Origin of the sequence: Caballeronia sp. LZ043 (assembly GCF_031451075.1) — a bacterium.
Lineage (GTDB): Bacteria > Pseudomonadota > Gammaproteobacteria > Burkholderiales > Burkholderiaceae > Caballeronia.
Genome location: NZ_JARUXT010000001.1, coordinates 237,480 through 295,150 on the forward strand (window position 1 = coordinate 237,480; position 57,671 = coordinate 295,150).

At 63.4% G+C, this 57,671-nt stretch carries 48 protein-coding genes (2 of these 48 cut by a window edge); 35 read left to right on the forward strand and 13 right to left on the reverse strand.

Translation table 11 applies throughout. From position 1 onward, the window contains the following. Nucleotides 1-778: the 5' portion of an arabinose 5-phosphate isomerase KdsD gene (kdsD, locus tag QCE64_RS01195; protein ID WP_309913555.1), read on the reverse strand. 206 nt of this gene lie to the left of the window's left edge; 778 of the gene's 984 nt are visible here — the first part of the coding sequence; it begins with the start codon at nucleotides 776-778; its stop codon lies beyond the left edge, outside the window. Nucleotides 779-939: 161 nt separating this feature from the next. Here kdsD and QCE64_RS01200 point away from each other — a divergent pair, with 161 nt between their 5' ends. From QCE64_RS01200 to purU, 5 genes are all read left to right on the forward strand, one after another. Continuing rightward, a complete protein-coding gene (locus tag QCE64_RS01200; protein WP_310002463.1) occupies nucleotides 940-2,934 on the forward strand; it encodes a cation:proton antiporter in 1,995 nt (664 codons plus the stop codon). Nucleotides 2,935-3,000: 66 nt separating this feature from the next. Beyond that, nucleotides 3,001-3,567, forward strand: coding sequence for an adenine phosphoribosyltransferase (locus QCE64_RS01205; RefSeq protein WP_309807138.1), 567 nt, complete (start codon nucleotides 3,001-3,003; stop codon nucleotides 3,565-3,567). A 1-nt stretch (nucleotide 3,568) separates the two neighbouring features. Then, nucleotides 3,569-4,183, forward strand: a complete 615-nt coding sequence (locus QCE64_RS01210) for a LysE family translocator (protein WP_309913558.1) — start codon at nucleotides 3,569-3,571, stop codon at nucleotides 4,181-4,183. Nucleotides 4,184-4,201: 18 nt separating this feature from the next. Next, nucleotides 4,202-5,059 (forward strand): DUF4743 domain-containing protein, encoded by an 858-nt coding sequence (locus QCE64_RS01215; protein WP_310002464.1) that lies wholly within the window; start codon nucleotides 4,202-4,204, stop codon nucleotides 5,057-5,059. Nucleotides 5,060-5,090: 31 nt separating this feature from the next. Further along, the gene (gene purU / locus QCE64_RS01220; protein ID WP_309913564.1) at nucleotides 5,091-5,960 is read left to right on the forward strand and encodes a formyltetrahydrofolate deformylase; all 870 of its coding nucleotides are present in this window, start codon (nucleotides 5,091-5,093) and stop codon (nucleotides 5,958-5,960) included. Between the two features lie 76 nt (nucleotides 5,961-6,036). On the opposite strand, the gene QCE64_RS01225 is transcribed toward purU, so the two are convergent. Together QCE64_RS01225 and uvrA are read right to left on the reverse strand one after the other, a co-directional pair. Further along, entirely contained in the window at nucleotides 6,037-7,128 is a 1,092-nt protein-coding gene (locus QCE64_RS01225) for a hypothetical protein (protein WP_310002465.1), read from the reverse strand. A 120-nt stretch (nucleotides 7,129-7,248) separates the two neighbouring features. Continuing rightward, complete coding sequence (gene uvrA / locus QCE64_RS01230; RefSeq protein WP_310002466.1) at nucleotides 7,249-10,122, reverse strand: excinuclease ABC subunit UvrA; 2,874 nt, start codon at nucleotides 10,120-10,122, stop codon at nucleotides 7,249-7,251. 406 nt (nucleotides 10,123-10,528) lie between these two features. On the opposite strand from uvrA, the gene QCE64_RS01235 reads away from it, so the two are divergent. The 6 genes from QCE64_RS01235 (at nucleotide 10,529) to QCE64_RS01260 (ending at nucleotide 18,308) form a co-directional block, all read left to right on the forward strand. Next, nucleotides 10,529-11,731 carry an MFS transporter gene (locus tag QCE64_RS01235; protein WP_309929041.1) on the forward strand — a complete coding sequence of 401 codons (1,203 nt, stop codon included), beginning with the start codon at nucleotides 10,529-10,531 and terminating at the stop codon, nucleotides 11,729-11,731. A gap of 122 nt (nucleotides 11,732-11,853) precedes the next feature. Next, nucleotides 11,854-12,381, forward strand: a complete 528-nt coding sequence (locus QCE64_RS01240) for a single-stranded DNA-binding protein (RefSeq protein ID WP_309913572.1) — start codon at nucleotides 11,854-11,856, stop codon at nucleotides 12,379-12,381. 571 nt (nucleotides 12,382-12,952) lie between these two features. Continuing rightward, nucleotides 12,953-13,600, forward strand: coding sequence for a response regulator transcription factor (locus QCE64_RS01245; protein WP_309899011.1), 648 nt, complete (start codon nucleotides 12,953-12,955; stop codon nucleotides 13,598-13,600). A gap of 67 nt (nucleotides 13,601-13,667) precedes the next feature. Further along, nucleotides 13,668-14,444, forward strand: coding sequence for a response regulator transcription factor (locus QCE64_RS01250; RefSeq protein WP_310002467.1), 777 nt, complete (start codon nucleotides 13,668-13,670; stop codon nucleotides 14,442-14,444). A gap of 87 nt (nucleotides 14,445-14,531) precedes the next feature. After that, the gene (locus QCE64_RS01255; protein ID WP_309913578.1) at nucleotides 14,532-15,182 is read left to right on the forward strand and encodes a response regulator transcription factor; all 651 of its coding nucleotides are present in this window, start codon (nucleotides 14,532-14,534) and stop codon (nucleotides 15,180-15,182) included. 237 nt (nucleotides 15,183-15,419) lie between these two features. Beyond that, nucleotides 15,420-18,308, forward strand: a complete 2,889-nt coding sequence (locus QCE64_RS01260) for an ATP-binding protein (protein ID WP_310002468.1) — start codon at nucleotides 15,420-15,422, stop codon at nucleotides 18,306-18,308. Between the two features lie 29 nt (nucleotides 18,309-18,337). Here QCE64_RS01260 and QCE64_RS01265 read toward each other — a convergent pair whose 3' ends face one another. Beyond that, complete coding sequence (locus QCE64_RS01265) at nucleotides 18,338-19,282, reverse strand: LysR family transcriptional regulator (protein WP_310002469.1); 945 nt, start codon at nucleotides 19,280-19,282, stop codon at nucleotides 18,338-18,340. A 484-nt stretch (nucleotides 19,283-19,766) separates the two neighbouring features. Between QCE64_RS01265 and QCE64_RS01270 the strand changes: the two genes are divergently transcribed. From QCE64_RS01270 to QCE64_RS01280, 3 genes are all read left to right on the forward strand, one after another. After that, nucleotides 19,767-20,939: a porin gene (locus tag QCE64_RS01270; RefSeq protein ID WP_310002471.1), complete on the forward strand. Its 1,173-nt coding sequence runs from the start codon at nucleotides 19,767-19,769 to the stop codon at nucleotides 20,937-20,939. Nucleotides 20,940-21,142: 203 nt separating this feature from the next. Continuing rightward, a complete protein-coding gene (locus QCE64_RS01275) occupies nucleotides 21,143-21,589 on the forward strand; it encodes a CHRD domain-containing protein (protein WP_309913590.1) in 447 nt (148 codons plus the stop codon). Nucleotides 21,590-21,599: 10 nt separating this feature from the next. Further along, nucleotides 21,600-22,526 (forward strand): alpha/beta hydrolase, encoded by a 927-nt coding sequence (locus QCE64_RS01280; RefSeq protein ID WP_310002472.1) that lies wholly within the window; start codon nucleotides 21,600-21,602, stop codon nucleotides 22,524-22,526. Here QCE64_RS01280 and QCE64_RS01285 read toward each other — a convergent pair. Beyond that, nucleotides 22,496-23,344, reverse strand: coding sequence for an EcsC family protein (locus QCE64_RS01285; protein ID WP_309913597.1), 849 nt, complete (start codon nucleotides 23,342-23,344; stop codon nucleotides 22,496-22,498). The genes QCE64_RS01280 and QCE64_RS01285 overlap by 31 nt on opposite strands. A gap of 110 nt (nucleotides 23,345-23,454) precedes the next feature. Between QCE64_RS01285 and QCE64_RS01290 the strand changes: the two genes are divergently transcribed. Beyond that, entirely contained in the window at nucleotides 23,455-25,050 is a 1,596-nt protein-coding gene (locus tag QCE64_RS01290; protein ID WP_309913600.1) for an MFS transporter, read from the forward strand. 16 nt (nucleotides 25,051-25,066) lie between these two features. Further along, a complete protein-coding gene (locus QCE64_RS01295; protein WP_309913602.1) occupies nucleotides 25,067-25,537 on the forward strand; it encodes a MarR family transcriptional regulator in 471 nt (156 codons plus the stop codon). Here QCE64_RS01295 and QCE64_RS01300 read toward each other — a convergent pair. Next, nucleotides 25,534-26,808 carry an amino acid deaminase gene (locus tag QCE64_RS01300; RefSeq protein ID WP_310002473.1) on the reverse strand — a complete coding sequence of 425 codons (1,275 nt, stop codon included), beginning with the start codon at nucleotides 26,806-26,808 and terminating at the stop codon, nucleotides 25,534-25,536. The two genes, QCE64_RS01295 and QCE64_RS01300, sit on opposite strands and share 4 nt — an antisense overlap. Before the next feature lie 141 nt (nucleotides 26,809-26,949). Between QCE64_RS01300 and QCE64_RS01305 the strand changes: the two genes are divergently transcribed. Genes QCE64_RS01305 through QCE64_RS01315 form a run of 3 tightly spaced genes read left to right on the forward strand, consistent with a single transcriptional unit; the run spans nucleotide 26,950 to nucleotide 29,733 of the window. After that, nucleotides 26,950-27,837, forward strand: a complete 888-nt coding sequence (locus tag QCE64_RS01305) for a MurR/RpiR family transcriptional regulator (RefSeq protein WP_309913609.1) — start codon at nucleotides 26,950-26,952, stop codon at nucleotides 27,835-27,837. 2 nt (nucleotides 27,838-27,839) lie between these two features. Further along, the gene (locus QCE64_RS01310; RefSeq protein WP_309929054.1) at nucleotides 27,840-29,318 is read left to right on the forward strand and encodes a D-aminoacylase; all 1,479 of its coding nucleotides are present in this window, start codon (nucleotides 27,840-27,842) and stop codon (nucleotides 29,316-29,318) included. Nucleotides 29,319-29,346: 28 nt separating this feature from the next. After that, a complete protein-coding gene (locus QCE64_RS01315; protein ID WP_309807160.1) occupies nucleotides 29,347-29,733 on the forward strand; it encodes a RidA family protein in 387 nt (128 codons plus the stop codon). A gap of 116 nt (nucleotides 29,734-29,849) precedes the next feature. On the opposite strand, the gene QCE64_RS01320 is transcribed toward QCE64_RS01315, so the two are convergent. The 7 genes from QCE64_RS01320 to ilvA form a co-directional block, all read right to left on the reverse strand. Beyond that, nucleotides 29,850-31,400 (reverse strand): FtsK/SpoIIIE domain-containing protein, encoded by a 1,551-nt coding sequence (locus QCE64_RS01320; RefSeq protein WP_310002474.1) that lies wholly within the window; start codon nucleotides 31,398-31,400, stop codon nucleotides 29,850-29,852. Further along, on the reverse strand, nucleotides 31,381-33,465 hold the full coding sequence (gene dndD / locus QCE64_RS01325; protein WP_310002475.1) for a DNA sulfur modification protein DndD: 2,085 nt from the start codon (nucleotides 33,463-33,465) through the stop codon (nucleotides 31,381-31,383). Before dndD ends, QCE64_RS01320 begins: the two co-directional genes overlap by 20 nt. 11 nt (nucleotides 33,466-33,476) lie before the next feature. Next, nucleotides 33,477-33,695, reverse strand: a complete 219-nt coding sequence (locus QCE64_RS01330; protein WP_309913618.1) for a DNA modification system-associated small protein — start codon at nucleotides 33,693-33,695, stop codon at nucleotides 33,477-33,479. After that, nucleotides 33,682-34,827, reverse strand: coding sequence for a DNA phosphorothioation system sulfurtransferase DndC (dndC, locus tag QCE64_RS01335; RefSeq protein WP_310002476.1), 1,146 nt, complete (start codon nucleotides 34,825-34,827; stop codon nucleotides 33,682-33,684). The genes QCE64_RS01330 and dndC overlap by 14 nt, the downstream gene beginning before the upstream one ends. Before the next feature lie 194 nt (nucleotides 34,828-35,021). Beyond that, a complete protein-coding gene (queF, locus tag QCE64_RS01340; RefSeq protein WP_309807162.1) occupies nucleotides 35,022-35,846 on the reverse strand; it encodes an NADPH-dependent 7-cyano-7-deazaguanine reductase QueF in 825 nt (274 codons plus the stop codon). Continuing rightward, nucleotides 35,843-36,778 carry a 5'-nucleotidase gene (locus QCE64_RS01345; protein WP_309913624.1) on the reverse strand — a complete coding sequence of 312 codons (936 nt, stop codon included), beginning with the start codon at nucleotides 36,776-36,778 and terminating at the stop codon, nucleotides 35,843-35,845. The genes queF and QCE64_RS01345 overlap by 4 nt, the downstream gene beginning before the upstream one ends. Nucleotides 36,779-36,783: 5 nt before the next feature. Further along, the gene (gene ilvA / locus QCE64_RS01350) at nucleotides 36,784-38,307 is read right to left on the reverse strand and encodes a threonine ammonia-lyase, biosynthetic (RefSeq protein ID WP_310004107.1); all 1,524 of its coding nucleotides are present in this window, start codon (nucleotides 38,305-38,307) and stop codon (nucleotides 36,784-36,786) included. 522 nt (nucleotides 38,308-38,829) lie between these two features. Here ilvA and QCE64_RS01355 point away from each other — a divergent pair. The 16 genes from QCE64_RS01355 to QCE64_RS01430 form a co-directional block, all read left to right on the forward strand. Beyond that, nucleotides 38,830-42,936, forward strand: coding sequence for an FAD/FMN-binding oxidoreductase (locus QCE64_RS01355; protein ID WP_310002477.1), 4,107 nt, complete (start codon nucleotides 38,830-38,832; stop codon nucleotides 42,934-42,936). Between the two features lie 35 nt (nucleotides 42,937-42,971). Continuing rightward, nucleotides 42,972-43,406, forward strand: coding sequence for an HIT family protein (locus QCE64_RS01360; protein ID WP_309807165.1), 435 nt, complete (start codon nucleotides 42,972-42,974; stop codon nucleotides 43,404-43,406). A 9-nt stretch (nucleotides 43,407-43,415) separates the two neighbouring features. Continuing rightward, nucleotides 43,416-43,826, forward strand: a complete 411-nt coding sequence (locus tag QCE64_RS01365; protein WP_309929062.1) for a DUF971 domain-containing protein — start codon at nucleotides 43,416-43,418, stop codon at nucleotides 43,824-43,826. 91 nt (nucleotides 43,827-43,917) lie between these two features. Further along, nucleotides 43,918-44,649 carry a bifunctional demethylmenaquinone methyltransferase/2-methoxy-6-polyprenyl-1,4-benzoquinol methylase UbiE gene (ubiE, locus tag QCE64_RS01370; protein WP_309913633.1) on the forward strand — a complete coding sequence of 244 codons (732 nt, stop codon included), beginning with the start codon at nucleotides 43,918-43,920 and terminating at the stop codon, nucleotides 44,647-44,649. A 25-nt stretch (nucleotides 44,650-44,674) separates the two neighbouring features. After that, complete coding sequence (locus QCE64_RS01375; protein ID WP_310002478.1) at nucleotides 44,675-45,691, forward strand: Tim44-like domain-containing protein; 1,017 nt, start codon at nucleotides 44,675-44,677, stop codon at nucleotides 45,689-45,691. A 149-nt stretch (nucleotides 45,692-45,840) separates the two neighbouring features. Then, complete coding sequence (locus QCE64_RS01380) at nucleotides 45,841-46,557, forward strand: SCP2 domain-containing protein (protein ID WP_404987148.1); 717 nt, start codon at nucleotides 45,841-45,843, stop codon at nucleotides 46,555-46,557. Between the two features lie 22 nt (nucleotides 46,558-46,579). After that, nucleotides 46,580-48,157 carry a ubiquinone biosynthesis regulatory protein kinase UbiB gene (gene ubiB, locus QCE64_RS01385; RefSeq protein ID WP_309913640.1) on the forward strand — a complete coding sequence of 526 codons (1,578 nt, stop codon included), beginning with the start codon at nucleotides 46,580-46,582 and terminating at the stop codon, nucleotides 48,155-48,157. A gap of 38 nt (nucleotides 48,158-48,195) precedes the next feature. Next, nucleotides 48,196-48,813 (forward strand): methyltransferase domain-containing protein, encoded by a 618-nt coding sequence (locus QCE64_RS01390; protein WP_309929070.1) that lies wholly within the window; start codon nucleotides 48,196-48,198, stop codon nucleotides 48,811-48,813. 149 nt (nucleotides 48,814-48,962) lie between these two features. Next, on the forward strand, nucleotides 48,963-49,352 hold the full coding sequence (locus QCE64_RS01395) for a zinc ribbon domain-containing protein (RefSeq protein WP_309919542.1): 390 nt from the start codon (nucleotides 48,963-48,965) through the stop codon (nucleotides 49,350-49,352). A 191-nt stretch (nucleotides 49,353-49,543) separates the two neighbouring features. After that, entirely contained in the window at nucleotides 49,544-50,206 is a 663-nt protein-coding gene (locus QCE64_RS01400) for a DUF502 domain-containing protein (protein ID WP_310002479.1), read from the forward strand. A gap of 93 nt (nucleotides 50,207-50,299) precedes the next feature. Beyond that, nucleotides 50,300-52,102, forward strand: coding sequence for an aspartate--tRNA ligase (gene aspS, locus QCE64_RS01405; RefSeq protein WP_309913649.1), 1,803 nt, complete (start codon nucleotides 50,300-50,302; stop codon nucleotides 52,100-52,102). Between the two features lie 111 nt (nucleotides 52,103-52,213). Beyond that, nucleotides 52,214-52,690 (forward strand): dihydroneopterin triphosphate diphosphatase, encoded by a 477-nt coding sequence (gene nudB / locus QCE64_RS01410; RefSeq protein WP_309913654.1) that lies wholly within the window; start codon nucleotides 52,214-52,216, stop codon nucleotides 52,688-52,690. A 44-nt stretch (nucleotides 52,691-52,734) separates the two neighbouring features. Beyond that, nucleotides 52,735-53,970 (forward strand): phospholipase D-like domain-containing protein, encoded by a 1,236-nt coding sequence (locus QCE64_RS01415; RefSeq protein WP_310004109.1) that lies wholly within the window; start codon nucleotides 52,735-52,737, stop codon nucleotides 53,968-53,970. Between the two features lie 269 nt (nucleotides 53,971-54,239). Then, nucleotides 54,240-54,911, forward strand: a complete 672-nt coding sequence (locus QCE64_RS01420; protein ID WP_309913656.1) for a TetR/AcrR family transcriptional regulator — start codon at nucleotides 54,240-54,242, stop codon at nucleotides 54,909-54,911. A gap of 75 nt (nucleotides 54,912-54,986) precedes the next feature. Then, nucleotides 54,987-56,774 (forward strand): acyl-CoA dehydrogenase C-terminal domain-containing protein, encoded by a 1,788-nt coding sequence (locus tag QCE64_RS01425; protein ID WP_310002480.1) that lies wholly within the window; start codon nucleotides 54,987-54,989, stop codon nucleotides 56,772-56,774. Nucleotides 56,775-56,868: 94 nt separating this feature from the next. Then, nucleotides 56,869-57,671: the start of a 3-hydroxyacyl-CoA dehydrogenase/enoyl-CoA hydratase family protein gene (locus QCE64_RS01430; protein ID WP_310002481.1), read on the forward strand. The gene runs 1,624 nt beyond the window's last position; the window shows 803 of its 2,427 coding nt (coding positions 1-803); the start codon lies at nucleotides 56,869-56,871; its stop codon lies beyond the right edge, outside the window.

Sequence of the window (57,671 nt, forward strand, 5' to 3'; positions counted from 1 at the left end):
GGATGCGGCGCAGGTCGCCGTCCGTGAAGATGCCGTGCACGCGCTGCGCGCCGTCGATCACGGCGGTCATGCCCATGCGCTTGTCCGTGATCTGGAACAGCGCGTCCGAAACGGTTGCATCGAGCGAGACCCGGGGCACTTCGTCGCCGGTGCGCATGACGTCGCGCACATAGGTCAGCAGCCGCCGGCCGAGTGCGCCGCCCGGATGCGAGCGCGCGAAGTCCTCGGGACCGAAGCCGCGCGCGTCGAGCACGGCGACGGCGAGCGCGTCGCCGAGCGCCATCGCGGCGGTGGTGCTGGCGGTGGGCGCGAGATTCATCGGGCACGCTTCCTTGTCGACGCGTGCGTTGAGATGCATGTCCGCCAGTTGCGCGAGACTCGATTCGGGACGGCCGGTGATGGCGATCAGTTTTGCGCCAAGACGCTTGATGAGCGGCAGAATGGCAACGAGTTCTTCCGTTTCGCCGGAGTTCGACAGCGCGATGAAGATGTCGTCGGCGGTGACCATGCCGAGGTCGCCGTGGCTGGCTTCGGCCGGATGCACGAAGAAGGCGGGGGTGCCGGTGCTGGCGAGCGTCGCGGCGAACTTGCGCGCGACATGGCCCGACTTGCCGATGCCCGACACGACCACGCGGCCGCGGCAGCCGAGCAGGACTTCCACCGCGTTGATGAAGTTTTCGTCGAGGAGAGGAGAGAGGCCGCGAACGGCGTCGGCTTCGATCTGAATTACATCGCGAGCCAGCGCCAGCGCCCGGTCGCCATTGATTTTCGCTATCATGCGCGGAGTATAGCAAAGGCGATTCTCTGCCGCGCCGCCCGGCGCGCCGCGCGCCGCCGCCTATCCGCCCCCGCGAGTCCGGCCGTCCCGGGCTCTTCCAAGACGCCGCAGCGCAAGGTCGCACGCGCTGCCGCACACTGCCGAACGAGGACGCTAGACGGATGATTTCTCCGCTCGAAATGACGTTGCTGCTGCTGCTGTGTTCAGTGGCGGGCGTCGTGGTATTTCGCTATTTCAACCTGCCGCCGATGCTCGGCTATCTGACGGTCGGCATCATCGTGGGCCCGCACGCGGCGGGTATCGCGCCGGATACGGACCGCGCGCAGCACCTCGCCGAATTCGGCGTCGTGTTCCTGATGTTCTCCATCGGGCTCGAGTTTTCATTGTCGAAATTGCGCTCGATGCGGCGCATCGTGTTCGGCCTCGGCGCGAGCCAGGTCGGGGCCACCATCGCGCTGGCCATGATCTTCGGCTGGATCGCGCATTTCTGGATCGAGATGTCGTGGCAGGCCAGCTTCGCGCTGGGCGGCGCGCTGTCGATGTCGTCCACGGCGATCGTCAGCAAGCTGCTCGCCGAGCGGCTCGAACTCGAATCGGAGCACGGCCGCAACATCTTCGGCGTGCTGCTGTTCCAGGATCTGGCCGTGGTGCCGCTGCTCATCATCATCGCGGCGCTCGGCAACGGCAACTCGTCCCAGCTGGCGATGTGGCTGGGCATCGCGGCGGTGAAGATCGTCGTTGCGCTGACCGTGCTGCTGTTCATCGGCCAGAAGTTCATGACGCGCTGGTTCGACCTGGTCGCGCGGCGCCGCTCGCAAGAGCTGTTCATGCTGAACCTGTTGCTGGTGACGCTCGGCGCGGCCTTCATCACCGACAAGTTCGGGCTGTCGCTCGCGCTGGGCGCGTTCATCGCCGGGATGCTGATCGCCGAGACGCCGTACCGGCATCAGGTGGAAGAAGACATCAAGCCGTTCCGCGACGTGCTGCTGGGCCTGTTCTTCGTGACCACCGGCATGCTGCTGAACCCGCGCGTGATCTGGGAGCATCCGTTCCTGGTGCTCGGCTTCTTCGTCGTGCCGATCCTGCTCAAGGCCGTGATGATCACTGCGCTGTCGCGCGCGTTCGGCGCGCCGCAGGGCGTCGCGATGCGCACGGGTCTCGGTCTGGCGCAGGCGGGCGAATTCGGCTTCGTTCTGCTGAACCTGATCCTGGATTCGCATCTGGTCGACTCCACCATCCTCCAGGCGATCCTCGTCGCGATGCTGCTGTCCATGCTCGCCGCGCCGTTCATCATCCAGAACGCCGACCGCATCGTGCTGCGGCTGTCATCGACGGAGTGGATGCTGCAATCGTTGCAGATGACCAAGATCGCGACGCAGAGCCTCAAGCAGAGCGGCCACGTGATCATCTGCGGCTACGGCCGGGCCGGGCAGAACCTCGCGCGCATGCTGGAGCAGGAAGGCATCTCGTACGTGGCGCTGGACCTGGATCCGGACCGTGTGGCGGCGGCCGCGGCGGCGGGCGAATCGGTCGTGTTCGGCGACGCCGGGCGGCGCGAGTCGCTGCTGGCGGCGGGTCTGCATCGTGCTGCGACGGTGGCGATCACGTATGCGAACACGCCGTCGGCGATGCGCGTGCTGCACAACATCCATGAGCTCGCGCCGACCTTGCCGGTGATCGTGCGCACCGTCGACGACGCCGATCTCGAGAAGCTCACGGCCGCGGGCGCGACTGAGGTGATTCCGGAGATCGTGGAGGGCAGCCTGATGCTGGCGTCGCACACGCTGGTGCTGATGGGCGTGCCGATGCGGCGCGTGGTGCGGCGCGTCGAGGAAATGCGCGACGCGCGCTACAGCCTGCTGCGCGGCTACTTTCACGGCGCCGACGATGCCGACGACGACGATGGCCACGAGCAGGTCCGGCTACAATCCGTACCGATCGACGCGAACTCGGAGGCGGTCGGCCATTCGCTCGACGATCTGGGGCTGGTCGGCCGTGGGGTCGAGGTGACCGCGATCCGGCGCCACGGCATCCGGGGTGTCGCGCCCGATCCCGAAACCAAGTTGCGCGCCAATGACATCGTCGTGCTGCGCGGCCTGCCCGAAAAGCTGGCACAGGCCGAGGAACGGCTCTCGCGACATCGCCGGGCGGCGTAATTTCCTTTTGTTGTTCCTTTCTGTCACGGGCGAGCGCGGCCTCACGGCGCGAACACCGGAGAAACCATGTCCATTTCCTCTTCGAACGCCGAGCGCGACGCCGCGCGTTTCATCAAGGAGCGCGTGCGCACTGTCGAGAACTGGCCGCAGGCCGGCGTGCAGTTCCGCGACATCACGCCCGTGCTGCAGGACCGCCGCGCGCTGCGTACGCTGATCGACCTGTTCGTGCAGCGCTATATCGACGAGGACATCAATGTCATTGCCGGCATGGACGCGCGCGGTTTCATCATCGGGCCAATCCTGGCGTACGAGCTGAGCCTCGGCTTCGTGCCGATCCGCAAGCAAGGCAAGCTGCCGTACCGGACGCTGTCGCAGTCGTACGAGCTCGAGTATGGCCGCGCGACCGTCGAGATCCACGAGGACGCCTGCAAGCCGGGCGACCGCGTCGTGATCGTGGACGATCTGGTTGCCACCGGCGGCACGATGATGGCCGGCAAGATCCTGCTCGAACGGCTCGGCGCCGAAGTGGTCGAGGCGGCAGCGATCATCGATCTGCCGGACTTGGGCGGCTCGAAGCTCCTGCGCGACAACGGCGTGCCGCTCTACACCGTGTGCGAGTTCGGGGGACACTGACATGCCCCACTTCCTGCTGTTTCTCGCGGCCTCGGTGGCGATCACCGTTGCGCCGGGACCGGACAACCTGCAAGTGCTCGCGCGCGGCATCTCGCAGGGACGGCTCGCCGGAGTGGTCGCCGCGCTGGGCTTCGCCTGCGGCGTGCTGTTCCACACGACGCTCGCGGCGCTCGGCGTCGCCGCGCTGCTGCGCTCGTCGCCGCTCGCGTTCCAGGCCGTCAAGCTCGCGGGCGCGGCGTATCTGGTGTGGATCGGCATCAAGGCGTTGCGCAGCCATGGTCTCGCCAACGCGCATGCACGTCCGCGCCAGCCGCTTGCAACGGTCTTCCGCCAGAGCGTGATCGGCAATCTGCTGAATCCGAAGGTCACGCTGTTCTTCATCGTGTTCCTGCCGCAGTTCGTCGATCCGCACGGCGCGCAAAGCGTGATGCTGCAAATGTTCGAACTCGGCGGCGTGTTCATGCTGCAGACGGTGGTCGTGTTCTCGCTGTTCGGCATCGGCGCGGGCCTGATCGGCGCGTGGCTGGCGCGCCGGCCGCGCGTCGGCGTGTGGCTCGACCGCCTCGCCGGCGTGACCTTCATCGCGCTCGGCATTCGCGTCGCGCTGCGCGACTGACCCGCTTATTTCTCGCTCATGACCCTGCCCGCCATCCACGCGGCGCGCCGTTTCGACGCCGCCGCGCACGCTCCATTCCTTATCGGCGCTGAACGAGTCGGCTGGATCCGCCATGCCGATGTCGCCGCGCTGCGCCGCTGGCCCGAAGTCTTCCAGTTCGACGCCGCCTCGGTACGCCTGCAACCCACGCTCGCCGATGTGAATTCACGCAGCGCGGCGCTCGGCGCGGTGATCGGCGCGCTGTACGCCGAAGGCAAGATTCCCGGATGGCGCGACGAAACCTACGCGATCCGCAATGACTTCGACGCCGCGCCGCTCGCGTTCATCGAACGCGCGGCGTCGCGCTTCTTCGGCACGATGACCTACGCGGTGCATCTGAACGGCATCGTAAAATGCGCGGACCGCGCGCCGGAACTGTGGATCGCGCGCCGCAGCGACACCAAGGCGACCGATCCCGGCATGCTCGATAACGTCGTCGCGGGCGGCATCGGCTGGGGGCTCGGTCTGATGCCGACGCTCGTGAAGGAATGCTGGGAAGAAGCCGGCATGAGCGCGGAACTCGCCCAGACGGCCGAGCCCGGCCGCACGCTGCACGTGCTGCAATCCCTGCCCGAGGGCACGCAGGCCGAACAGATCTTCGTCTACGACCTCTTGCTGCCGCCCGATTTCGCGCCGCGCAACCAGGACGGCGAAGTCGGCGAACACCGGCTCGCGCGCATCGGCGAAGTCGCGCGCTGGATAGAAGAGGGCGCGTTCACGGTCGATGCCAGTCTCGCCACGCTGGATTGCATGCTGCGCCGCCAGTGGATCGACGAGGACGCGTGCGAGGGCATCGCCGCGCTGTTCGCGCCGCCCGCCGCAGACCGCGCGCAGTGAACATCAAGAATCCAATGAACGAGGACAGGTCATGTCGACCGAACATAGCTTTTATCTGAAACTGTCGTGCCCGGATCGTCCGGGAATCGTCCATGCCGTGTCAGGCTTCCTGTTCAATCTCGGCGCCAATATCCTCGACTCCGCGCAGTTCGGCGACAGCCGCACCGGCGAATTCTTCATGCGCGTGCATTTCCAGGAAGTCGGCGGCGATCCGGGCATCGACGCGCTGCGCACCTCCTTCAGCACGCTTGCCGACGAGTTCGGCATGCGCTGGGAGCTGCATGACGCGTCGGTGAAGCCGCGCGTGGTCATCATGGTGTCGAAGATCGGCCACTGCCTGAATGACCTGCTGTTCCGCTATCGCACCGGCCAGTTGCAGATCGAGATTCCGGCGATCGTGTCCAATCACAAGGATTTCTATCAGCTCGCGGCGAGCTACGACATTCCGTTCCATCATCTGCCGCTGCTGAAATCGACGCCCGAAGGCAAGGCCGCGCAGGAAAAGCGCGTGCTGGAAATTGTCGAGCAGCACAACACCGATCTCGTCGTGCTCGCGCGCTACATGCAGATTCTTTCGCCCGAACTGTGCGACCAGCTCGCCGGCCGCGCGATCAACATCCATCACTCGTTCCTGCCGAGCTTCAAGGGCGCGAAGCCGTATTACCAGGCGTTCGACCGCGGCGTGAAGCTGATTGGCGCGACCGCGCACTACGTGACGTCGGATCTCGACGAAGGCCCGATCATCGAGCAGGAAGTGGAGCGCGTGGACCACAACATGACGCCGGAGCAACTGACGGCGATCGGCCGCGACGTCGAATGCGTGACGCTCGCGCGCGCGGTGAAGTGGCATGCGGAGCATCGCATCCTGCTCAACGGACACAAGACGGTCGTGTTCCGCTGATTCGTCCTCAGCCTCAGAAAGCACAACGCCCGCAAGAGTCAAGTCTTGCGGGCGTTGTCTCTTTCAGGCTCGGGTATTACACGAGCCGCAGGTAGATCAGTTCGCGCTTGATGTAGCCGTAGAAGATCGGCGCGGCGATCACGCCTGGAATACCGAAGGCGGCTTCCATCGCGAGCATGGCAAGCAGCAGTTCCCACGCGCGCGCCTCGATCTGGCCGCCGATGATGCGCGCATTCAGGAAGTATTCGAGCTTGTGGATCAGGATCAGGAACGCGAGCGACGCCACCGCCGTGCCGAACGACACCGACAGCGAAATACCGACGATGATCGTGTTCGAGATCAGATTGCCGATCACCGGCAGCAGGCCGACGATGAAGGTGAGCAGGACGAGGGTTTTGGACAGCGGCAGCCGTTCGTGGAACAGCGGCAACGCGACCAGCAGGTACAACGCGGTGAAGACGGCGTTGATCGCCGAGATCTTGATCTGGGCGAAGACGATGCGGCGGAAGGCGTCGGAGAAGCGCGACACGCGTGCGACGAGCGCGGTGGACAGCGGCAGCCGATGGTGCGTGGTGCGCGGCGCGCTGACCGCGATGATCGCCCCGACGATCATGCCGATCACGATATGCCCGAAGCCGCGCGCCATTTCCTTGCCGCCCTGCTGGAGCATTTCGGCGTGCTTGTGCATCAGCTCGGTGGCCTTGTCCTTCATCTGCCCGGCATCGACCGGAAGGTAGTTCGCGAGCCAGTCCGGCACCGAAAGACGCGCGCTCGACGTGATGCTCATCAACTGGTCGAGCAATTTTTGCAGGCTCGGGAAATCGTGCTCGATATGCTGGATGGTGGCCATGGTCGCGCCGGTCAGCGCGCCGACGATGATCGCCGAGATCAGACCGACCGCGATCAGGCGCGCGCCGCGGCTCACGACATGACGCTCGATCACCGGCGCGATCATGTGAACCAGCTGGAACACCAGCATGCCCGCGAGCAGCCCGCCGAGCAGTTGCAGCTTGAGTGTAAAAAACAGTGCCGCGAGCGCCAGCAGATAGCTGCCGATTTCGACCGCCGACAGCTTCGGCAAACTCATGTCGCTCGTCAGCCTGACGTGGCGCGTGGGCAGGTCCCGGACCCGCGCTTCCTCGTTGGCCGCTTCGTTGCGCTTCGCCATGACTGCGTTCCTTATCCCCTGCTGCTTACGACGGTTGTCCGCGCCGCGGCGTGCGCGGCTGATTCGACGGCCTGTTGCGCGAGCGGCGCGGCCTCCGGCGCCGTGGCCCGGGGGCGAAACTCACGCCGCCGATCTGGGCCGTTGCAGCAAAGGTGCCAGGTACCTGCCGGTAAAACTCGCCTTCGACTTCGCGACCTGCTCGGGCGTCCCCTGGGCGATGATCTGCCCGCCGCCCGCGCCGCCTTCCGGACCGAGGTCGATGACCCAGTCGGCGGTTTTGATCACGTCGAGATTATGCTCGATGATGACCACCGTGTTGCCCTGATCTCGCAAGCGGTGGATCACTTCGAGCAGCAGCGCGATGTCATGAAAGTGCAATCCCGTCGTGGGTTCGTCGAGGATATACAGCGTCCGACCGGTGTCGCGCTTGCTCAGTTCCAGCGAAAGCTTGACGCGCTGGGCCTCGCCGCCCGACAGCGTGGTCGCCGACTGGCCCAGCCGGATATAGCCGAGACCGACATCGAGCAGCGTCTTCAGCTTGCGCGCGACCACCGGCACCGCCTTGAAGAACTCGTGCGCCGCTTCCACGGTCAGGTCCAGCACCTCGTGGATGTTCTTGCCCTTGTACTGGACTTCCAGCGTCTCGCGGTTGTAGCGCTTGCCGTGGCAGACGTCGCAAGGTACGTAGACATCGGGCAGGAAGTGCATTTCCACCTTCAGCACGCCGTCGCCCTGGCAGGCTTCGCAGCGTCCGCCCTTGACGTTGAACGAGAAACGGCCGGGATCGTAGCCGCGCTCCTTGGCCGCCGGCACGCTCGCGAACAGTTCGCGGATCGGCGTGAACAGGCCCGTGTAGGTGGCGGGATTCGAACGCGGCGTGCGGCCGATCGGGGATTGATCGACGGCGATCACCTTGTCGAAATGCTCGAGACCTTCGATCGATTCGTACGGCGCCGGCTCCGTCGCCGAACCGTACAGATGCTGCGCCACCGCATGCTGGAGCGTGTCGTTGATGAGCGTGGACTTGCCCGAGCCCGACACGCCGGTCACGCAGGTCAAAAGACCCACGGGCAGATCCAGCGTCACGCGTTTCAGATTGTTGCCATGCGCCTCGACGATGCGCAGCCGCCGTTCGTCCGGCACGGCGCGCTCGGCCGGATAGCCGATCGTCCGTTTGCCGGAGAGATACTGGCCGGTGATCGAGTTCGGATCCTTCTGCACCTGGACGGGCGTGCCCTGCGCGACCACCACGCCGCCGTGCACGCCGGCGCCCGGTCCCATGTCGACGACGTAGTCCGCCATGCGGATCATGTCCTCGTCGTGCTCGACGACGATCACCGAATTACCGATGTCGCGCAGATGCTTGAGCGTATGGATGAGGCGGTCGTTGTCGCGCTGATGCAGCCCGATGGACGGCTCATCGAGCACGTACATCACGCCGGTCAGTCCCGAGCCGATCTGCGAGGCCAGCCGGATGCGCTGGGCTTCGCCGCCGGACAGCGTTTCCGCGCTGCGCTCCAGCGACAGGTAATCCAGCCCGACGTTGTTCAGGAACGAAAGCCGCGCGACGATCTCCTTGACCACCTTGTCCGCGATCTCGCCCTTTGCGCCTTCGAGGCGCAGTGTCTGGAAATAGCCGAGCGTGTCGCGCAGCGGCCAGCCGCTGATTTCGTAGATGCCGCGCGCCTGATCGTCGGCGCCGACCTTGACGAAGCGCGCCTCGCGGCGCAGCCGGGTGCCGTCGCAGGCCGGGCAGGGCTGGTTGTTCTGGTACTTGGCGAGCTCCTCGCGCACGGCGGCCGAATCCGTCTCGCGGTAACGCCGCTCGAGGTTCGGGATGATGCCCTCGAACGCATGCTCGCGCACCGAGGCGCGCCCGCGTTCGTTGATGTACGAGAACGGAATCGACTGCTTGCCCGACCCGTACAGCAGGATCTTGCGCACTTTCTCGGGCAGATCCTCGAAGGGCGCGTCGATGTCGAACTCATAGAACGCCGCGAGACTCTGCAGCATCTGGAAGTAGAACTGGTTGCGCCGGTCCCAGCCCTTCACGGCCCCCGCCGCCAGCGACAGCGACGGATGCGCGACCACCCGCTTCGGATCGAAGAAGGTGATCTGGCCGAGGCCGTCGCATTCGGGGCACGCGCCCATCGGGTTGTTGAAGGAGAAGAGGCGCGGTTCGAGTTCCGGCAGCGAGTACGAGCAGATCGGGCACGCGAATTTCGAGCTGAAGAGTTTCTCCTTCTCGGTGTCCATTTCGAGCGCGATGGCGCGGCCATCGGCCAGGCGCAGCGCCGTTTCGAACGACTCCGCGAGCCGCTGCTTCATGTCCGGCCGCACCTTCAGGCGGTCGATGACGACGTCGATGGTGTGCTTGTCGGTCTTCTTGAGCTTCGGCAGCGAATCGACTTCATAGATCTTCGCAACGCCTTCGTTCGCGGTGCCGCCGCCGGAGCGGATCCGGAAGCGGATGAAGCCCTGCGCCTGCATTTCCGCGAACAGCTCGACGTGCTCGCCCTTGCGGTCCGCCACGACGGGCGCGAGGATCATCAGCTTGGTTTCCTCGGGCAGCGCGAGCGCGGCGTCGACCATTTGCGAGACGCTTTGCGCTTCGAGCGGAATCAGGTGATCCGGGCAATACGGCGTGCCGACCCGCGCGTACAGCAGACGCAGGTAATCGTGGATTTCCGTGACCGTGCCGACCGTGGAGCGGGGATTGTGCGACGTTGCCTTCTGTTCGATGGAAATGGCGGGTGACAGACCTTCGATCAGATCGACGTCCGGCTTTTCCATCAGTTGCAGGAATTGCCGGGCGTAGGCCGACAGGCTTTCCACGTAACGCCGCTGGCCTTCCGCGTAGAGCGTGTCGAACGCCAGCGACGACTTGCCGGACCCGGACAGCCCGGTGATCACGATCAGCTTGTGGCGCGGCAAGTCGAGACTGACATTCTTCAAATTGTGGGTGCGGGCCCCACGAATGCGAATTTCTTCCACGAGTATGTTCCGGGGTTCTTCGAGTGGTCCAGCAGCGGGTTCAGCGTTCTCCGGCGGCCCGGGGCAGGCATGCGGGCAAGCCCTGGAGGACAAGCTGTGCAGGCGGCGCCGAGCGGAAAGAGAGGGGGGCCAAACCTGCTACTATAACGACTTTTGACGGGCGCGGCCCGGGCTCCCGGAGTGGGAAACTCGGGGAAAAGCCCCCGCCGGAAGCCCGCCAGCAGGCCAGGCAGACCAAGCAGGCCGGCGCGGGGATCTGCCGGACTGCAGCGCTGTTCAGCGCCCGCGACGGCAAGCAAAGCAAGCAATGCATTCCATATAGTGCCGTTTCAAGCAAGAACAAGGCGGCCATGCGTGGCCGCGCCCCGGGCCAGGCCAGACCCGACTCCTCACCTTTCCGTTCCTGATGTCCAATCCGTCTGCCACGTCCACACGTCTCTCCGCGCCGGAGCTGCGCGCGACCGTGTCGCTCGCCGCCATCTTCGCGCTGCGCATGCTCGGACTCTTCATGATCATGCCGGTGTTTTCGATCTACGCGAAAACCATCCCCGGCGGCGACAACGTGCTGCTCGTCGGCATTGCGCTCGGCGCCTACGGCGTCACCCAGTCGATGCTCTACATCTTCTACGGCTGGGTCTCCGACAAGCTCGGCCGCAAGCCGGTCATCGCCTTCGGGCTGCTGGTGTTCGCGCTCGGCAGCTTCGTCGCGGCGGTGGGGCATTCGATGGCCTGGATCATCGCGGGACGGGTGATCCAGGGGATGGGCGCGGTGTCGTCGGCGGTGATCGCCTTCATTGCGGACCTCACGCATGAAGAGAACCGCACCAAGGCCATGGCGATGGTCGGCGGCAGCATCGGCGTGTCGTTCGCGGTGGCGATCGTCGGCGCGCCGATCGTGTTCCAGTGGGTCGGCATGAGCGGGTTGTTCACGGTGATCGGCGCGCTGTCGATCGTCGCGGTCGGCGTGGTGCTGTGGATCGTGCCCGATCCGCCCGCGCACCCCGTCCACGTCAAGGCGCCGTTCGCGGAAGTGCTGCACAACGTCGAACTGCTGCGCCTCAACTTCGGCGTGCTGGTGCTGCACGCCACGCAGACCGCGCTGTTCCTGGTGGTGCCGCGCATTCTCGAAGCAGGCGGGCTGCCGGTCGCGTCGCACTGGAAAATCTACCTGCCGGTGATGGGGCTCGCCTTCGTCATGATGGTGCCCGCGATCATCGTCGCCGAGAAACGTGGAAAAATGAAAGCCGTCATGCTGAGCGCGATCAGTCTTATCCTGATCGGCCAATTGTTATTGGGCGTGGCTCCGCATACGCTGTGGTCAGTGGCCGCCATTCTGTTCGTGTACTTCCTCGGCTTCAACGTGCTGGAGGCCTCGCAGCCATCGCTGGTGTCGAAGCTCGCGCCGGGCACGAGGAAAGGCGCGGCGGCGGGCGTGTACAACACCACGCAGTCCATCGGGCTCGCGCTGGGCGGCGTCATCGGCGGCTGGCTGCTGAAGCTGGACGGGCCGAGCGCGGTGTTCTTCGCGTGTTCCGCGCTGGTGTGCGCCTGGCTGCTGGTGGCGGCCTGGATGAAGCCGCCGCCGCGCCGGAACCAGCAGGCGGCCTGAGCGCAGTAACGTATCGAAGAATCATCGAATCTGGCCGGCGCGCGGCAACCGGATCCGCCTGAAGCGGAATTGCCCGGTGCAGTGCGCGGCCGACAGCAAGCAAGGTATCTACCGGAGAAATCATGGCATCAGTCAACAAGGTCATTCTCGTAGGCAATCTGGGCGCCGACCCCGAAACCCGCTACCTCCCGAGCGGCGACGCCGTGGCCAACATCCGTCTCGCCACGACGGATCGCTACAAGGACAAGACATCCGGCGAGTTCAAGGAATTGACGGAATGGCACCGCGTCGCGTTCTTCGGCCGGCTGGCGGAAATCGTCAACGAGTATCTGAAGAAGGGCTCATCGGTGTATATCGAAGGGCGCATCCGCACGCGCAAGTGGACCGATCAGGCGGGCCAGGAGCGCTATTCGACCGAGATCGTCGCCGACCAGATGCAGATGCTCGGCGGACGCGGCGGCGCGGGTGGCGGTGACGACGGCGGCTACAGCCGCAGCGCGCCGGCAGAACGCTCCGGTGGTGGTGGTGGTGGCGGCGGACGTGCGCCTGCGGGCGGCCGCGCGGGCGGCGCCGGTGGCGGTGGCGCGGGCCGTTCGGGTGCGCCGGCCGGCGGCGGCTTCGACGACATGGACGACGACATCCCCTTCTGACATCGCGTCGCCCATCTGCAAAAACAAACCCCGCCTGGTGCGGGGTTTTCTTTTTTTAAACGCCGCTTCGCGCAAGCCGCAATGCGCCGCGGATACACGCGGTATGGCCGTTACCTGACGAATTCGCTTGAGAAATGGCAAGTCATTCGCTTGAGAAATGGCAAGTCGCCAGGGCGCGGCTTTTTGTATTTTTGCGCCGTCTTCTGAATTTAGGCCTGACTTCTCCCTTTTTTTATCGGGCCGTATTAATCTGTAACTCGTCGACGATCACGCGACACACATTGCGCCAATAGCGGAAAGTAAATGCGGTCAATCGGAATAATCTGATGGTCGTTGGGATATCCGCACTCTATCTTGAAAGCTGACACGCTGAAAGAACCGAAGAAATAGACATGCATGCTCTCAATGCGGCTATTCAGCGCTGTTTGCATGAAGAGCCGTGGCTAATAGTTTTTTTAACAGGCAATGACTTCGGATTGATTCCGAAAATCAGGTAAGGCATTGACTTTGATGCAATTCAAAAGCTCGTTCAGACATGAGCCGTTAATCAGATAAACAGTATGAGGGCCCTTTGAAACTTCGCGTAATGCTGGCCGACGATCATCCCTTCGTCCTTGTCGGGATGAAAGCGTTGCTTGATTCAGACGAGGCAATCGAAGTCGTCGGTCAGGCGAATAACGCGAGCACCTTATTGGCTGAACTCAAGCGTGTCGCGTGCGACGTGCTCGTCACCGACTTCGCCATGCCGGAACACGGCGCGGATGCCAAGGACGGGCTTCGTCTCATCCGCACCGTGCGGGACGACTTTCCGCAAGTCAATGTCGTCGTGCTGACGAGCGTCACGAACGTCGCCATTCTGCGTTCCATCCTGAACGCCGGCGCGATGGGCCTCGTGAACAAGGCCGAGCCTATCGAATACGTGGCGAGCGCCGTGCGTCATGCAAGCGTCGAACGGCGCTATGTGAGCGCCTCGTTTGCGGCGTCGCTTGCGGAAGCGGGAGCCGAGACGGACTTTCCTTCCGAAACCTTGCCGCTTTCGCCGCGGGAAATCGAAGTCGTGCGCCTGTTCGCGCAAGGTCATTCGATCACCGAGATCGCCCGGGAACTCGACCGCGACGTCCGCACGATCAGCCGGCAGAAGCGCGACGCCATGAACAAGCTCGGCGTGCGCAATGATCCCGGCCTGTTCGCCTTCGTGCGCGCACGCGGTTTGAACTGACCGCGCGGCTTTTCCGTTCGGCCTTCCCGTTCGGCCTTTCTGTTCGGCTCTCCCCCTGGAGGTTCAGATGCACTACTCCTATCACAATGCTCCGGCATCTGATGCAGGAATCCCGGCGCGTGCAGCGGAGGCGGACCTGCGCGATGCAAGGACGTCGGTCGCGAAGCATTTCGCGGAAGAAGCGCAGGTGTTCGCGCAGGGCGGCCGCATCCGTCTCGCGATTGCAGACGACCATCCGCTCGTCATTCTCGCGGTCGAGCGGCTTGCCGGGCAATTCCCCAACGTGGAGGTGATGAGCCGCAACGCGAATTCCACCCAGCTCGACGAGTCGCTCGCACGCACCTGCTGCGACGTGGCGATCGTCGACTTCTACATGCCAGGGGGACGCTTTGGCGAGGGCGTCGAAATGATCCGGCATCTGGCGCAGCGCTATCCGGCGGTGCATCTCGTCGTCCTGTCGCGCAACGGCGACGCGGCGCTCGTCAAGCAGGCGCTCGAGGCCGGCGCGCACGCCTTCCTCAGCAAGGAAGACCGGCTCGACCTCATCTACCTGGCCATCGTGTCGGTCCTGGCCAACGAGACCTATCTCGGGCCCACGATCCGTCGCATGCTGACGCTCGCCGATACCGGGAAGCAGGCGCGCTTCATCCGGCAGCGCCTGACGAACCGCGAGCTCGACGTGATCGAGCGCTATGCGCGCGGCGCGAACATCACCGAGATCGCGAGAGATCTGGAGCGCAGCGTGAAGACGATCAGTGCGCAGAAATGCGCGGCCATGCGCAAACTGGATCTGTCTTCCGACGCCGCGCTGTTCCGCTTCATCGCGGACAGCGGCCTGATCTGAAGTCCGGCGCGCCTGAGTGACGCGCGCCGGGACAGGCATTCGTCCTCAAGGCGTGCGCCGGAGGTCCTCAAAATATCGCTGGAAACTATGGGAATCACCACGCCGATCCGAGCGATCGTTGCGGACGACCATCCGGTCGTCGTGAAGGGCGTTCAGGCATTTCTCGAACGGGATGGGCGATTCGAAGTCGTCGCGACCGCACATGACACGCAGGAGCTGGCGGAGCGGCTGGACGCAACGCCATGCGACTACGTGCTCTCGGACCTCGGCATGCGCGGGATCGCGGGGGAGAGCAATGCCATCGGCTTCCTGAAACATCTCTTCTGGCAGAAAGCACGGCCGAAGGTCATCGTGATGACCATGATTTCGCAACCACGCATGCTGGCAGGACTCCTCCATCTCGGCGTGGACGGCGTGGTCGACAAACGGGACGGGCTGCCGTGCCTGAGTCTGGCCATCGCGACGGCCGCGACGGGAAAGCGCTTTCTGTCGCCGGGCATCGAAGCCGCGCTGCGCGGCGTGCCGGTCGCCGCGCCCGCCCGCGCGGGCGTGCTGAGTTGCCGCGAATGGGAGGTCTTCCAGCTGGTTGCGCGCGGGCTGCTGGTACACGAAATCGCCGCACATTCCGGACGCAGCCGCAAAACCATCGCGACTCAGAAACGCAGCGGCATGCGCAAGCTCGGGCTGGAATCCGAAGCGGACCTCACCGCGTTTCTCCGTCAGGTGGGACTGGTCTGAATCCTTGAACAATGCATGCGCGGCGCAGGCCGCACATCATTTGGGAGGGTTCTGATTCGGTGCATGGCGAATAGCCGTCAGACTAGAAGGGCATTGTTCCGACGCCGCGCCAACATCGAGCATCGGCGGGAAAAGTGCCTGGCCGTGGCGTGAACCAGCCGGCCTGTTTGAGAGAGGATCGAATTGAGAGTGCCGTCAGTGTCGTTTGCCCGTTGTTTGGTGCTCCTGTGTTCATTGATGCCGCTGGCCAGCCATGCCGCGGACGCCGGCCTGAGCATCACCGACCTGCGTCTGTTGCCCATGCTCATCAGCGTCGTGGCGGTGTTTTTCGTGACATTGCGCGCGCTCATCCTCCTGCAACGGGAAATGGCGAAGCGAATCGAAACCGAGCAGCGGCTCGGCACCCAGCTCAGCTTCCAGCAAACCATGATGGAAGTCGTGCCGTACCCGCTCGTCGTGAAGGACATGGAGAACCGCTACATCGCGGTGAACCGCGCTTTCGAGCAGGCCCTGGGCGTGCGGCGCGGAGACATTCTCGGTCACACCAGCCTGGAAGTCGCGGCGTGGGGACATGAACAAAGCAAGGTGCTGCATGAACTCACCAGCACCACGCTCGCCACGGGCCAGCGTCAGGAACTTGAGGCCCAGTTTTGCGACAACCTGAAGAATCCGCGCTGCGGCCTGTTCTGGGCGGGCGCCTTCGCGGCGTCGAACGGCGAATGGGCCGGCGTGATCGGCACCATGATCGACATCACGGACATCCGCAACGCCGAAACGCGCGCGCGGCAGACCGAGCGGCGCCTGCATGACGTCACGCGTTCGCTGCCGGCCGTCGTGTTCCAGCTGCGGCGCGCGAGCCGGGGCAAATACAGTCTTCCGTATATCGACGGCGACACGCGGCAACTGCTCGGTCTAGACGTCGCGGTGCTGGCCGACGAGCCCATTCACGCACTGACCCACGTGCATGCGGAAGACAGTGCGCGCCTGCTCGAGGAAATCGAGATGTCGGCGCGTACGCTCGAACCGCTGCATACCGAGTTCCGGTCCACCGTGCAGGGCGTCACGCGCTGGATTCGCGCCGACCTCGTCGCGCACCGCGAGGAAGACGGCGCGGTGGTGTGGAGCGGCTATTGGGCCGATGCCAGCGTGGAGCATGCACGGGCCGAGGAGCTCGCGCGGGCGCGTGATATTGCCGAAGCGGCCTCGCGTGCGAAGGACGACTTCCTGGCCATGATGAGCCACGAAATCCGCACGCCGATGAACGGCGTGCTGGGGCTCGTCGAGGTGCTGGAAAACACGCCGATGAATTCGGACCAGTCGCAGATGCTCGGCATGATCCAGGACTCGGCGAGCGCGCTCCTGCACATTCTCGACGACCTGCTCGACTACTCGAAGATCGAAGCGGGACGCCTGTCGATCGAATCCACGCCCATCGACCTGCGCGAGCTCGTGGACAGCGCGGTCGGCCTGCTTGCCACCCGTGCGCATGAGAAAGGCTTGCGGGTACGCGTGGACGTCGCGCCGGAGGTGGCGGCCATCGTCCGCGGCGACAGCGTGCGTCTGCGGCAGATTCTCTTCAACCTGATGAGCAACGCCATCAAGTTCACGATCAAGGGCGATGTCTCGCTGCATGTGTACACGGTCGAGCAGCGCGAGACGGAGCAGGTGATCGAGTTGTGCGTGAAGGACACCGGCATCGGCATTGCAGCCGAAGCGCAGGAAAGCCTGTTCGAGCCGTTCGTGCAGGCCGAGACTTCCACCACGCGGCGTTTCGGCGGAACCGGGCTCGGGCTCACCATCTGTAACCGGCTGGTCGAACTCATGGGCGGCACGATGACGCTCAAGAGCGCGGTCGGCGTGGGCACGGCCATGACGGTGCGCCTCGCCATGCCGGTCGACACCCGGCAGTATCAGGTAGGAGGGCTGCGCGGCAAGCGCGGGATCGTGTCCATCGACGACGACCGGCTGGCACAGGCGCTCCTCAACTATGGCCAGGCGCTCGGCCTGCAGTTGCAACGGCGCGCGCCGGCGGAACTCGTGGCGTCCGGGTTCGAGGCGTGCAGGAACACGGACATCGTCTTCCTCAGCGACGCGCACAGAACGGCCATGCCCCTGGGCGCCTGCGTGATCCACCTCACCGAGAAGCCCAAGCCCACCGGCTACCGCATTCTCGACGACGACATTCGCGTGAGCGTGAACCCCATCTCCTGGCACGGGCTCGGCGCGGCTTGTGTGGCGGCCTTCACGGGCATGCCGCAAGTCGCCGTGCGCGCCCAGGCGCATGCCGCTCACGCCGTGTTCGGCGGCGTGTCGAAGATGGCGGCCCCGGACCGCGCGGATGCGCTGCGCAGCGGCAAGCTCGTGCTCGTGGCCGAAGATCATCCGGTCAACCAGGAATTGATCCGGCATCAACTGGCGTTGCTGGGTTTCGCCTGCGACGTCGTGCATGACGGGGTGGAAGCCTTTGCGGCGCTCGCGGACACGCGCTATGGCTTCCTCATCACGGATTGCCACATGCCGAACATGACGGGCTACGAACTGGCGCGACGGGTTCGGTCGGCAGAGCGCGAGACGGCTTATCGCCTGCCTATCCTCGGCATCACGGCGAGCACCGCGCCCGACGAGTTGCGACGCTGTCGTGAAGCCGGCATGGACGACTGCCTCGTGAAGCCCACGCGGCTGGCCACGCTGCGTGAGCATCTGAATCGCTGGCGCGTGTCGGGCACCGTGATCACCGAGACACAGACGCTCGCGCCACCGAGCCGCGGCGTCCCGCTGGAAGACAAGGATGAACTGGATCTTGCCGCCATGGCGCAGGTATGGGGCAGCGAAGTCACCGTACGAGCGCTGCTCGATGCATTCGCTTCCTCATTCCGCGAAGATCTGCTCGCGCTGCGCAAGCTGCTGTTTCACGGCACGGTGGATGAACTGCGCGACTGGCATCATCGGGTTGTCGGCGCCGCCAGCGTATTGCAGTATCGGCCGCTGCTCGATGCGCTCGAAGTGTTCCGTCGCGACCTGCCTGCGCAGTCGGCCGAAATTCGTCAACGGGAAGGCCTTGCATTGATCGAACGATGCGAGCAACTCGTCGAGCGCATTCATACGCAGGGCGCAGCGCTGATCTGACGGTTCCGGTCCGCAACAGGCGCTGATGCTCAGGGACCGGACGGCAACACCTCGTCGCGCTTTTCACCCGATGCTTCATGGCTGCGAAAGTAGTCCAGCGCGAAATCGACGAAAGAACGTGTCTTGGCCGAAACGTGACGACGCCCGGGATAAACAATCGACACTTCCTTGTCGGCTTCCCTGATTGCGTAGTCCGGCAACAGGCGCAGCAGCGAACCGTCGCGCATGTCCTGTTTGACATGGCTCTCCGGCAGCACGGCGATGCCCATGCCGAACAGCGCCGCTTGTCGCAGCATGGTCATGCTGTTCACCGTGTAGGTAGGATCGAGCGCGACATTTTCCACTGCGCCCGAAGGGCCGGAAAACGACCAGGTCGAGCCGTGAATGTCCGCGGACGGCGCAAGGAACGCGTGCCGGCTCAACGCGGCTGGCCGGTCCGGAACGCCGCTCCTGCTCAGATAAGCCGGCGAAGCCACCAGCGTTGCGCCGATCCTGAACAACGGCCGGTTGATCAGCATGCCGCTATTGACCTGGTGCGCGGTCACGATGCCGACATCGAAACCTTCGGCGACGAGATCCACCGGACGATGCAGCAGGGTGAGCCGAAGCTTCACGCCCGGAAAGCGGTCGTGAAAATGTCCGAGCATCGGTGTGAGACCGAGCAGGGCGAACGAGGCCGATGCCACGAGCTTCAGCGTGCCCGACAGATCGGCGGAACTGTTCGTTACCGAAGCCTCGACGCCTTCCACCTGTTCGATGACCGCGCGGCATCCTTCCGCGTAGAGACGGCCAGCCTCGGTCAAGGACACGCTGCGCGTGGTCCGGTTCAACAGGCGCGTATTCAGATGCGTTTCCAGTAATGAAACATAACGGGTGACCACGGCATTGGAGAGATCCAGCGCGGCGGCGGCGCGTCCGAACGATTCGGTTTCCGCGACCTTCGAGAAAACGCGCATGGCGTGGAGAAGATTCATGACAGGAAGAGCAAGCGGTCGAACGCGGAACGAGTGTCGAATCAACGAGAAACCAGCGCGCTGATTGATTCGGTTCCGCGCTTACCGGCGTGATAAGCGTGCGCGATGTTATGAGCGTGATTCAGCGCGACGCAATCGGATCAATCCGAAGCTATGGCGGTGTGTCCTTATGACCACTGCGCAGCGAAAGCCCGACCACTGTCGCATGCGCGCAACTTCAAGACACCAAAGTGTCGTGGCGCTTCAGACAACGCCTTGGATAAGTGCGCGCAACCCAAGGGTTTTCCCATATCGAAAATGGGCTTTTCGAATTATTCGAAAAGCCTTTTGCGATTCCTTTGCCGGCTTCTCAAAAAAACCGGGCCATAAACTTTGCCGTGCCGAATTTCGGACAGAGGCTAAACGAGCAATGTGTTGATCCGCTCGACAAGCGTTCAACCGAAGCAACCCATCGGGTCCGCAGGACTCACACAAAGGAATACGCATGAAAAAGAATCTCATCGGAGCGGCCGTGGCGGCCATCGCTGCATCTTTTGCGACGGCGGCGAGCGCGCAAAGCAGCGTTACGCTGTACGGTGTGCTCGACGTGGGCATGACCTTCGTGAACAACGTCGCCACCGGCGCGCCTGCCGGCCAGCCGCAGAAGGGCAGCTTCCGCGGTCTCACCAGCGGCAACCTGCAGGAAAGCCGTTGGGGTTTGCGCGGCTCTGAAGATCTGGGCGGCGGCATGAAGGCCATCTTCACGGTGGAAAGCGGCTTCAGCGTCAACAACGGCCAGTCGAACGACAGCGGCGCGACCTTCGGCCGCCAGGCATGGGTCGGGATGCAGTCGGGCTTCGGCACCATCACGCTCGGCAAGCAGTTCGACTCCGTCGTCGACTATCTCGGCCCGCTGAGCGCGGCAGGCACGTGGGGCGGTACGTATTTCGGTCACGTCGGCGGCAACGACAACCTGAACAGCGACTTCAGCATCGCCAACTCCATCAAGTACCAGAGCCTGAACTACGCCGGCCTGACGTTCAGCGGCCTCTATGGCTTCTCGAACAACGCGAACGGCTTTGCTGACAACCGGGCCTACAGCTTCGGCGCCGGCTACACCAATGGTCCGCTGAAGCTCGGCGCGGCCTACATGCAGGCCAACGGCGTGAACTCCACGACCAATGGCGCCGTGACCGGCGAGCAGTTCACCAACACGTTCGGCTTCGGTCCGGCCACGGGTCAGCGTCAGCGCACGTTCGGCGCGGGCGCTGCGCATTCGATCGAAGCCATGACGTTCGGCGGCGTGTGGACGCAAAGCCGTCTTGACAACACGGCGCTGGAAAGCGGTTCGCTCGTCATCAACAACTACGAAGTGAACGGCCGCTATCTGCTGACCCCGGCGCTCGCGCTCGGCGCGGCCTATACGTTCTCGACGGCCAAGGCCAGCGGCTACGGCAAGAGCACGGACACGGTCAAGTACCATCAGTTCGGCGTGCAGCTTGACTACGCGCTGTCGAAGCGCACAGACTTCCACGTGGAAGGCGTGGCGCAGATCGGCTCGGGCGGTGCGGAAGGCTTCTACCCGACCGCGGCAATCGCCAACTACAACAATTCGTTCGGCGCGTCGTCGAGCAGCCGTCAGGTGCTCGTGAACACGGGCATCCGTCATCGCTTCTGATATCCGCGCGAAGTAACGCGGCGCGCCGCGAGCGCGGCGCATTGTCAAAAGGCACCTCGCGGTGCCTTTTGTTTTTGTCTTGCCTGGCATCGCGCCGCGTGGCCACCTGCGCCGTCAAGCCGAATTGCACTACCATGGCGTGCACCGGGCGCAGGAGCGAAGATCATCGATGCGCCTCACGGGCCGCCACCAGGAGCGCAAACATGATTTCGACATGCCGATCCGCTGTCCGCTGGACCGCTGCATGGGTTTTGCTGTTGCTTGCATCGGGCGCGGCTCATGCCGATGCCGTCGCGCTGAAAGCCAACCTGCAACCCTCGAGCGAAGTTCCGCCGCGCGTGAGCAAGGGCCATGGCACGCTCGACGCGACCTTCGACACCGACACTCACGTCCTTGCCTGGACCGCGACCTACGCAGAGCTGTCAGGTCCGGCGACGATGGCGCATTTTCATGGCCCGGCGCCGGTCGGGCAGAACGCCAAGGTGCAGGTGCCGGTCGACAAGAAATCGCTTGCCAGTCCCATGAAGGGCCAGGCGACGCTCAACGAACAACAGGTCGCGGACTTGATGTCCGGACAGTGGTACTTCAACATTCACACGCAAGAGAACCCGACCGGTGAGATACGCGGTCAGGTCATGCCGTCGAACTGAGCGCACGCCGATGAGCTGGCAACGCGCGCTAGCCTGCTGGGCGTTGCGCACGCGGATCCGGCCGCATACCGCGCGGCCTGAACTCGACGTCGAACTGGCCCGGTCCTATGCGTCGCGTCGAGTGTGGACGCCGCGCGTGCCGAAGGGCTGGCGGCTCACAGTCAGCGCATCCGGTGACGAATGGCTCACGAAGGAGACGCACACGCCGCGGACGATTCTGTATCTGCACGGCGGCGGCTATTACTTCTGCTCGCCGCGCAGTCATCGTGCGATTACCTTCAGGCTCGCGTCGCAGGCGCGCGCCAACGTGCTGTCGCTCGATTACCGGCTGGCGCCCGAACATCGCTTTCCCGCTGCGATCGACGATAGCGTCGCGGCATATCGGCGCTTGCTCGACGAAGGTACGCCCGCGCAGTCGATCGTCCTTGCCGGCGACTCGGCGGGCGGCGGCCTGGCGCTCGCAACCTTGCTCGCGTTGCGTGACGCCGGCACGCCGCTGCCGGCAGCGGCGGTCCTGTTTTCTCCGTGGACGGACCTGACCTGCGGCGGCGCGTCGATGCGGACGAACGAAGGCCGCGATCCGATGTATCACGCCGCAGTGTTTCCGCGCGTCGCCGCGCAGTATCTCGGCGGCGCCGATGTGCGCCATCCGTATGCGTCGCCGCTGTTCGGCGAATTTGCCGGCCTGCCGCCGCTGCTGATTCAGGTCGGCGACACGGAACTGCTGCTGGACGACTCGACGCGCGTCGCCGGGCGGGCGCGCGCCGCAGGCGTCGCGGTGCAGCTGGATGTCTGGCGCAGCGTGCCGCACATCTTCCAGATCTGGGCGCCGTTCATGCCGGAGGCCAGCGAGGCGCTGGCCCGCGCGGCGGCGTTCATCGAACAGGCAACGGCTTCACGCGAAGCTCACCGGCCGCCCATCACCTCGATGGTCTGATACGCGCGCTCGACGGCCGCGCCGCCATAACGGCGTTCCAGTCTGCGCACGGTGAAGTGTCCGTGCGCCATCTGCTGGAAGTGATCGATGAACACGGTATTGACCATGGCGCCGAGTACCGCGCCGATCGCCGGGATCGACTTGGCGGCCACTTGCTCGCTGACCTGCACAGAGAAGCGCGACGCGATGGTCTGCAGGAACTTGAGGAGCGCCGTGGAGCCGTGGCTGCCCAGGCCCTTCGCCGCGATCTCGCTGGTCGCGCGCGAGACCGACTGCGCCAGTGCGCCGCGCACGATGAAGTAGCCGAGATCGGCGTTGTCGTCGCTGGCTTTCGTGCCGCCCATGCCGAGCACCATCAAGCATTGCAGCTGCGTCTCGACACGCTGCAGGTCCTCGCCCTCGCTGCGCGCGATGTCGCAGATCGAGCGGAACATCAGCGTCGTCGTGACGGGCAGTTCCACGGGCAGCGCGAACAGGCCGAACGCACCGCCCGCGGCGCCGGTCGTCGCGACGGCGAGCTTGTGCATCAGATTGTGCGGCTTGTCGGGCGGCGGCGCGAGCAGCGAACCAGAGGGCGTGCTCTTGCCGATCGTCCGCAATGCGAGTTGCAGGCACTTCCGGAGCGCGAGCTGCGTCGCTTCGTCGACTTTCTCCTGCGCGGCCCCCGGCAAGCGTCCGAGCAGCTTCTCGATCGGCGCGCCGACGACGCTCGCCAGTTTCATGGTGAGTGACGGACTCTCCAGCAGCTCCTTGGCGTGGGACAGAGCGGCGAAATCGTCGGTGGAAAGCGGGGAGGTGATGATCGGCGTCGGTTCCATTGGGATATGTTCGTTACGTAGCGTAAGCATTAGAGTGCCACGCGGATTGGATGATCACAGCATGCTATGATTCCCGTTCCGTTGACTAGTCAATCGTTGCGCTTACAAAGATGGCCGTACATACCGCCGCGCATCATTCCAGCGGACAGGTTCTGCCTTTCCGCGAATCGCTCATGGCGATGCTGGGCGTCTCTTTCGTCACCATGCTGGTGGCGCTCGATCAAACCGTGGTGGGCACCGCGCTGCCGACCATCGTCGCTGAACTCAAGGGCTTCGACCTCTACGCCTGGGTCGCCACCTCCTACTTGCTGACCTCCGTCATCACGGTGCCGATCTTCGGGCGGCTCGGTGACTATTACGGGCGCAAGCCGTTCGTGATTGCATCGATCGTGGTGTTCACGGTCGCCTCGGTGCTGTGCGGGCTCGCCAACAGCATGATGTTCCTGGTGCTCGCGCGCGGCCTGCAGGGGATCGGCGGCGGCATGCTGGTGGGCACCGCGTTCGCCTGCATCGCGGATCTGTTTCCGGACAACGTCGTGCGCCTGCGCTGGCAAGTGCTGATGAGTTCGGCGTTCGGCATCGCCAATGCGGTCGGGCCGTCGCTCGGCGGCTTCCTGACGCAGTACTACGGCTGGCGCTCGGTGTTCTACGTCAACCTGCCGGTGGGCGTGATCTCGCTGTTCTTCGTGTGGCGCTTTCTGCCGCATCTGCGTCACGTCGTCCACCAGGGCAAGATGCGGCTCGACTGGCCCGGTGCGCTGCTGATCGCGGCGTCGCTGGGCGCGCTGCAACTGTTCGTCGAGATGTTGCCCAAGCACGGCTTCGGCGTGGCAACGGCGGGCCTGCTGGTCATCGCCATCGCGGCGGGCTTTGGCTTGTGGCGCTGGGAAAAGCGCTGCGATTACGCGATCCTGCCGATCGACATGTTCCGCAACCCGGCGCTCGCCGCGCTCTTCACGCTGGCGATCCTCGGCGGCTTCACGATGTTCTCGCTGCTGTTCTACGCGCCGCTGCTGTTCCAGGGCGGCTTCGGCATGTCGCCGAAGGACGCGGGCGTGATGATCACGCCGCTCGTGGTGTTCATCACGATAGGCAGCATCGTGAACGGACGCATCGTGACGCGCCTGAAGAACGCCAACCTGATGCTGTATGCCGGCTTCTCCCTGCTGGCGCTGTCGTGCCTGGGTGTCGTCGTGGCCACGCACAACATGCCGCGCTCGCTGTTGCTGGTGGTCATGCTGCTCGGCGGCCTGGGCCTCGGCTTCGTGATGCCGAACCTCACCGTGTTCGCCCAGCAGACGGCCGGTCGCGCGCATCTCGGCATCGCAACCGCGCTGCTGCAATCGCTGCGCATGATCGGCGGGATGATCGGCACGGCGCTCACCGGTACGCTCGTGAGCCAGCTGTACGCGAGCGGCGTGAACCTCGCGCTCGACAAGGCGCATGCGCTGCGCTGGGCCGGCGATCTCTCGGATCCGCAGATCCTCATCAATCAGGACGGGCAACAGGCGCTGCTCGCGCAACTGAGCGCCGCGGGCCACGACGGCGCGATGCTGCTCGAGTCCGCGCGCGAGTCGCTGGTGGCGGCGATCCACATCGGGCTGGCGCTGGCGGCGCTGATCGCGGTGGTATCGGTATGGCAGTCGCGGCGTGTTCCTCCGGTGCGCCTGAAAGGGCCGCAGGAACCGGTCATCCTCGCCGAATGAGCACGGGAAACACAGCATGAACGAACAAGACCGTATCGCCGTCATCCAGCAGTTCGGACGCACCTATCGGGCGTTCATGTCGGCGTTCGAGACGGCCGTCGGTCAGCCGATGCCCCGCTGGCGCATCCTGCTCGCGCTGCACGAGCATGCGGGCGTGCTGTCGCAGAAGAAGCTCGTCGAGCACTTGAAGGTCGATCCCGGCGCGCTGACGCGACAGCTGAAGACGCTCGAAGGACTCGGCTGGATCATGCGCAGCGTGGATGCGCGCGACAATCGCGTGTCGAATGTCGCGCTGACGGCGCAAGGCCGGGCGATCGCGCAGGAAGGCCTGCCGCGCCGCAATGCGTTCCTGCATGACACGATGGCGTCGCTGCCCGACGAGGCCATCGAGGCGCTGTCGAGCGCTTTGCACATGTTCGAGGGACGCATCCAGGACGTGGCGGCCGCCAATGCATCGCAGGCGGCCGCGCTCGAGGCGAAGATTTAAAAGAACGTCTCGATCACTTCGGTGACGCGATACTTCGGATCGACGACGAGAATCTGACGCCACTTGTCGAAGGTCAGGCAGGGGTGCGAGATGTCGAACGCGATCATGTCGCCCACTTTCAGATCGTCGCCCGGACGGATGCGCAGATACGCGTGCTGATCCATCAAACCAAAAATTTCCCAGCCTTCTTCAGCCGCGATGTCGCGTGGCGCGTCGTTGCCCGGACGATAGTGCTTCGCCGGTTCCGGCATGCCGGCGTCGAAGGCCGAATCGCGCTTGCCGAGCCCGATGATCGCGCGGTCCGGCTCCGGAATCGACTGCACGTACGCCCACAGTTGCAGCGCCGGTTTCAGTCCCTGGCCCATTTTCTTCGCGATCGGATTGCGCGCGAAGATCTCGTTCTGGGCCTTCTTGTAGATGCCGACATCGTGCGTCAGATAGCAGCCCGGACGCAGCACGACTTCGATGGCGTCGCTATGGGCCTTGGCGAATTCGTCGGCGACCACGTCGTACCACGCGGAGCCCGCGCCGGAGAGGATCGCCGGCTGGCGTTTGATCTTGCCGTCGGCGATCAGCGCGCGCGTGACATCGACGGCGCTTTTCAGGAACTCGCGCACCCGCGCTTCGTCCTGCAGCACGCCTTCATACAACTCGATGCCTGCCAGTTCGATCGTGCCCGGCCAGCGCGCGATGGCGGCGAGCACGGCGTCGCGCTGGGCGTCGTCACGCACGCCGGTGCGCCCGCCCGGCACGCCGAGTTCGATCAGCACATTGAGCTTCTTGCGCACCGAGCTGAAGAATTCACCGAGCTGATCGACGCCGTCGGCTGAATCCACCAGGCAGAAGAATTCGAAATACGGATCGGTGAGCAACTCGGCGATCATGCCCATGTTGCGCTTGCCGACCAGCTGGTTCGCCATCAGCACGCGATGCACGCCGCCGCGATACGCCGCGCGCACCTGATGCGCGGTGGCCAGCGTGATGCCCCACGCACCGGTTTCCAACTGACGGCGGAAGAGTTGCGGCGCCATCGTAGTCTTGCCATGCGGCGCGAGCTTCACGCCGTATTCGCCGACGAATGCCTGCATCCACTTCAGGTTGTGCTCGATGCGGTCCGCGTACAGCACGGCGGCGGGCAGGCTGACATCTTCCTTGAGCAGGTTCCATTGCAGGCGCGCCGCGTCCTGCAACTGGATGCCCGTGCCCGGCACCATGCCGAGGCCCTTGCCGAACGGGTCGATCGCGGGGCTTTGATAGTTTGTAACTTTCATGCGCTGCTGCTCCATCGTCCATTTAAATAGATTCGGGCGCCGTCTCACGTGCTCCGATGTTGACGCTACGATAGTAACCAAAGTAGCATCCGGGATGGAAATGTTATTTAGTAACATCATCGCGAGTCAACCGCGCACCTCATGAACGGCCCGTCTCATTCCATCGGTATCGACATCGTCGCACGCATTGCGGAGCGCGCGCCCGAACTGCGCGACGCGGAACGCAAGGTGGCGGCGCTGATCCTCGACGACATCGTGGCCGCGTCGCGCGCGAGCATTGGCGCGCTGGCGGACAAGGCGGCGGTGAGCGTCGCGACGGTCACGCGTTTCGCGAAGGCGGTCGGCTGCGAGGACGTGCGCGAATTGAAGCTGCGGCTTGCGCAGGCGGCGGGTGTCGGCCAGCGCTTCCTGACGCGCGATGCCGACGCCGTGCCGGCTTCGCTGGCGGCGCGCATCTTCGAGGAAGTGCAGGGCACGCTGGCGCAGAACCAGGGCGCGCTCGCGGCAGCGCCGGTGGCCGAGGCCGCCGACGCGCTTGCCGCCGCCGCGATGATCTACGTGTTCGGGATGGGCGGCGGCTCGACCGCGCTCGCCGATGAAATGCGCTTTCGCCTCGTGCGGCTCGGCCGGCCGGTGGCGTCGTATCAGGACGGCCTGCTGCAACGGATGGTGGCGTCGACCTTGTCGAAGGAACACGTCGTGGTCGCGCTCTCGGTGACCGGGCAGACGCCGGAGATGGTCGAAAGCTGCCGGCTCGCGAAGCAGTACGGCGCGCGCGTGATTGCGCTGACCGCGCCGGCGTCGCCGCTGGGCGTGCTGGCCGACTGGCTGATCCCGGTCATCGCAATGGAAAGCGACTTCATCTACAAGCCGTCGTCGTCGCGCTACGCGATGATGATGGCGCTCGACCTGCTCGTCACCGAACTCGCCGTCAAGCAGGCCGACACCAGCCGCGAACTGCTGCGCCGCATGAAGCATGCGCTCGACGCGCATCGCGGCGGCGGCGAGCGTCAACCCTTGGGAGACTGATGATGGAACTGGCCGATACGCTGATCGTCGGCGCGCGGGTGATCGACGGCACGGGTGCGCCCGCCGTGGCGCGCGATGTCGCGGTGCGCGACGGACGCATCGTCGCGATCACGGCGCCCGGCGGCTTGTCCGCCTGGCGCGCCGGCGACACCTTCGATGCCGAGGGCAAGGTGCTCGCGCCGGGCTTCATCGACGTTCATACGCACGACGACACCCACGTGATCCGCGTGCCGCAGATGATGCCGAAGATCACCCAGGGCGTGACGACGGTGATCGTCGGCAATTGCGGGATCAGCGCGTCGCCGGTGACGCTGAAAGGCGCGCCGCCCGACCCGATGAACCTGCTCGGCGATGCCGCCGCGTTCCAGTATCCGACCTTTGCTGCCTATGTCGATGCAGTGAACGGCGCGCGCCCGGCGGTGAACGTCGGCGCGCTGATCGGCCACACGGCGCTGCGCAGCAATCACATGGACAGGCTCGACCGCGCCGCCACCGGCGACGAAATCGCCGGCATGCGCGCGCAGCTCGAAGAGGCGCTGGCGCATGGCGCGCTCGGTTTGTCGAGCGGTCTCGCCTATGGCTCGGCGTTCAGCGCGCCGCCCGAGGAAGTGCAGGCGCTCGCCGAACCGCTGGCGCAGGCGGGCGCGCTCTACACGACGCACATGCGCACCGAGTTCGACGCGATCCTCGATGCAATGGACGAGGCCTATCGCGTCGGCCGCCATGCGCGCGTGCCGGTGGTGATCTCGCATCTGAAGTGCGCGGGGCCGTCGAACTGGGGGCGCAGCACGGAAGTGCTGAAGTCGATCGACACCACGCGCGCAGGGCAGCCGGTCGCGTGCGACTGTTATCCGTACAACCGCAGTTCGTCGACGCTCGATCTCAAGCAGGTCACGGGCGACATCGACATCACGATCACCTGGTCGACGCCGCATCCGGAGATGGCGGGCAAGCTGATCCGCGAAGTGGCCGACGCGTGGCAGGTGACGCAGCAGGAAGCCGCGAAGCGCTTGCAGCCGGCGGGCGCGGTGTATCACAACATGTCGGAAGACGACGTGCGGCGCATCCTCTCGCATCCCGCGACGATGGTCGGCTCGGACGGTTTGCCGAACGATCCGTTGCCGCATCCGCGTCTGTGGGGCGCGTTTCCGCGCGTGCTCGGGCACTATGCGCGCGACACGTCGCTGATGCCGCTCGAGGAAGCGGTGCGCAAGATGACGGGTCTGACAGCGCGGCGCTTCGGTTTGACGGAGCGCGGTGAGGTGAAGGTGGGCCATCACGCGGATCTGGTGGTGTTCGATCCTGAACGCGTGCGCGATGCCGCGACGTTTGCGCAGCCGCAGCAGGCGGCGGACGGCATCGACGCGGTGTGGGTGAATGGGGTGCTGACGTATCGCGAGCGGGCCATGACCGGTGCGCGCGCGGGACATTTCGTTGCGCGCGGCGCGGCATCGAAGCTCGATGCGCGCGGTGCGTTCTAAACCTGTATTTGAATCAAGGAGTGAAGCGATGAAGCGTTATGGCGTGGAAGGCGGCAAGGGACAAGGCGGCGCGCATATGCCGTTCGCACGCGCGGTGGAGGCCGATGGCTGGCTGTTCGTGTCGGGCCAGACGCCGATGGAAAACGGCGAGGTGATCAACGGCGGCATCGTCGAGCAATCGCACAAGGCGATTCAGAACGTGCTCGCGATCCTGCAGGAAGCGGGCTACGGCACGGAGCACGTGGTGCGTTGCGGCGTGTGGCTGGACGATCCGCGCGACTTCGCGTCGTTCAACAAGGTGTTCAAGGAGTATTTCGGCGCGAACCCGCCGGCACGGGCGTGCGTGGTGTCGTCGATGGTGATCGACTGCAAGGTCGAGGTGGATTGCGTGGCTTATAAGAAGGCGGCTGCGTGAGTTGAGCCCATTGGTCGGTCACTTACGCGGAGAAGTGCGGCCTCATACGAATCTGAAGTGACGAGTCGAGCAGCTCGCCACTTCAAGTTCGAGTGCTTTCCGCGAGGCCGATCAGTTCAAGGCAACCGGCCCTGCACGACTGCGTTGATGTCCTGGGGTGAGATCATCGGTCCGTGCGCTCGAACAAGCGCTTTTCCAGGAAGTTTGACTAGCATGTCTCCTGCTCCCGTCAACGATTCCGCGCCAGCCTCGTCGATGACGATGATCGATTCCGACGTTTTCTGAACTGTGAGAGCGATTCGCGCTGGAACATTGCTGCGAATCAGACCGGAAAAAGTCTTCGCATCCGGGCGTTGTGTTGCGAGAATCAGATGAATTCCTGCTGCCCGAGCCTTCTGAGCGAGTCTTATGATAAGAGGCTCGATCTTCTTGCTCTGCAGAACGAGGTCCGCGAGTTCCTCAACCACGACAACGACGTACGGAAGCTCTGCGCCTTTTTTTAAAGCCTGAGCAATATCGGAAACTCCCAAGCCTGCGAATGTAGCGTAGCGCGTGTCCATTTCAACCACGAGACGTTGCAGGAGCTTCAGAGCTCCTGCAACGTCCGGCACAACTTCCCCGCCAAAGAGGTTGTCGAGACCGGAATAGGGTGCAAACTCGACCTGCTTCGGGTCGATGAGTGCCAGTTGCAACGTCTCTGCGGATCGACCGAGCAGAAGCGAGAGGACAAGCGTGTGCAGACACACGCTTTTGCCCATCCCCGTTGCCCCACCAACTAGCAGATGGGGTGCAGTGCGCAGATCGAACGAGACGTTCGCGCCGTCAAGATCAAGTCCGACGAAAACCGGTAGCGATCCAGAGCCCAAGCGGTTATCGCTCCAATGCTTCAGTTCTGAAAATCCGATTTGCGTCCACTGATCGCGTGGTCTGGCAATGTCGATCAACACGCTTTTCGCTTCCCGGCCGGGTGACATGCACGGAACGGAATCTCTTAGCCCCAGGCTGAGAGCAAGTTGGTTGAGGCTTTTCCTGAGCCGATCAAACTGACTCACGTCGAGTAAGCCGATTTCATGACGCGTCAGGCGGGGACCAACGAAAATGCCCCGAGCTTCTGCGGAAATGCCTATCTCTGAAAGAGCTTGTACGAGATCGATTTGATCTGAGCCGGCAATAGGCGGTGCGCCGAGATTATCGTTACGGTGAGGGGGCGCACAAGACGCAGGTCGCTCGGTCAATGAAGCTCTGCGCATGATCAGAACTTGTACGAATCGGTCGTAGTTCTGTTCACAGTCGTGCCAGTCTGCCATTAGCAACTGTGCACCTCTGTGCCAGTGAAAACGCACAGCAGCCTTGAATGCATCAAGATCTTCTATAACTTTGCCGTACAGGCGTGCATGCGTCACAACCAATCCGATCCATGCAGCGATGTCGTGGACGTTGAACAAGGTCTGACCTTGAACTTCAACACCTTTCGCATCGATCGAAGATTTGTGATCGTCGCTGATTTCACTGTTCGGAATCGACAGAGATCTTCCAATGGCTAACCGGGCTGCCGCTGCGCGCGTCGAAAGCTCAAGCGCCTCCATAATCACCGTATTGTGCCGGTCGGCCTGAGCGCTTGTGCGATATCTGGAACTCAATGCATGCTCAATGACTATGTTCGTCATCGCGAGCTCCTGAGAAATAGGAATCTTCTTTCGCGCTGGTCCGTCCAATGCCGTGGCCAACGTTCACATGTTCAAGCAAGTAGGACTTGCACACGCGACCCTCTAGTCGCTTGAAAAACTCAGGATCGATTTCTTCGTCTTGTGAAAGCAGGATGACCTGACGTCTGGGATCACTGGTCCAAAACCTCAATATGTTCTCCCGGTGTTTGCTGTCAAGACGACCCAAGGGCGTATCAACGACAAGGGGCGCCGCGATACGTGACACTCGCGCTAGACCCGCTATCAAGGCGGTGGCGAAGATCTGATTCTCGCCGGCCGAACGGTCAGCCATGATTTCTTTTCCTGAGCCATCCAGTAGTCGAGTTCTGCCGTCATCGTGGATATCGATTCGGTCGACGATGTCTTTATGCGCGAGTGCCTTATAGATTTTTGTCATCTCCCGGGCCAATTCTTGCACTTTGAGAGGAAACAGCTTTGGTATCACCTCGTTGATGACTCGACGAACCCGTTCTGATTTCTCAATGAGCGAACGCGCCGGGTTTGACTTGTCCGAGTTCTGTCGTTCACGTTGATAGGTCGGGCGCAGTGAACGGATTTGATGATCCAAGGCTCCCTGCCTGCGTTCGCTTGCACGCATGGCCTCTTGCAGTCTTTCCCAAGGCAGGCTCAAATCATCAATGCTCCGCTTCAGTGCCGCCAAGGTTCCATCACGGTCAAGGCCCTCGAGGCGATTTATCTGGCGCTCAAGGTCCTCAATGCGTCGCTGCAGCGACTCCTGCTCTTGCAAGAGTTCGTCTATATCTCTTCGACTAAGGTCGAGCGAATCCAGGAACTGCAGTGTTTCCTGTCGGGCTTCCTTTCTCAGATACTTATGCTCAATTTCCGACGCGGCGTCTGGCGGTGGCGGATGGAACAAGCTTGTCCAGGCGCGAGTGATGCCCTCGCGTACTTCGGCGCATTGAGACGCGGTGAGCGGAGGCCGAATTACCGTTGCAGTGGAACTGAAGAATGCTTCCTCGAATGCGGCGATTCGCGGCTCCAAAGCTCTCCTGTCTGCTTCCCACTCATACCAACGCGCTTCCCCGTGGATCTGGGTTCGATACTCGGAAAGCAGATCGGGACCGGTAAGATGAAACGGGAGCTTGCCAGCGAGCACGGCCTCAAGCTTCTGATGACATTTACCTAGTTCGTTTCGGAATTGCTGTCTTTCTTCGATGAGACTGCCCAGCGATGAGACGTCCGCGCTTCCTGCGCCAAGCGCCGTCATGCGGCTGATCAGATCTTCGCGCTCATTTCGAATCCTGTCGGCTTCAGACTGCATCGACTTCAGCTCGACTTGAGCTTCCTCAAGTTCTGTTTCCAAGCGAGTCAGTTCAATTCGAGCGAGTTCCAGTTTGTCTTGGTCGACATTAATGACCCCGCTGCGCTTTATCGACTCAAAATTCTTGAGGCGGTCGGAGAGCGCTCGCAGCAGCACTACGCCGAGCAGGCCCTCAAGCCCTTGTTTGACTTGTTCCACACGAGACTGATCCGCGAGCTTCTTAACCTCCTCCCCATCGAAGAAGAAAAACGGCGCAATATGAGCAGGAAGGAAAAACTCGTCCAGCAACTCGGTAAGGCTGAAGTTGTTTTGCCCGTCTATACGTGGCGAACCTGGAATGTCGCGAGTGACCAAACGAGCGAGTGCCTCGTCTTCGGCCCAGCTTCCGTTAGGTTTGAAGAACCACTTTCGCGTTACATCCAGTGCTTGCAATTTTGTGCGATGGATTCTTACTCTCACGGACATGAAGCCCGCGCCAGCATGACGCGCCTCTCCGTTGAAGGCCCGTTCGAGAAAGGTTGGGTAGCCGAAACTATCGTCGGCTTTGAGGCCCGCGCGCGCAAGATGCACCAAAGCATCCTTGCCGTAAAGACAAAGATACAAAGCTTCCAGAATGGTTGTCTTGCCAAAGCCGTTGAGACCGCCAATGAGCACAAGATTGCGATCCTCAGAGGGGCTCGGAAACTCAAAGGTTTCGCGTCGGTAGGACTTGAAGTTGGTGAGCTCGATATTTGATATCCACATACTCTGTCGCTCTAAGCCTCCGTAACCCGACCGAGGATTTCTTCGATGCGCGCGTTAATGCCGTGAGCACGCTCTTGATGCTGGCGCTCTCGTTGCAGGACGACCAGTTCTGCAAGCACATCAGTTTCGATCCCATACTTGCTTCCGACCTCGCTTAGTACCTGCATTGCGTCCTCGTCGGCCCACAGCGGGAGGTCGGACAAATGGCGTTCCATTTCAGTGCGTTCCATCGGCTACTCCTCGTTGTTGTCTTAGTTCTTCGGCCCATATCTGGTGGATGAGGTCAATCTCGTCCATCGAGATCAGCGTTTCTCCGAACACTCGCTGGGTCTCAAGCAGACGCTCCAGAATCTCCATGCGCGCCTTGACAGTGAAAGGGCCGGGGATATGTCTCCCGTCTGTGCCGAAAGTGAGCCTTCCATTGCGTCGAAGCACCTGCCGCTTGGCGGGATCATTCCTGTTCGTGCGAAGCCAGTCGCGAAAGCGAATCAACGGAAGGTAGCGGTGATGTCCAGAGTCGACATAGCCTTGCAGGCTTTTGTCCTTTTCGACGACCGTGCATGTCCAGCAGCCGAAGCGGCTATTTGGTGTGCCACAACCGGGAGCCTCCTCACTACTCAGGACGACAGGACACTCACCGCCTTCCGCTTCACGGTAAAGCGTAAAGAGGTCCGAATGCGAACCTCCCCACGGGGCGTCAAATGTGCCGAGGGCTTCCCATACCTCGTCCGTCGATAGATCGACGATCGGGCGGTAGATGTAGGCCCCCTTGAGTTCGCTGTGTTCGTGCAGACGCGAGTTTGCTTGATTTTTATAGCCGTCGACGACACGTTGACGCGTGCTGCTTTCCAGACGTCTTACTCCCAATACGACGATTGCTGCGCCGAATTCCGAGATGTTGTTTTTTATGTACGCGCTAGTAGGCATGATTTTTAGTCTGTCCGTGCACCAGCGCATACTCTGATTGGGACTCGGATATCCCTTTCCAATGAGCAGCGTCCAAAATGTCTTGTCCAGCGGTGGTTGCGTGCGTGCCACGACAACGGGTAACCCCAAGTCATTTGCCGAAGCTGCAATTTTTTTGCATACCTTATTCAGATGCAGCATGACGAACGGACTTTCAACCAGAGTATCGTTTGAGACTACGTGTACAGGCCTGGTTCTTTGCGATGGAGGAATTGTCAGAAGCGCTTCGAACGCAAGGTGCGCAACCAAGGTCGAATCCTTACCGCCAGAGAATCCAATGATCCAAGGAAAATCTTGTGCAGGAGATAGATACTCCGATCTTATATCCCAGATAACTCTTTCCCAGAGTTCCTCAATCGAGTGGTGTTCGTCTCCCACTTGAAATATCTTGTTCATGCTCAACTTTCTTTGCAGCGGCGATACTTTAAAATCTTATACGGTTTGCTAATCAATGACCATGTAGAATGTGAAAATAAAAACCCGAAATAAATCGGATTTCTCTGATTTATTTCGGGTCGCCTTGCTGCTTGAGATGTGCGGCTTCAGCTCAGTAAGAAAGCTTCATCGGTTTTCGTTGAGAAAATTCTTTATCACTGCCGCGCCAGCCGCGCATTATCCGGCATCGGCAGATTGAAGTTGGTGCGGAACGGGTTGATATCCAGCCCGCCGCGCCGCGTATAACGCGCATACACCGCGAGCCGTTCCGGCTTGCACTCCCGCATGATGTCCATGAAGATGCGCTCGACGCATTGCTCATGAAACCCCGTGTGTCCGCGATAGGACACGATGTAACGCAGCAATCCCGCGTGATCGATCTGCGAGCCATAGTAGCGGATCTGCACGCTGCCCCAGTCCGGCTGGCCCGTCACTGGACAGTTCGATTTCAACAGGTTCGAGAACAGCGTCTCGTCGACGGGCGTCTCACCGTGCGCCGCGCTCAGCAATGACGGATCGGGCGAATACACGTTGCAATCGAGGTCGAGCCGGTCGAGCGACAGGCCATCGAACTCTTCCATCACGAGCTTGCCGAAATCCGCGGGCGCGCTGAGCTGCACGGACACCGTCGCCCCGCAGATCGCCGACACGTCGCGCTTGATGGCGGCGCGCACGTCGTCGATGGAATCGAACGGCGTCTGCGCGAACGATCCCAGATACAGCTTGAACGACTTCGACTCCACGATGTTCGGCGCATCCGCCGGCACGAAGAACGTGGCGACTGCAATCTGCGGCTTGCCGTTACGGTTCAGCCAAGAGAGTTCGTAGGCATTCCAGATGTCGGTGCCGAAGAACGGCAGCCGCGCAGGGACGCCGATCGCATCGCGCGCGCGCTTGCGGTCGATTGCGAACAGCAGCGACGCATCGTACTGTTCGGTGTAGTGGACGGGCTTGCCGAGCGGAGATTGATCGGGTGTCATGTGGCGTTCGCTATGCCGCTGAGAACGTGTCCCGTGACCGTGACGTCGCGGGCCGATTCGCAATGGCGAATTTGATCGTCGAAGAAAAAGTCGGGCTCGAATTCTCGCAGGAAGTCGCCCTTGTCGAGGCCGCCGAGGAACATCGCTTCGTCGATCTCGATGTTCCAGGCCATCAGCGTCCGGATCGCACGCTCGTGTGCAGGCGCGGAGCGGGCGGTGACCAGTGCGGTGCGGATGTGCATCGGCGGGCTGCCGTTCGCGGGCGTCGTTCCTTCGCGCTCGCCTTGCGCGGCAATGCGCTGGAGCTTGTGAAGGGCGGCGAGCAGCGGTTTGAGCGGTCCGCCCGGCAAGGGCGAATCCTTCTTGTCGAGTTCGTGGCCAATGAACGCCGGCAGGCCGCTCTCCTGAAAGACGCGCTCGGCTTCGTCGGAAAAGATCACGGCGTCGCCGTCGAAGGCGATGCGAATCTCATGGGCGTAATGGCTCGCCGCGACGACCGTTTCGGGCAGAACGCTGGCGGCGGGGAAGCCGGCGTCGAGCGCCGCACGCACATCCTCCGGATTCGCCGACAGAAACAGCGAAGCGCGCAGCGGCCGCAGATAGCGGAACGGCGAGCGCCCGCGCGTGAAGACGCCGCGCTCGATCGCCAGGCCATGCTCCTTGCACGAGCGAAACGCGCGCAGGCCGCTGATGGGATCGCTGCGCGACAGGATCACCACCTCGACACGCTGTTCCTGTGTGTTCAGCGCAAGCAGCTTGCGGATCAGGCTGAATGCCACGCCGGGTTTCGCGGGCGTATCGAGCCGCGAGCGCTGCAAGGCCTCGTAACGCGCGAGATCACCGGTTTCGAAGACGCCGTTCTCTTCTTCGAAATCGAACAGCGCACGCGACGAAATCGCGACGACGAGCTTGTCTTCGAGCGTGAAAGACATCTTGGTCAGCCGAGGAACAGGCGGTACACCGGATTCGCGCCTTCGTCCCACCACGGATAGCCGAGCGTCGCGAGGAAACGCTCGAACTCCGCGTTGTCCGTCTGCGGCACCTGGATGCCGACCAGAATCGAGCTATAGTCCGCGCCCTGATTACGGTAATGGAACAGGCTGATGTTCCAGTCCGGCGCCATCGACGACAGGAACTTCATCAGCGCGCCCGGCCGCTCCGGGAATTCGAAGCGCAACAGGCGTTCGTCGCGCGCGAGCGGCGAGCGGCCGCCCACCATGTAGCGGATGTGCTGCTTCGAGAGTTCATCGTGCGACAGATCCACGGTCGCGAAACCATGTTCGACGAAGGCCGTCATCATCTGCGCCGTTTCCTTGCGCGACTTGATCTGCACGCCGACGAAGATGTGCGCGGCTTTTTCGTCCGCGATGCGATAGTTGAACTCGGTCACACTCCGGGTGCCGACCAGTTCGCAGAAGCGCCTGAAACTGCCGCGCTCCTCGGGAATCGTCACGGCGAACACCGCCTCGCGCGCCTCGCCCACTTCGGCGCGTTCGGCGACGAAGCGCATGCGGTCGAAGTTCATGTTCGCGCCCGAGGTCACCGCGATCAGCGTCTTGCCCTCGATGCCTTCGCGCTCCGCATACAGCTTCGCGCCCGCCACCGCGAGCGAGCCCGCCGGTTCGAGCACCGAGCGCGTGTCCTGGAACACGTCCTTGATGGCGGCGCAGAGGGCGTCGGTGTCGACGGTGATGATGTCATCGAGCAGTTCCCGGCACAGGCGGAAGGTTTCCTCGCCGACCAGCTTCACCGCGGTGCCGTCCGAGAACAGGCCGACCTCGCTCAACGTGATGCGCTCGCCCGCCTTGACCGACTTCGCCATCGCGCAGGAATCCTCGGTCTGCACGCCGATCACCTTGATCTCCGGACGCACCGCCTTGATGTAGGCCGCCACGCCCGCCGCCAGACCGCCGCCGCCGATCGGGCAGAAGATCGCGTGGATCGGGCCCTGATGCTGGCGCAGGATTTCCATCGCGACGGTGCCTTGCCCGGCGATCACGTCGGGATCGTCGAACGGATGCACGAAGGTCAGGCCGCGTTCTTCCTGAAGCTGCACGGCGCGCGTGTAGGCGTCGCTATAGGATTCGCCCGCCAGCACGATTTCGACCGTCGGGCCGCCATGCGTGCGGATCGCGTCGATCTTGACCTGCGGCGTGGTGGTCGGCACCGCGATCACCGCGCGGCAGCCGAGCCGCGCCGCCGACAGCGCCACGCCCTGCGCATGATTGCCCGCCGAGGCCGTAATCACGCCGCGCGCGAGTTCGTCGGCGGAGAGGTTCGCCATCTTGTTATAGGCGCCGCGAATCTTGAAGGAGAACACCGGCTGGTTGTCCTCGCGCTTCAGGAGCACGGCATTGCGCAGGCGCGCCGACAGATTGTTCGCGGGTTCGAGCTCGCTTTCCCGCGCGACGTCGTACACACGCGCGGTCAGCACTTTCTTCAGGTAGTCGGGATGTGTCATGCGGAAAATCGTCACGCGGCACGCATGCGTGCGGGTTTTGAGGGCGAAAGCATCCATGATAGCGCCTGTCGCGCTCGTCGCCGCACCCCCATATGTTCCGACCGTCCGGACGGTCGTGCAAAAAAGCGTCGAAAATGCCATGAACGCGTCGCGAATGTACTAGCAAAAAGCCCTTCCGCCTGCTAGCGCCCGGCAACGCGCGTCATGATCCTGGGTTAGAATTTCCTTTTACGTATCAGCAATCAGGATCGGCAGATGCACCGGCAGCTTCGGATCGATTTTCTGGCGCATGTCCCCCGCGCGTCGCACGCGGCGGCCGAGCGGCATGCGCGTCACGCGCGATCGTGGCGTTGATCCCGGGCACACCGAAGGCGTCTTGATGACGTCCGCCTCGCAGCACGTTGCGCAGGGCGGTTCCGGCGGCCTTCGCCAAGATAAGTCTCACTCGAAAATTTGCGCCCCCACGCGCATCGCCGGCGTTTCGCTTAGCAGAGCGCCCGCCGGCACACCGAACCGTCGAACATGAACGCACCTCAAGCCTTCGATCCGAACGGCGCCCATGCCGCCTTGGCGCTCGATATTGAACCCCGTCTGCGCGAAATTCCCTATAACTACACGTCGTTTTCCGATCGTGAAATCGTGATGCGGCTCCTCGGCGACGAAGCCTGGGCCGTCCTCGACGAACTCCGCAACGAGCGCCGCACCGGCCGCTCGGCGCGCATGCTGTACGAAGTGCTCGGCGACATCTGGGTCGTGCGCCGCAATCCGTATCTCCAGGACGACCTGCTCGACAACCCGAAGCGCCGCGGCATGCTGGTCGACGCGCTGAATCACCGTCTCGCCGAAATCGAGAAGCGCCGCAGCGCGGACCTGTCCGCTCACCATGACGAAGCCGGCAGCCAGGAACGCGCCGGGCGCGTGCAGTTGCTGGTGGCCGCAGCGCGCCGCGCCGTCGACGACTTCGCCGCCGAATTCGCCCGCATGGCCGACCTGCGCCGCCGCGCGTCGCGCGTGCTCGGCCGGCAGACGCAGAAGGACAACATCAAGTTCGACGGCCTGTCGCGCGTCGCGCACGTCACCGACGCCACCGACTGGCGCGTCGAGTATCCGTTCGTCGTGCTCACGCCGGACACCGAAGCCGAGATCGCCGGTCTCATCAAGGCGTGCTTCGAACTCGGGCTCACGGTGATTCCGCGCGGCGGCGGCACCGGCTACACCGGCGGCGCGATTCCGCTGACGCCGTTCTCGGCCGTCATCAACACGGAAAAGCTCGAACAGCTGGGGCCGGTCGAGATGACCAGCCTGCCGGGCGTCGAGCACAAGGTCGCGACCATTTTCTCGGGCGCGGGCGTCGTCACGCGGCGCGTGACCGAAGCGGCGGAACAGGCGGGCTTCGTGTTCGCAGTCGATCCCACTTCGCTGGACGCGTCCTGCGTCGGCGGCAATGTGGCGATGAACGCGGGCGGCAAGAAGGCGGTGCTGTGGGGCACGGCGCTGGACAATCTCGCGTGGTGGCGCATGGTCGATCCGGAAGGCAACTGGCTCGAAGTCACGCGCCTGGATCACAACTGCGGCAAGATCCACGACATCGAAGTGGCGCGTTTCCGGCTCGACTGGTTCGACGGCAATCGTGCGCCGGGCGAGAAGCTGATCCGCACCGAGAATCTCGACATTGCCGGCAGCACGTTCCGCAAGGAAGGACTCGGCAAGGACGTCACCGACAAATTCCTCGCCGGCCTGCCCGGCGTGCAGAAGGAAGGCTGCGACGGCCTCATCACGTCGGCGCGCTGGATCCTGCACAAGATGCCCGCGCACACGCGCACCGTCTGCCTCGAATTCTTCGGCCAGGCGCGCGATGCGATTCCGAGCATCGTCGAGATCAAGGACTATCTGTTCGAAACGTCGAAGCAGGGCGGCGCGATCCTCGCCGGCCTCGAGCACCTGGACGAACGCTACCTGCGCGCGGTCGGCTATGCCACCAAGAGCAAGCGCAACGCGTTCCCGAAGATGGTGCTGATCGGCGACATCGTCGGCGACGACGCCGATGCCGTTGCCGCCGCCACGTCCGAAGTCGTGCGCATGGCGAACGGCAAGAGCGGCGAAGGCTTCGTCGCGGTCAACGCCGAGGCGCGCAAGCGCTTCTGGCTCGACCGCTCGCGCACGGCCGCCATCGCCAAGCATACGAACGCGTTCAAGATCAACGAAGACGTCGTGATTCCGCTCAATCGCATGGGCGAATACACGGACGGCATCGAGCGCATCAATATCGAGCTGTCGATCAAGAACAAGCTGGAACTCGTCAATGCGCTCGAAGCGTTCTTCCGCACCGGCAAGCTGCCGCTCGGCAAGACCGACGACGCCAATGAAATCCCCAGCGCCGAGCTGCTCGAAGACCGCGTGCAACAGGCGCTGGATCTGCTGAAGCGCGTGCGCGAGCGCTGGACTTTCGTCGGCGAGCACCTCGACATGCCGCTGCGCGAGGCCCAGCACCAGTTGCTTCAGCTTGGCTACGAAGCGCTCGCGGAGAAGTTCGCGGACCGCGTCGACGTGCAACCGGATGCCAACGTGTTTCACGTCGCGCAGGACCGCACGGTGCGCATCTCGTGGAAGCAGGAGATCCGCGCCGAGTTGCGCCAGATCTTCAACGGCGGCGAATTCAAGCCGATCCTCGACGAAGCGCAAGCCATCCACAAGCAAGTGCTGCGCGGCCGTGTGTTCGTCGCGCTGCACATGCATGCCGGCGACGGCAACGTGCACACCAACATCCCCGTCAACTCCGACAACTACGCGATGCTGCAGGACGCGCATCACGCGGTGGCGCGCATCATGAAGCTGGCGCGTTCGCTCGACGGCGTGATCTCGGGCGAGCACGGCATCGGCATTACGAAGCTGGAGTTTCTGACGGAAGAGGAAATCGGCGATTTCCGCGCCTACAAGCAGCGCGTCGATCCGCACGGCCGCTTCAACAAGGGCAAGCTGTTCGACGGCGCCGATTTGCGCAACGCCTATACGCCGTCCTTCGGGCTGATGGGCTACGAGTCGCTCATCATGCAGCAGTCGGATATCGGCGCGATTTCCGAGTCCATCAAGGACTGCCTGCGCTGCGGCAAGTGCAAGCCGGTCTGCGCGACCCACGTGCCGCGCGCGAACCTGCTCTACAGCCCGCGCAACAAGATTCTCGCCACGTCGCTGCTGGTCGAGGCGTTCCTGTACGAAGAGCAGACACGTCGCGGCGTGTCGATCAAGCACTGGGACGAGTTCAACGACGTCGCCGACCACTGCACCGTCTGTCACAAGTGCGTGACGCCGTGCCCAGTGAAGATCGACTTCGGCGACGTCACGATGAACATGCGCAACCTGCTGCGCAAGATGGGCAAGAAGAAGTTCAACGCGGGCAATGCGGCGGGCATGTTCTTCCTGAACGCGACCAATCCGCAGACCATCAATCTCGCGCGCACCGCGATGATGGGCGTCGGCTACAAGGCGCAGCGCCTCGGCAACGACGTGCTGAAGAAGTTCGTCCGGAAGCAGACGGCGAAGCCGCCCGCAACCGTCGGCAAGCCGCCGGTCGTCACGCAGGTGATCCACTTCGTCAACAAGAAGATGCCGGGCAATCTGCCGAAAAAAACGGCGCGCGCGCTGCTGGATATTGAGGACAACAAGATCGTCCCGATCATCCGCAATCCGCAGACAACCACGGTCGATTCCGAAGCGGTGTTCTACTTCCCGGGCTGCGGCTCGGAGCGGCTGTTCTCGCAGGTCGGCCTCGCCACGCAGGCCATGCTGTGGGAAGCGGGCGTACAGACCGTGCTGCCGCCGGGCTATCTGTGCTGCGGCTATCCGCAACGCGGTTCCGGCCAGTTCGACAAGGCCGAGAAGATCGTCACCGACAATCGCGTCCTGTTCCACCGCGTCGCGAATACGCTGAACTATCTCGACATCAAGACCGTGGTGGTATCGTGCGGCACCTGCTACGACCAGCTCGCGGGCTATGAATTCGAGAAGATCTTCCCGGGCTGCCGGATCATCGACATTCACGAGTTCCTGCTCGAGAAGAACATCAAGCTCGACGGCGTGAGCGGCACGCGCTACATGTATCACGACCCGTGTCACTCGCCGATCAAGACCATGGATCCGGTCAAGCTGGTCAACCAGCTGATGGGTTCGGAGAAGGACGGCTACAAGATCGAGAAGAATGACCGCTGCTGCGGCGAGTCGGGCACGCTCGCGGTGACGCGGCCGGACGTCTCCACGCAGGTGCGCTTCCGCAAGGAAGAAGAGATCCGCAAGGGCGCGGCCAAGCTGCGCGGCATTCCGCTCGTCGCGGAAGCGGGCGCGAACGCGATCAACATCGCGAATGCGTCGGCGGGTGCAGCGGGCGCGCAGCCCGGCTCCGTGCTCAAGGCCGGCGACGGCCCGCAGCCGGTCAACGGCGCCGTGCCGCAGGACGTCAAGATCCTGACGAGCTGCCCGTCGTGCCTGCAAGGCTTGTCGCGCTACAACGAGGACGCCAACGTCGAGGCGGACTATATCGTCGTGGAAATCGCGCGCAAGGTGCTCGGCGAGAACTGGATGGAACAGTACGTCGAACGCGCGAACAATGGCGGTATCGAGCGCGTGCTGGTGTAATAGCGACATCGAGGACGATTCGCCAGAGGTTCGAGATGGACTGTGTGTTTTGCCGTGAAGACGGCGGCGAAGTACTGTGGCAGGACGGCGCGTTGCGCGTCGTCCTTGCCGATGAGCCCGACTGGCCCGGCCTGTGCCGCGTGATCTGGGGGGCGCATGTCGCCGAGATGTCGGATTTGCCGGACCCGGATCGCGTGCGCGTGATGGCCGCCGTGAATGGCGTCGAGCGCGTGATGCGCCGCGTGCTGGTGCCCGAGAAGATCAATCTCGCGAGCCTCGGCAACCAGGTGCCGCATGTTCACTGGCACGTCATCCCGCGCTTCTCCAACGACTCCCGCTTTCCGCTGCCGATCTGGGCGCCGCGCCAGCGCACCGTGTCCGAATCGCAGCTGTCGAAGCGGCGCGCCCAGGCAACGCTCCTGCGCGAGCAGGTACGCAACGAACTGAACCAGCAGTTTGGTCATCCATAAGACGAGATCATGAGCGGACTCACTTCAACGACGCCGATTCCCACCGGCGTCGTCGTGCATTCGAAATCACACGTGCTGGAACTGCAATACGGCGACGCGTCGTATCGTGTGCCGTTCGAGCTGCTGCGCGTGTATTCGCCATCGGCGGAAGTGCAGGGCCACGGGCCGGGACAGGAAACGCTGCAGACTGGCAAGCGCGAGGTGACGATCATCGGCATCGATCCGGTTGGGCACTACGCGCTGCAACTCAATTTTTCAGACGGCCACAACACGGGTATCTACTCCTGGGACATCCTTCATGATCTCGCGACGCGCCAGGACGAACACTGGCGCGACTATCTGGCGAGACTGGAGGCGGCGGGCGTCGACCGCGACACGCCGATGGCCGTCAAGATCTCCGGTGGCGGCCATTGCCACTGAAATCAGTCGATATGCAGCTGCGGCATATCGCCGCGCACCCGGCGCGGCAATTGCGCGGCTTGGAAAGAACAACAGGTGAGGAAAGAGCGCGATGAGCAAGACCCACTTCGGATACGAAACGGTCGACGAGCAGGACAAGGCGAAGAAAGTGGCGGGCGTGTTTCACTCTGTCGCGAGCAACTACGACTTGATGAACGACCTGATGTCCGGCGGACTGCATCGGATCTGGAAGCATTTCACGATCGGGCAGGCGAAGGTGCGGCCGGGCTACAAGGTGCTGGACATCGCGGGCGGGACCGGCGACCTGGCAATGGCGTTTGCCCGACAAGCCGGCGAAACAGGTGAAGTCTGGCACACCGACATCAACGAATCGATGCTGCGTGTGGGCCGGGATCGCCTGGTGGACAAGGGCGTCATGACGCCGACGCTGTTGTGCGATGCCGAGAAGATTCCGTTCCCGGACAATTATTTCAACATCATTACGGTTGCCTTCGGTCTTCGTAACATGACCCACAAGGACCGCGCGCTCGCCGAGATGACGCGCGTGCTGAAGCCGGGCGGGCGCTTGCTGGTGCTGGAATTCTCGAAGGTGTGGGATCCGCTCAAAAAGCCGTACGATCTATACAGTTTCAAGATTTTGCCGTGGCTGGGCGAGAAAGTCGCCAAGGACGCGGAGAGCTATCGGTACCTGGCAGAGTCCATCCGGATGCATCCCGACCAGGAAACTTTGAAAACAATGATGGAACAAGCGGGCCTGGATCGAGTCGAATATTACAATTTGTCAGGTGGCGTGGTAGCGTTACACGTCGGGACCAAATTTTAGTGTTCCACTCTTCAAAGGATTCGAAATGTCCGATTCGCGCATACCCCAACCCCGGGGTTTCCTGAACGTCTTCTTCAGGAAGGCCGGAATACTGGCGCTCGCTGGCGTTATTGCGGCCGGCGCACTCTTCGCGGAAACGGCGGACGCCAAGCGCATGGGCGGCGGCCGCAGCATGGGCCGTCAGTCGGCCACCGCCACGCAGCAACATCAGGCGACGCCGCCGTCGCAATCCATGCAGCAGGGCCAGGCCGCGCAGGCACAACGGGCGCAACCCGCGCCCGCCACGCCGGCCGCCGCCGCGCAACCGGCGCGCAACCGCTGGCTCGGACCCATCGCCGGTCTGGCGGCGGGTCTCGGCATCGCGGCGCTCCTGTCGCATTTCGGCCTGGGCGAAGCCTTCGCCGGCGCCATGGCGAACATGATCATCATCGCGCTCATCGTGCTGGCCGCGGTCATGCTGTTCCGCTTCATCATGCGCAAGCGTCAGGGCGCCCAGGGCGGCAACACGCCGGCTTACGCCGGTGCAGGCTCGTCCTCGGGTTCGCCGTACGGCGCAAGCGCGCGCACGGGTCTGGACCCGGCGCCGGCGCAAGTGCCGCAGCAATCGCGCGGTTACGGCGCGACGTACATCGAATCGGCGCCGCAGCAGCAAGCGGTCAATCCGAACGTGCCGGCGGGCTTCGATACCGAAGCGTTCGTGCGTAACGCAAAGGTCTACTTCGTGCGCCTGCAGGACGCCTGGGATCGTGGCAACACGAACGACATCCGCGAATTCACCACGCCCGAAATGTTCGCGGAAGTGAAGCTCGACGTCGAAGCGCGCGGCAGTGCGCCGAATCGTACCGATGTCGTGCAGCTCAACGCCGACGTCCTCGGCGTGGAAGACCGCCCGCAGGAATATCTGGCGAGCGTGCGCTTCCATGGTCTGATTCGCGAGTCGGAAGGATCGGCGGCCGAGCCATTTGTCGAGGTGTGGAACCTGTCCAAGCAGAAGTCCGGCAACGAAGGCTGGCTGCTGGCCGGCATCCAGCAGGTCAGCTGAGCGCCACCGCGCGCCGGACGCGTCCAGCGCGTCGCGGCGCCGGCGCACCCGCCGGAAACCGGCAAGCGTCAGTGTGATCGCCGGTGGCGGCGGTAGAATATGAACCCGCGCGAGAAGCGTCTCGCGCGGGTTTTTTCATCTCACAGCCGATGACGAACGCAGACGAATTCGCCCGTCCCGCAGCAAACCCTGCCTTGAAGACCGCCTCCGGCGCATTCGCGGCCGCCGTGAATCATCTGCTCGTGCGCGAGCCGTGGGCGCTCGAGCGCCTGAAACCCTATGCCGCCAAACGCGTGAAACTGTCGTGCGCGCCGGTTTCCATCGCCCTCTTGGTGCAACCGGACGGCCTCTTCGCCGCGACCACCGAAGCCGAAGCCGCCCAGTTCGACGTCACCATCGCCGTGCCGCTCGACGCGCTGCCGGCCTTCGTGCAGGGCGGCCAGGCGGCCGTGATGAAGCATGTGCGGATCGAGGGCGACGCCGAATTCGCCACCACGCTGGCGAAACTTGCCGAACATCTGCGCTGGGATCCGGAGGAAGACCTGGCGCGCGTGATCGGCGACGCGCCCGCGCATCGGCTGGGCATCGTCGCGCGGTCGGTGCAGGAGCAGGCGCAGCGCACCGGGCGCAACCTGCTGGACACCTTCAGCGAATTTTTCCTCGACGAACGTCCGCAGCTCGTGCGTCGCAGCGCGCTCGCGGCCTTCGACGCCGAGTTGTCGAAAGCGCGCGATGCGCTGGCGCGTGTGGAGAAGCGCATCGAAAGAATCGAACGTGCCGGCGTGAACGCAGGCGAACCCAAGCATCCGGCAAGCGGCGCTTCAGCGCGACCCGGCGGCGAGTCAGTGCGCGACTCGCACGAATAACGAGCTGAAGCGAATCCGAACCATGCGTTTTCTGCGTTTTCTCAAGATATTTTTCACGATCGTCCGCTTCGGGCTCGACGAGCTCGTCATGAGTGGCATCAACGATCGTCGCGTGCGCTACCTGATGCGCATCACGACGTTCGGCCGCCGTTTCGATATCGAACGCGGCATCCGCCTGCGTCTCGCGCTGGAAAGTCTCGGGCCGATTTTCGTGAAGTTCGGCCAGGTGCTCTCGACGCGCCGCGATCTGCTGCCCGTCGATGTTGCCGACGAACTCGCCAAGCTCCAGGATCAGGTGCCGCCGTTCGATTCGGCGCTCGCGGTGGCGATCATCGAGAAATCGCTCGGCGCGCCCATCGACGCGTTGTTCGACGATTTCGAGCGCGTGCCGGTGGCGAGCGCGTCGATTGCGCAGGTTCATTTTGCCAAGATCAAAAATGGCGAGCACGCGGGCAAGGCGGTGGCGGTGAAGGTGCTGCGCCCGGGCATGTTGCCGGTGATCGATTCGGACCTCGCGTTGCTGCGTGACGTCGCGATCTGGGCCGAACGGCTGTGGCCGGACGGCCGGCGCCTGAAGCCGCGCGAGGTGGTGGCCGAGTTCGACAAATACCTGCACGACGAGCTCGACCTGATGCGCGAGGCCGCCAACGGCAGCCAGTTGCGCCGCAATTTCCAGGGCCTCGATCTGCTGCTGGTGCCGGAAATGTACTGGGACCTGTCCGCGCCGACCGTGCTGGTCATGGAGCGCATGGTCGGCGTGCCGATCAGCCAGGTCGAGACGCTGCGCGCGGCGGGCGTGGACATTCCGAAGCTGGCGCGCGAAGGCGTCGAGATCTTTTTCACGCAGGTGTTCCGTGACGGCTTTTTTCACGCCGACATGCATCCGGGCAACATCCAGGTGAGCCTCGATCCGGCAACGTTCGGCCGCTATATCGCGCTGGATTTTGGCATCGTCGGGGCGCTGTCGGACTTCGACAAGAATTACCTCGCGCAGAACTTCCTCGCGTTCTTCAAGCGCGATTACCACCGCGTCGCCACGCTGCACCTCGAGTCCGGGTGGGTGCCGCCGAGCACGCGCGTCGAGGAGCTGGAGAGCGCGATCCGCGCCGTCTGCGAACCGTATTTCGATCGCGCGCTGAAGGACATCTCGCTCGGCCAGGTGCTGATGCGGCTGTTCTCCACCTCGCGCCGCTTCAACGTCGAAATCCAGCCGCAGCTCGTGCTGCTGCAAAAGACGATGCTGAATGTCGAAGGGCTCGGGCGTTCGCTCGACCCGGAACTCGACCTGTGGAAAACCGCCAAGCCGTATCTGGAACGCTGGATGAACGAGCAGATCGGCTGGCGCGGCTGGTACGAGCGCCTGCAGATGGAGGCGCCGCAGTGGAGCAAGACGATTCCGCAACTGCCCCGCCTGATCCATCATCTGCTGGCGGAACATCACGACGCGCCCAAGGGCGGCAATGAAGAAACGATGCGCCAGCTGCTGGCCGAGCAGAAGCGCACCAATCGTCTGCTGATGACGCTTCTGGGCGTTGGACTGATCGCGATTGCGGGTGCGGGCATCGTGATCGCGCAAATGTTGTGGCTCGGCCATCCCTGATCGATTCTCCGGCGCACCCTTTTCAGCGAGCCCCCATCATGAGCGATCCGACCCAGCCCGCCGTCCCGGACTTCGACAACCGCGATCCGAATTCGCCCGGTTTCTGGGACGAGCGTTTCGCCGAGCGCTTCATGCCGTGGGACCAGTCCGGCGTCCCTGAGGCGTTCAAGACTTTCGTCGCGGCGCGCGATGCGCAGAACGTGCTGATTCCGGGCTGCGGCAGCGCGTATGAAGTGCTGTACCTCGCGGAACGCGGCTGGCCGGTCCGGGCGATCGATTTCGCACCGGGCGCGGTCGACGCCGCGCGCAAGCAACTTGGCGCGCACGCGGCGGTGGTGGAACAGGCGGACTTCTTCGCGTATCAGCCGCCATTTGCCATCGACTGGATGTACGAGCGCGCCTTTCTCTGTGCCTTGCCGCGCGATCGCTGGCGGGATTACGCCGAACGGATGGCAACGCTGCTGACGCCCGGTGCGCTGCTCGCCGGCTTCTTCTTCATTGGCGCGACGCCGAAAGGGCCGCCGTTCGGCATCGAGCGCGGCGATCTGGATGCGCTGCTCTCGCCGCACTTCGAGCTGATCGAGGAGCGCGAGGTCAGCGACTCGATTCCCGTATTCGCGGGCCGCGAACGCTGGATGACCTGGCGGCGTTCCTGATCCTCGCCCCTTGAATTCACCGTAACGGCCCAGACCTATAAGCCAGTTCACGTCGCGTCCCGGGTTCCTGAAAATCGCGGGGCAATATTGGTTTGCGGCTATAATTCAAGGCTTTGCAAGCGTCGAAAGATCATTGTAGGAACAGTGCCATGCCGATTTACGCCTACCGCTGCGCAGACTGCGGCCACGAAAAAGATGTGTTGCGCAAACTGAGCGATCCGCCGCTCACGCAATGTCCCGCGTGCGGAAAGGAATCGTTTTCGAAGCAAGTGACTGCCGCCGGTTTCCAGCTGAAGGGCTCGGGCTGGTACGTCACCGATTTCCGCGGCGGAAACAGCAACGGCAATGGCAATAACGGCAAGGCCGGCAACGCTGAATCGAACGCTGCGGGTGCGAACGGATCGGATGCTGCGGCGTCGAAAGCGGAAGGCGGCACGGTATCCGGCGGCGGCACGACGGCTCCGGCGAGCGCCGCTCCGGCATCGGAAGCGGCCAAGCCTGCGGCGGGCACGTCCGCTTCTTCGGGCAGCGCCGCCTGAGAACGCTACCTGATAACGCTACCTGATAACGCTACCTGAGAACGCCGTCTGCACCGCCCGAGCGGCCCGAACGGCCCGAACCTGATGGGCCTTGCAGTGACCTCGCCGAGCGCGCTCCATCGGGCGCGGCTCGCCCGCCAAGCCGAATCTCCCCTGTTTTCGAGAGCCGGCGCAGCCTTCGCCCCGTGTAAATGACGACGAAAAAGACTACGCTGAAATCCGTGTTCCTCACCGGCCTCCTGGTGCTGGTCCCGCTCGCCATTACGCTCTGGGTGCTGGGCCTCGTCATCGGCACCATGGACCAGACGCTGTTGCTGCTGCCGCAGGCCTGGCAGCCGGAGCGCATCGTCGGGTTCCATCTGCCGGGCGTGGGCGCGGTGCTGACGCTGGCCTTCATCTTCATCGTCGGGCTGCTGACGCAGAACTTCGTCGGGCAGAAGCTCGTCGGATGGTGGGACGCGGTCCTGCGGCACATTCCCGTGGTCGGCCCGCTGTACACCAGCGTGAAGCAGGTGTCGGACACGCTGCTGTCGTCGAGCGGCAATGCGTTCCGCAAGGCGCTGCTGATCGAGTATCCGCGCAAGGGCTCGTACACCATCGGTTTTCTTACCGGGATTCCGGGCGGCGACGTGCTGAATCATCTCGATGAAGAACACGTGAGCGTCTATGTCCCGACCACGCCGAACCCGACATCCGGCTTCTTCCTGATGATGCGGAAAAGCGAGGTCGTCGAACTGGACATGACTGTCGACGCCGCACTGAAGTACATCGTCTCGATGGGCGTGGTGGCCCCCGCGCCGAGCGCGTCGGCGCAGGTAGCGCCAGCCCGCCGCCCCACCGAGCCGCCGATGTAATGCCGGCGCGCGCGCCCCGTGAGTCCGCCGAGCGAAAGAGCGAGACCCGAACGCGCGAGCCGTTGATCAACGAACAACGAAAGACACAACATCATGTCGATGCGATCTGAATACTGCGGTCTGGTGACCGAGGCCCGTCTGGGTCAAACCGTCTCGCTGTGCGGCTGGGTGCATCGCCGTCGCGATCACGGCGGCGTTATCTTCATCGACTTGCGCGATCGCGAAGGGCTCGTCCAGGTCGTCTGCGACCCGGACCGCGCCGACATGTTCAAGGTCGCCGAAGGCGTGCGCAACGAGTTCTGCGTGCAGGTCAAGGGCGTCGTGCGCAACCGTCCCGAGGGCACGGTCAACGCGAACCTGACGAGCGGCAAGATCGAAGTGCTGTGTCATGAGCTGACGGTGCTGAACGCGTCGGTGACGCCGCCGTTCCAGCTTGATGACGACAATTTGTCGGAAACCACGCGCCTCACGCATCGCGTGCTCGACCTGCGCCGTCCGCAGATGCAGAAGAACCTGCGCCTGCGCTATCGCGTCGCGATGGAAGTGCGCAAGTATCTCGACGAGCAAGGCTTCATCGACATCGAAACGCCGATGCTCACCAAGAGCACGCCGGAAGGCGCACGCGACTACCTGGTGCCGTCGCGCGTGAACGCGGGCCAGTTCTTCGCGCTGCCGCAGTCGCCGCAGCTGTTCAAGCAGTTGCTGATGGTCGCCAACTTCGACCGTTACTACCAGATCACCAAGTGCTTCCGCGACGAAGACCTGCGCGCCGACCGTCAGCCGGAATTCACGCAGATCGATTGCGAAACGTCGTTCCTTTCGGAACAGGAAATCCGCGATCTGTTCGAGAACATGATCCGCCACGTCTTCAAGGAGACGATGGACGTCGCGCTGCCGGAGCAGTTCCCGGTCATGCTGTACTCGGAAGCGATGCGCCGCTTCGGCTCGGACAAGCCCGACCTGCGTGTGAAGCTCGAATTCGCGGACCTCACGGATGCCGTGAAGGACGTGGATTTCAAGGTGTTCAGCATGCCGGCCAACTCGAAGGACGGCCGCGTCGCGGCGCTGCGCGTGCCGAAGGGCGGCGAGCTGTCGCGTGGCGATATCGACGGTTATACGGAGTTCGTGCGCATCTACGGCGCGAAGGGTCTCGCGTGGATCAAGGTCAACGACACGACGCGTGGCCGCGACGGCCTGCAAAGCCCGATCGTCAAGAACCTGCATGACGCGGCGCTGGCCGCCATCATGGAGCGCACGGGCGCGCAGGACGGCGACATCATTTTCTTCGCGGCGGATCGCGCGAAGGTCGTGAACGACAGCCTCGGCGCGCTGCGCCTGAAGATCGGTCATTCGGAATTCGGCCGCACGACGGGCCTGCTCGAAACCGGCTGGAAGCCGCTGTGGGTCATCGACTTCCCGATGTTCGAATACGACGAGGAAGAGAACCGCTACGTGGCCGCGCATCACCCGTTCACGAGCCCGAAGGACGAGCATCTCGAGTATCTGGAAACGGATCCGGGCCGCTGCCTTGCGAAGGCCTACGACATGGTGCTGAACGGCTGGGAAATCGGCGGCGGTTCGGTGCGGATCTTCCAGGAAGACGTGCAGAGCAAGGTGTTCCGCGCGCTGAAGATCAGCGCTGAAGAAGCGCGCCTGAAGTTCGGCTTCCTGCTCGACGCGCTGCAGTACGGCGCGCCGCCGCATGGCGGTATCGCGTTCGGTCTGGATCGTGTGGTCACGCTGATGTCCGGCGCCGATTCGATCCGCGACACCATCGCCTTCCCGAAGACGCAGCGCGCGCAGGATCTGCTCACGCAGGCGCCGAGCGAAGTCGACGAGCGCCAGCTGCGCGAGTTGCACATCCGTCTGCGTCAGCCGGAGCAGAAGACGCACTAAGCACATCGGCTTGTCGGTGTGATGAAAAAGGCGCTCAATGCGCCTTTTTCGCTTTTTGCGTTACAGTCTTTGGGCCAAAGACAAAACAGAGCAACACGCGTTCACACCGACATGCAGAAGCCGCCCAAAATCCCCGAATCCGTGTTGGTCGTCATTCATACACCGGAGCTCGATGTGCTCGTCATCGAGCGCGCGGATCACAAGGGTTTCTGGCAATCGGTGACGGGCTCGAAGGACCGCATCGACGAACCGATCGCGGAGACCGCCGCGCGCGAAGTGGCGGAAGAGACGGGCATCGTGATCGGTGGAAGTCTCGTGCCGGAGCAGGCGCTGCTCGACTGGCATCACAGCATCCAGTACGACATCTATCCGCAGTGGCGGCATCGCTATGCGGACGGTGTCGTGCGCAACACCGAGCATCAGTTCAGCCTGCTCGTGCCGCATTGTCTCGAAGTGATCCTCGCCCCGCGCGAACACACCGCGCACCGCTGGCTGCCATTGCGCGAGGCCGCCGACGCCTGCTTCTCGTGGTCGAACCGGGAAGCGATCCTGCAATTGCCCGAACGCCTCGCGGCGCATAACCGATGATCGGCATGCGTCCCACGCGCAGTTTCAAACGGCTGCGCCAGGCCATGTTCTCCGGCCGTCGTCCGCCGCGCTTCTGCTTCACCGCCGGCAACCACGTGCGCATCTTCAAGGGCGGCGTGCAGTTCTTTCCGGCGCTGATCGAACGGATCGATGCGGCGCGCCAGTCGGTCTCGCTCGAAACCTACATCTTCGCCAACGACGACATGGGCCGCGCCGTGTCCGACGCGCTCATCCGCGCCGCGGACCGCGGCGTCAAGGTGCGCGTGATCACGGACGGCATCGGCACCGGAAGCAAGCTGCCGATGTTCACGCTGTGGCAGGAACGGAGCGTCGAGCATCGCATCTACAACCCGCATCTGCTGTTCGGGCCGCAGGGCTGGTCGCGTACCCATCGCAAGCTCGCGCTGATCGACGACACCTACGCGTATTGCGGCGGCATCAACATCGTCGACGATTACGACCAGAACGGCACGCAACTGGAACGTCCGCGCTGGGACTTCGCGATGGAAGCGCAAGGGCCGGTGGTGAAGGACGTGCGCGAGGCCTTCGAGACGCAATGGCAGCGTATCCGGCTCGGCGTGAAGCCGCCGCAAAAGGAAACGCCGCCGGGCTGCGAACCCGAGGCGCAGCCGACCCGCTGGAGCGCGAAGCGCGCGATGGTGGCGCGCCGGCGGGCGCGTCTCGGCGAAATCCACGCGGTGGACCGGCCATGCGTGGCGTTCGTCGCGCGCGACAACCTGCTGAACCGGCGCGCCATCGAAAAGGCTTATCTGCGCGCCATCGCCCATGCCGAACGCGAAGTGTTGCTTGCGAATCCTTATTTCATGCCGGGCCGCCGGCTGCGCCGCGCGCTCGTGTATGCGGCCAGGCGCGGCGTGCGCGTGTCGCTGGTGATCGGGCGCAAGGAATTCGTCGCGCTGGACTACGCAACGCCGTTTCTCTACGGCAATCTGCTGAAGCACGGCGTGCGGATCGCCGAATACGAGAAGACCATGCTCCATGGCAAGGTGGCCGTGGTCGATGCGGACTGGGCGACCATCGGCTCATCCAATCTCGATGCGCTCTCGCTCGTGCTCAACAACGAGGCCAACATGGTGCTCGTCAATCATCCTGAAATTGCCGGATTGCACGATGCCATTCTGAAAGCCTTCGATGAAGGCCGGCGCATCGATGAAAAGCATTATGTGGCGCGTCCCGTTACGGAGCGGGTGCTTAATTGGTTTGCGTATAACACGTATCGTCTGATGATGAAGGTCATCACCATTGGGCAGTACGATTAATCTGTCATTTCGCAACGATTGCGCAAGAATAACCATTTTAGAAACGCGCACGTGGCTCCCACGAACTGGGAAGTCGGGCAGTCACTTACAGGCAGTCCGTAACTAAAACGCGACAATGTGCGCGGGCAATGTTGAGACTTATCCTAAAGACATTGTTCGACTATTTTTAGATACGCGTTTCTAAAAAATTGCTTGTTTCACCTTGGTCCGGCCATAATAATAGAACGGCCGTTCGATTTCACGGGTCACATAAGAACGGTAGGGACATCATGCGAAAAGGCGAACAGACGCGGGCCGCGATTCTCGACGCAGCGCTGGACTTGGCAAGTCGGGACGGTCTGGAAGGGCTGACCATCGGCCTTCTGGCCGAGCGGATGCAGATGAGCAAGAGCGGTGTGTTTGCGCATTTCGGGTCGCGCGAGGATTTGCAGGTGGAGGTGGTGCGCGAGTACCACCGGCGCTTCGAGGACGAGGTGTTCTTTCCGAGCCTGCGCGAAGCACGCGGCCTGCCGCGCTTGCGCGCGATGATGAATCGCTGGATGGAGAAGCGCATCCAGGAAGTGACCACGGGTTGTATCTATATCAGCGGGGCGGTCGAGTACGACGACCGCGCCGCAAGCGCGGTGCGCGAGCAGCTGGTGCACAGCGTGAGCATGTGGCGCGAGGCGTTGCTGCGCGCGATCCGCCAGTCGAAGGACGAGGGGCATCTGAAAGCGGAGACTGATCCGCAGCTGATGCTTTTCGAGCTGTACAGCTTTACGCTCGGCCTGCATCACGACGCGCGCTTCCTGCATCTTCCGGAAGCCGTGCAACTGACGCGGGACGCGCTGGAAAAGACGATCGTCTCGTATCAGTTGCCGCGTACGGCCGTCGAAACCGGCGTGTCGCCGGTCGCGAATGGGACGGTCAATCTGACTTCGCAACATACCGACACGCGTTAGCGGCGCCGCCCAAAAGTCACAGGCTGGAGCGGTCAGGCGGCGCGCAACGAGAAGCCTGGAAACCTGGAGAGACTCATGGGACAGTACGCCGCCCCCCTTCGCGACATGCAATTCGTCCTGCACGAGGTGCTGAACGTCGAAGCCGAACTGAAAAGCATGCCCAGCCATGCGGACCTCGACGCCGACACCATCAACCAGGTGCTCGAGGAAGCCGGCAAGTTCTGCTCGGAAGTGGTGTTTCCGCTCAACCAGAGCGGCGATCGCGAAGGCTGCACCTACGAGGGCGACGGCGTCGTGAAGACGCCGTCCGGCTTCAAGGAAGCTTACCGGCAGTATGTGGAGGCCGGCTGGCCGGCACTGGGCTGCGATCCCGAGTACGGCGGCCAGGGCCTGCCCGCGTTCGTCAATAACGCGCTCTACGAGATGCTCAACTCCGCGAATCAGGCCTGGACGATGTACCCAGGCCTGTCGCACGGCGCGTATGAATGCCTGCACGCGCACGGCACGCCGGAGCAGAAATCGGTGTATCTGGCGAAGCTCGTCTCGGGCGTGTGGACCGGCACGATGTGCCTGACCGAACCGCAATGCGGAACGGACCTCGGCATTCTGCGCACGAAGGCCGAGCCGAACGCCGACGGCTCCTACGCCCTCACCGGCACGAAGATCTTCATTTCGAGCGGCGAGCACGACATGGCCGAGAACATCGTCCATCTGGTGCTGGCGCGTCTGCCGGGCGCGCCGGCGGGCACCAAGGGCATCTCCCTCTTCATTGTGCCGAAGTTCGTGCCGGATGCGCACGGCGCGCCGGGCGCACGCAACGGCATCAAGTGCGGCTCGATCGAGCACAAGATGGGCATTCACGGCAACGCGACCTGCGTGATGAATCTCGACGGCGCGCAGGGCTGGCTCGTCGGAGAAGCAAACAAAGGCTTGAACGCGATGTTCGTGATGATGAACGCCGCGCGTCTGGGTGTCGGCATGCAGGGGCTCGGTCTCACCGAAGTCGCGTATCAGAACTCGCTCGTGTACGCGAGGGAGCGTCTGCAGATGCGCTCGCTGACCGGGCCGAAGGCGCCGGACAAGCCCGCCGATCCGATCATCGTGCATCCCGACGTGCGCCGCATGCTGCTCACGCAAAAGGCCTATGCCGAAGCGGGCCGCGCGTTCAGCTACTGGGCGGCGCTGAACATCGACAAGGAGCTCTCCCATTCGGACGAAGCCGTGCGCCGCGAGGCCGCGGATTTCGTCGCGCTGCTGACGCCGGTCATCAAGGCCTTCCTGACCGACAACGCCTTCGAAGGCACGAACATGGGCATGCAGATCTACGGCGGCCACGGCTTCATTTCCGAGTGGGGCATGGAGCAATACGTGCGAGACGCGCGCATCAACATGATCTACGAGGGCACGAATTCGATCCAGGCGCTGGACCTGCTGGGGCGCAAGATCTTGGGCGACATGGGCGCGAAGCTCAAGCGCTTCGGCAAGCTGGTGGCGGACTTCGTCGAGCAGGAAGGCGTGAAGCCGGAGATGCAGGAGTTCATCAATCCGCTCGCGGATATCGGCGAGAAGGTGCAGAAGCTGACGATGGAAATCGGCATGAAGGCGATGCAGAACCCCGACGAAGTGGGCGCGGCCGCGGTGCCGTATCTGCGCACGGTCGGCCATCTGGTGTTCTCGTACTTCTGGGCGCGCATGGCGCGCGTCGCGCTGGACAACGCCGCATCAGGCGATGCCTTCTACAAGGCCAAGCTCGCCACTGCGCGCTTCTATTTCGCCAAGCTCCTGCCGGAAACGGCTTCGACCATCCGCGCCGCGCGCGCCGGCGCCAAGCCGATGATGGACTACGACGAAGCGCTGTTCTGAGCGAGTCTCACGCACGCTGCGAGATCCATGATGGAACGCGGCGTGCGCCACGCCTTTCATTTCGAAGCAAACCCGTAATCCCGGAGGCTTACCCGTGAGCACCCTCAACATTCGCAAAGTCGCCGTGCTCGGCGCGGGCGTGATGGGCGCGCAGATTGCCGCGCACCTGATCAACGCGCGCGTGCCCGTCCTGCTCTTCGATCTTCCCGCGAAGGAAGGCCCGAAGAACGGCATTGCACTGAAGGCCATCGAGAACCTGAAGAAGCTGTCGCCGGCGCCGTTCGGCATCAAGGAAGACGCGCACTACATCGAGCCGGCGAATTACGACGACGACATCGCCAAGCTCGCCGAATGCGATCTCGTGATCGAGGCGATTGCCGAGCGCATGGACTGGAAGCACGATCTCTACAAGAAGGTGTCGCCGCACATCGCGCCGCACGCGATCTTCGCGAGCAACACCTCGGGCCTGTCGATCACGGCACTGTCGGAGGGCTTTTCGGACGAGCTGAAGGCACGCTTCTGCGGCGTGCATTTCTTCAATCCGCCGCGCTACATGCATCTGGTCGAACTGATCCCGACCGCGGCGACGCAACCCGTCATTCTCGACCAGCTCGAAACCTTCCTGACGAGCGTGATCGGCAAGGGCGTGGTCCGCGCGAAGGACACGCCCAATTTCATTGCGAACCGCGTCGGCGTGTTTTCGATTCTCGCGGTAATCGCGGAAGCGGAGAAGTTCGGCCTGCGTTTCGACGAAGTCGACGATCTCACCGGCGCGCGTCTGGGCCGCGCCAAGTCGGCGACCTTCCGCACGGCGGATGTCGTCGGGCTCGACACCATGGCGCACGTCATCAAGACGATGCAGGACAACCTGCCGGACGACCCGTTCTTCTCCGTCTA

What these genes read in the sequence shown, in the direction of transcription:
- QCE64_RS01395 (WP_309919542.1), top strand. Translation starts at nt 48,963, where the DNA reads ATGCCGATTTACGCCTACCGCTGCGCAGACTGCGGCCACGAAAAAGAT.
- QCE64_RS01200 (WP_310002463.1), top strand. Translation starts at nt 940, where the DNA reads ATGATTTCTCCGCTCGAAATGACGTTGCTGCTGCTGCTGTGTTCAGTG.
- QCE64_RS01215 (WP_310002464.1), top strand. Translation starts at nt 4,202, where the DNA reads ATGACCCTGCCCGCCATCCACGCGGCGCGCCGTTTCGACGCCGCCGCG.
- QCE64_RS01365 (WP_309929062.1), top strand. Translation starts at nt 43,416, where the DNA reads ATGAGCGGACTCACTTCAACGACGCCGATTCCCACCGGCGTCGTCGTG.
- QCE64_RS01270 (WP_310002471.1), top strand. Translation starts at nt 19,767, where the DNA reads ATGAAAAAGAATCTCATCGGAGCGGCCGTGGCGGCCATCGCTGCATCT.
- QCE64_RS01250 (WP_310002467.1), top strand. Translation starts at nt 13,668, where the DNA reads ATGCACTACTCCTATCACAATGCTCCGGCATCTGATGCAGGAATCCCG.
- ubiE (WP_309913633.1), top strand. Translation starts at nt 43,918, where the DNA reads ATGAGCAAGACCCACTTCGGATACGAAACGGTCGACGAGCAGGACAAG.
- QCE64_RS01315 (WP_309807160.1), top strand. Translation starts at nt 29,347, where the DNA reads ATGAAGCGTTATGGCGTGGAAGGCGGCAAGGGACAAGGCGGCGCGCAT.
- QCE64_RS01210 (WP_309913558.1), top strand. Translation starts at nt 3,569, where the DNA reads ATGCCCCACTTCCTGCTGTTTCTCGCGGCCTCGGTGGCGATCACCGTT.
- QCE64_RS01420 (WP_309913656.1), top strand. Translation starts at nt 54,240, where the DNA reads ATGCGAAAAGGCGAACAGACGCGGGCCGCGATTCTCGACGCAGCGCTG.
- dndD (WP_310002475.1), bottom strand. Translation starts at nt 33,465, where the DNA reads ATGTGGATATCAAATATCGAGCTCACCAACTTCAAGTCCTACCGACGC.
- nudB (WP_309913654.1), top strand. Translation starts at nt 52,214, where the DNA reads ATGCAGAAGCCGCCCAAAATCCCCGAATCCGTGTTGGTCGTCATTCAT.
- QCE64_RS01240 (WP_309913572.1), top strand. Translation starts at nt 11,854, where the DNA reads ATGGCATCAGTCAACAAGGTCATTCTCGTAGGCAATCTGGGCGCCGAC.
- QCE64_RS01280 (WP_310002472.1), top strand. Translation starts at nt 21,600, where the DNA reads ATGAGCTGGCAACGCGCGCTAGCCTGCTGGGCGTTGCGCACGCGGATC.
- dndC (WP_310002476.1), bottom strand. Translation starts at nt 34,827, where the DNA reads ATGAACAAGATATTTCAAGTGGGAGACGAACACCACTCGATTGAGGAA.
- QCE64_RS01265 (WP_310002469.1), bottom strand. Translation starts at nt 19,282, where the DNA reads ATGAATCTTCTCCACGCCATGCGCGTTTTCTCGAAGGTCGCGGAAACC.
- QCE64_RS01355 (WP_310002477.1), top strand. Translation starts at nt 38,830, where the DNA reads ATGAACGCACCTCAAGCCTTCGATCCGAACGGCGCCCATGCCGCCTTG.
- purU (WP_309913564.1), top strand. Translation starts at nt 5,091, where the DNA reads ATGTCGACCGAACATAGCTTTTATCTGAAACTGTCGTGCCCGGATCGT.
- ilvA (WP_310004107.1), bottom strand. Translation starts at nt 38,307, where the DNA reads ATGACACATCCCGACTACCTGAAGAAAGTGCTGACCGCGCGTGTGTAC.
- QCE64_RS01255 (WP_309913578.1), top strand. Translation starts at nt 14,532, where the DNA reads ATGGGAATCACCACGCCGATCCGAGCGATCGTTGCGGACGACCATCCG.
- QCE64_RS01345 (WP_309913624.1), bottom strand. Translation starts at nt 36,778, where the DNA reads ATGTCTTTCACGCTCGAAGACAAGCTCGTCGTCGCGATTTCGTCGCGT.
- ubiB (WP_309913640.1), top strand. Translation starts at nt 46,580, where the DNA reads ATGCGTTTTCTGCGTTTTCTCAAGATATTTTTCACGATCGTCCGCTTC.
- QCE64_RS01305 (WP_309913609.1), top strand. Translation starts at nt 26,950, where the DNA reads ATGAACGGCCCGTCTCATTCCATCGGTATCGACATCGTCGCACGCATT.
- QCE64_RS01330 (WP_309913618.1), bottom strand. Translation starts at nt 33,695, where the DNA reads ATGGAACGCACTGAAATGGAACGCCATTTGTCCGACCTCCCGCTGTGG.
- QCE64_RS01205 (WP_309807138.1), top strand. Translation starts at nt 3,001, where the DNA reads ATGTCCATTTCCTCTTCGAACGCCGAGCGCGACGCCGCGCGTTTCATC.
- QCE64_RS01400 (WP_310002479.1), top strand. Translation starts at nt 49,544, where the DNA reads ATGACGACGAAAAAGACTACGCTGAAATCCGTGTTCCTCACCGGCCTC.
- QCE64_RS01390 (WP_309929070.1), top strand. Translation starts at nt 48,196, where the DNA reads ATGAGCGATCCGACCCAGCCCGCCGTCCCGGACTTCGACAACCGCGAT.
- QCE64_RS01360 (WP_309807165.1), top strand. Translation starts at nt 42,972, where the DNA reads ATGGACTGTGTGTTTTGCCGTGAAGACGGCGGCGAAGTACTGTGGCAG.
- QCE64_RS01380 (WP_404987148.1), top strand. Translation starts at nt 45,841, where the DNA reads ATGACGAACGCAGACGAATTCGCCCGTCCCGCAGCAAACCCTGCCTTG.
- aspS (WP_309913649.1), top strand. Translation starts at nt 50,300, where the DNA reads ATGTCGATGCGATCTGAATACTGCGGTCTGGTGACCGAGGCCCGTCTG.
- QCE64_RS01295 (WP_309913602.1), top strand. Translation starts at nt 25,067, where the DNA reads ATGAACGAACAAGACCGTATCGCCGTCATCCAGCAGTTCGGACGCACC.
- QCE64_RS01235 (WP_309929041.1), top strand. Translation starts at nt 10,529, where the DNA reads ATGTCCAATCCGTCTGCCACGTCCACACGTCTCTCCGCGCCGGAGCTG.
- QCE64_RS01310 (WP_309929054.1), top strand. Translation starts at nt 27,840, where the DNA reads ATGGAACTGGCCGATACGCTGATCGTCGGCGCGCGGGTGATCGACGGC.
- QCE64_RS01425 (WP_310002480.1), top strand. Translation starts at nt 54,987, where the DNA reads ATGGGACAGTACGCCGCCCCCCTTCGCGACATGCAATTCGTCCTGCAC.
- queF (WP_309807162.1), bottom strand. Translation starts at nt 35,846, where the DNA reads ATGACACCCGATCAATCTCCGCTCGGCAAGCCCGTCCACTACACCGAA.
- QCE64_RS01275 (WP_309913590.1), top strand. Translation starts at nt 21,143, where the DNA reads ATGATTTCGACATGCCGATCCGCTGTCCGCTGGACCGCTGCATGGGTT.
- QCE64_RS01320 (WP_310002474.1), bottom strand. Translation starts at nt 31,400, where the DNA reads ATGACGAACATAGTCATTGAGCATGCATTGAGTTCCAGATATCGCACA.
- QCE64_RS01285 (WP_309913597.1), bottom strand. Translation starts at nt 23,344, where the DNA reads ATGGAACCGACGCCGATCATCACCTCCCCGCTTTCCACCGACGATTTC.
- QCE64_RS01375 (WP_310002478.1), top strand. Translation starts at nt 44,675, where the DNA reads ATGTCCGATTCGCGCATACCCCAACCCCGGGGTTTCCTGAACGTCTTC.
- QCE64_RS01415 (WP_310004109.1), top strand. Translation starts at nt 52,735, where the DNA reads ATGTTCTCCGGCCGTCGTCCGCCGCGCTTCTGCTTCACCGCCGGCAAC.
- QCE64_RS01290 (WP_309913600.1), top strand. Translation starts at nt 23,455, where the DNA reads ATGGCCGTACATACCGCCGCGCATCATTCCAGCGGACAGGTTCTGCCT.
- QCE64_RS01260 (WP_310002468.1), top strand. Translation starts at nt 15,420, where the DNA reads ATGCCGCTGGCCAGCCATGCCGCGGACGCCGGCCTGAGCATCACCGAC.
- QCE64_RS01225 (WP_310002465.1), bottom strand. Translation starts at nt 7,128, where the DNA reads ATGGCGAAGCGCAACGAAGCGGCCAACGAGGAAGCGCGGGTCCGGGAC.
- QCE64_RS01300 (WP_310002473.1), bottom strand. Translation starts at nt 26,808, where the DNA reads ATGAAAGTTACAAACTATCAAAGCCCCGCGATCGACCCGTTCGGCAAG.